At 34.8% G+C, this 42,753-nt stretch carries 27 protein-coding genes and 1 pseudogene; 11 read left to right on the top strand and 17 right to left on the bottom strand.

What is annotated here, in order from left to right; genetic code table 11:
- Nucleotides 1-488 precede the first annotated feature (488 nt).
- From ACP6PL_RS04465 to ACP6PL_RS04430, 8 genes are all read left to right on the top strand, one after another.
- Entirely contained in the window at nt 489-1,040 is a 552-nt protein-coding gene (locus ACP6PL_RS04465) for a DUF2062 domain-containing protein (RefSeq protein ID WP_426542969.1), read from the top strand.
- A 570-nt stretch (nt 1,041-1,610) separates the two neighbouring features.
- On the top strand, nt 1,611-3,818 hold the full coding sequence (locus ACP6PL_RS04460) for a tetratricopeptide repeat protein (protein WP_426542967.1): 2,208 nt from the start codon (nt 1,611-1,613) through the stop codon (nt 3,816-3,818).
- A gap of 351 nt (nt 3,819-4,169) precedes the next feature.
- A complete protein-coding gene (locus tag ACP6PL_RS04455; protein ID WP_426542965.1) occupies nt 4,170-6,383 on the top strand; it encodes a tetratricopeptide repeat protein in 2,214 nt (737 codons plus the stop codon).
- Nucleotides 6,384-6,528: 145 nt separating this feature from the next.
- Nucleotides 6,529-7,344, top strand: a complete 816-nt coding sequence (locus ACP6PL_RS04450; protein WP_426542963.1) for an SAM hydrolase/SAM-dependent halogenase family protein — start codon at nt 6,529-6,531, stop codon at nt 7,342-7,344.
- A gap of 547 nt (nt 7,345-7,891) precedes the next feature.
- Entirely contained in the window at nt 7,892-9,313 is a 1,422-nt protein-coding gene (locus tag ACP6PL_RS04445; RefSeq protein ID WP_426542961.1) for an RNA-guided endonuclease InsQ/TnpB family protein, read from the top strand.
- 73 nt (nt 9,314-9,386) lie between these two features.
- Nucleotides 9,387-11,225, top strand: a complete 1,839-nt coding sequence (locus tag ACP6PL_RS04440) for an NAD(P)H-quinone oxidoreductase subunit F (protein ID WP_426542959.1) — start codon at nt 9,387-9,389, stop codon at nt 11,223-11,225.
- Between the two features lie 693 nt (nt 11,226-11,918).
- Nucleotides 11,919-13,412 carry an NADH-quinone oxidoreductase subunit M gene (locus tag ACP6PL_RS04435; protein WP_426542957.1) on the top strand — a complete coding sequence of 498 codons (1,494 nt, stop codon included), beginning with the start codon at nt 11,919-11,921 and terminating at the stop codon, nt 13,410-13,412.
- A gap of 413 nt (nt 13,413-13,825) precedes the next feature.
- Nucleotides 13,826-15,106 (top strand): CO2 hydration protein, encoded by a 1,281-nt coding sequence (locus ACP6PL_RS04430; RefSeq protein ID WP_426542955.1) that lies wholly within the window; start codon nt 13,826-13,828, stop codon nt 15,104-15,106.
- Nucleotides 15,107-15,530: 424 nt separating this feature from the next.
- Here the strand turns inward: ACP6PL_RS04430 and ACP6PL_RS04425 are convergent, their stop codons facing one another.
- Entirely contained in the window at nt 15,531-17,366 is a 1,836-nt protein-coding gene (locus ACP6PL_RS04425; protein WP_426542953.1) for an ATP-dependent nuclease, read from the bottom strand.
- Between the two features lie 157 nt (nt 17,367-17,523).
- A complete protein-coding gene (locus ACP6PL_RS04420; RefSeq protein WP_426542951.1) occupies nt 17,524-17,670 on the bottom strand; it encodes a hypothetical protein in 147 nt (48 codons plus the stop codon).
- On the opposite strand from ACP6PL_RS04420, the gene ACP6PL_RS04415 reads away from it, so the two are divergent.
- Both ACP6PL_RS04415 and ACP6PL_RS04410 read left to right on the top strand, forming a co-directional pair.
- A complete protein-coding gene (locus ACP6PL_RS04415; protein ID WP_426542949.1) occupies nt 17,663-20,410 on the top strand; it encodes an adenylate/guanylate cyclase domain-containing protein in 2,748 nt (915 codons plus the stop codon). The two genes, ACP6PL_RS04420 and ACP6PL_RS04415, sit on opposite strands and share 8 nt — an antisense overlap.
- A gap of 157 nt (nt 20,411-20,567) precedes the next feature.
- The gene (locus ACP6PL_RS04410; protein ID WP_426542947.1) at nt 20,568-21,338 is read left to right on the top strand and encodes a peroxiredoxin-like family protein; all 771 of its coding nucleotides are present in this window, start codon (nt 20,568-20,570) and stop codon (nt 21,336-21,338) included.
- Nucleotides 21,339-21,564: 226 nt separating this feature from the next.
- On the opposite strand, the gene ACP6PL_RS04405 is transcribed toward ACP6PL_RS04410, so the two are convergent.
- The 13 genes and pseudogenes from ACP6PL_RS04405 to crn3 (ACP6PL_RS04345) all read right to left on the bottom strand — a co-directional run bounded on the left by ACP6PL_RS04405 (nt 21,565) and on the right by crn3 (ACP6PL_RS04345) (nt 37,086).
- The gene (locus tag ACP6PL_RS04405) at nt 21,565-22,230 is read right to left on the bottom strand and encodes a HEAT repeat domain-containing protein (RefSeq protein WP_426542945.1); all 666 of its coding nucleotides are present in this window, start codon (nt 22,228-22,230) and stop codon (nt 21,565-21,567) included.
- Nucleotides 22,231-22,454: 224 nt separating this feature from the next.
- Nucleotides 22,455-23,105, bottom strand: a complete 651-nt coding sequence (locus ACP6PL_RS04400; protein ID WP_426542943.1) for a hypothetical protein — start codon at nt 23,103-23,105, stop codon at nt 22,455-22,457.
- Complete coding sequence (locus ACP6PL_RS04395; RefSeq protein WP_426542941.1) at nt 23,105-24,154, bottom strand: RAMP superfamily CRISPR-associated protein; 1,050 nt, start codon at nt 24,152-24,154, stop codon at nt 23,105-23,107. Before ACP6PL_RS04395 ends, ACP6PL_RS04400 begins: the two co-directional genes overlap by 1 nt.
- Nucleotides 24,147-24,716, bottom strand: coding sequence for a hypothetical protein (locus ACP6PL_RS04390; RefSeq protein ID WP_426542940.1), 570 nt, complete (start codon nt 24,714-24,716; stop codon nt 24,147-24,149). Before ACP6PL_RS04390 ends, ACP6PL_RS04395 begins: the two co-directional genes overlap by 8 nt.
- Entirely contained in the window at nt 24,713-25,684 is a 972-nt protein-coding gene (locus tag ACP6PL_RS04385) for an RAMP superfamily CRISPR-associated protein (protein WP_426542938.1), read from the bottom strand. Before ACP6PL_RS04385 ends, ACP6PL_RS04390 begins: the two co-directional genes overlap by 4 nt.
- 426 nt (nt 25,685-26,110) lie before the next feature.
- Complete coding sequence (gene csx7 / locus ACP6PL_RS04380; protein WP_426542936.1) at nt 26,111-26,995, bottom strand: type III CRISPR-associated RAMP protein Csx7; 885 nt, start codon at nt 26,993-26,995, stop codon at nt 26,111-26,113.
- A gap of 2 nt (nt 26,996-26,997) precedes the next feature.
- Nucleotides 26,998-28,149, bottom strand: a complete 1,152-nt coding sequence (locus ACP6PL_RS04375) for a putative CRISPR-associated protein (protein WP_426542934.1) — start codon at nt 28,147-28,149, stop codon at nt 26,998-27,000.
- A gap of 34 nt (nt 28,150-28,183) precedes the next feature.
- Nucleotides 28,184-28,618, bottom strand: a complete 435-nt coding sequence (locus ACP6PL_RS04370; RefSeq protein ID WP_426542932.1) for a hypothetical protein — start codon at nt 28,616-28,618, stop codon at nt 28,184-28,186.
- Between the two features lie 100 nt (nt 28,619-28,718).
- Nucleotides 28,719-29,987: pseudogene (gene csx10, locus ACP6PL_RS04365) on the bottom strand (type III-D CRISPR-associated RAMP protein Csx10); the annotation flags it as partial.
- A 135-nt stretch (nt 29,988-30,122) separates the two neighbouring features.
- Nucleotides 30,123-30,875 (bottom strand): RAMP superfamily CRISPR-associated protein, encoded by a 753-nt coding sequence (locus ACP6PL_RS04360; protein WP_426542931.1) that lies wholly within the window; start codon nt 30,873-30,875, stop codon nt 30,123-30,125.
- Nucleotides 30,876-31,271: 396 nt separating this feature from the next.
- Nucleotides 31,272-33,515, bottom strand: a complete 2,244-nt coding sequence (gene cas10 / locus ACP6PL_RS04355; protein WP_426542929.1) for a type III-B CRISPR-associated protein Cas10/Cmr2 — start codon at nt 33,513-33,515, stop codon at nt 31,272-31,274.
- A gap of 1,826 nt (nt 33,516-35,341) precedes the next feature.
- Entirely contained in the window at nt 35,342-36,271 is a 930-nt protein-coding gene (crn3, locus tag ACP6PL_RS04350) for a CRISPR-associated ring nuclease Crn3/Csx3 (RefSeq protein ID WP_426542927.1), read from the bottom strand.
- Between the two features lie 485 nt (nt 36,272-36,756).
- Entirely contained in the window at nt 36,757-37,086 is a 330-nt protein-coding gene (crn3, locus tag ACP6PL_RS04345) for a CRISPR-associated ring nuclease Crn3/Csx3 (RefSeq protein ID WP_426542925.1), read from the bottom strand.
- Between the two features lie 598 nt (nt 37,087-37,684).
- On the opposite strand from crn3 (ACP6PL_RS04345), the gene ACP6PL_RS04340 reads away from it, so the two are divergent.
- The gene (locus ACP6PL_RS04340) at nt 37,685-38,248 is read left to right on the top strand and encodes an HD domain-containing protein (RefSeq protein WP_426542924.1); all 564 of its coding nucleotides are present in this window, start codon (nt 37,685-37,687) and stop codon (nt 38,246-38,248) included.
- A 421-nt stretch (nt 38,249-38,669) separates the two neighbouring features.
- Here the strand turns inward: ACP6PL_RS04340 and ACP6PL_RS04335 are convergent, their stop codons facing one another.
- Both ACP6PL_RS04335 and ACP6PL_RS04330 read right to left on the bottom strand, forming a co-directional pair.
- Nucleotides 38,670-40,106 (bottom strand): TIGR03985 family CRISPR-associated protein, encoded by a 1,437-nt coding sequence (locus ACP6PL_RS04335; RefSeq protein WP_426542922.1) that lies wholly within the window; start codon nt 40,104-40,106, stop codon nt 38,670-38,672.
- A gap of 137 nt (nt 40,107-40,243) precedes the next feature.
- Complete coding sequence (locus ACP6PL_RS04330) at nt 40,244-42,211, bottom strand: CASTOR/POLLUX-related putative ion channel (RefSeq protein WP_426542920.1); 1,968 nt, start codon at nt 42,209-42,211, stop codon at nt 40,244-40,246.
- Nucleotides 42,212-42,753: the final 542 nt, after the last annotated feature.

Here is a 42,753-nt window from a genome sequence, read left to right as displayed (position 1 = left end):
CTTTAAACCAGAATTATTTAATTATTAATTATTAATAATTAATAATTGGGTAAGAGGAAAGAGGGAAGAGGGAAGATGTGGGGAGAAATAATAAAAAAAATTCAACACTGCTTCAGATAATTTTTCCTCATTCTTGATGCACGAATAGACAAGACTTGCATAATTATATAGATCTCTTAGGGGTTCTATACAAGTTTTTCACCTATATATTGGGCAATTACAGCGGCTTTCATTTCGGTAGACCATAGTAGGGACGATGTCCTAGGTCATGCTCCGCATTCATGTCGGCGAGAGCCGAAAAGCAAAACGGCTGTCGCCGACATGAAATGCAACATGAAAAGCGTTTGTGGAGCATGACCTTAGGAAAGCTTTGCAGAATGCAAAACGCGAATTACCCCTAAAGGGTTTTGGTTGTGATGATATGGTCATCTATCTCATAAAATAGTATCGGCTATATAATATTCAGCAAAAGTAAATTTATTTGAGTTATGTTAAAAAACCTCCAACAAATTCCACAGCAGCTACTACCTAATCTAACTACAAAGAAATCTCCATCAAACAGCAATAAACTAGCCCATTGGCATAGATACGGGCGATATTTATACTGGCGCTTTATCCGAATGCGGGGGACTCCTGAATATATTGCTAGGGGTTTAGCAGTAGGAGTCTTTGCTGGATTATTTCCTATCTTTGGTGTCCAAACCATAGTTGGTGTCGCATTAGCAACCCTAGTCCGAGGTCATAAAATTGCTGCTGCTGCTGGCACTTGGGTAAGTAATCCCTTAACTTATTTACCAATATATGCAATTAACTTTCAAGTTGGTCGATGGTTAGTGAACTCTCAGGTAGAGTTTGTACCTGAAAGTATACTTTCATTTCCAGAATTAATGCAATATGGGACTCAATTTGTTACATCTCTATTTTTAGGTTGTTTGGTAATGGGTATAATAGGAGGGATATTGAGTTATTTTGTGGGGTTAAGAATAATTCGTTGGTGGCGTAGCAGTCGCCGAAAAAATTTAGAGAATAATCTATTTTAAATTAAATTACTTTAATAATTTTCGAGTTATTGTATTGACACAATATAACCTGGTTGGGTTTTTAATTATTATAATAAAATAATCGATAATATGTCGCTAGAAAGGGTAGTCCTAAAATAGTAAAGATAGTCTGGTTAGAAGAATAAACTTTAACTAACTCAGAAGTTAGAAGTCAAAAGTTGTTTTTGTAACAGGGATGCCTGAGCAACCCTCCAAAAATATTTAGGCTTAAAAGGCTGGGTTGCGCAACCCAATTACTTTGATAAGTACCTAGTACCGCTATGCGGAAGTCAGAAGTCAGAAGTCAGAAGTCAGAAGTTATAAGTTTTGATTGGTAAGGCTTTGAGTATTTTGTCACTGGTCACTTATTTCCGTCATCCTGCACTAGGCAAAATTAATTACACATTCTACCAACCCAGTCTTGCCTATTGCCTCTCTTGCTTAGGGCGGTTTTTAGGACTACATCGCTAATTTTCCTTTCGGCTAAACCCACCCCTACAATTTTTTTAACGTTTAATTAGACCTACCTACTTATATAAACACATATCTGTAATCGGATGAGAGTAGATAATGATTGGCCAAATTGTAGATAAACGCTATTGTTTTATCCAACCTATAAGTTTAACTATTTTAGGACAAACATATCTGGCAGCAGATACCCACCGTCCAGGTTCACCCCAATGCGTAGTTAGAGAAATTCAACTAGGCAATTTTAACTCTGAAAATCGAGAGATTATATTATCATTATTTCAAGAAAAAGTAGAAAAGATTTATAGTTTAAGTACACACGAGGGACTACCGAACTTATTAGCTTATTTTGAAGAAAACAATAATATATATTTAGTTGAAGATTATATAGTAGGTATCTCTATAACTGAAGAGTTGGCTAGAGATAAACCTTTGTTGGAAGGAGAAGTAATTAATATATTAAAGGAGGTGCTGGAAGTTTTAGTTTTGATTCATAGTCAGGGGGAAACTCATGGAAAAATCAAACCAGGAAATTTAGTTAGACGAATCTTAGATGGAAAATTATTCTTAATTAATTTTGGGTTAGAAAGAGAAATTCAGAGAATTTTAGAATTAAATCAAGAACCATTAATATCAGAAAATCACAGCCAACATAACTCTGACAGCTTACTTTATATACCGTTAGATAAAAATCAGGAGAAACTAGACAAAAAAAATGATATTTATGCTTTAGGGATAATTGCTATTCAAGCACTAACAGGATTATCACCTCAAGATTTATTAAAGCAAAAACAAACTAACAATACTCCAGGAATAGAAGTACCTTGGCAGAATTTACAAGTATGTTCTCTAGCACTATCAGATATCATTGACAAAATGGTAAATAGTCAAAGTGAAGAAGGTTATGAGTCACCAACAGAAGTGCTAGCAGAATTGAGTAAGATATCAGTCTCAGTACATAATGAAATTCTCTTACAACCAGAAACAGTAACTACAAAACTTGAAGTTAGAGAGATTCAATCAGCACCTCCTCAACCCAGACACAGTAAAAAAAATATATTAATTGCCGGTTCAGCATTTATCACAATAGCAGGAGTAGCGATCGCTCTCTGGCAATACCAACCTATAGCTGAAGCACAAGTACTCTATAAGGAAGGTCAAGAATTAGCAAAACAAGGAAAACAAGAGGCAGCGATCGCCAACTACACCGAAGCACTCAAACTCAATTCCAAAAATGCCTCTATTTACTATCAAAGAGGCAACTCTTACTATTTTCAAAGAGCTTATGAAAAAGCAATAAAAGATTATACAGCAGCGATTAAAATCAAAGCCAACTATAACGATGCTTATTATCAACGGGGTCTAATTTATTATGAACTAGATAACAATGAAAAAGCAATTACCGATTTAACACAAACATTAAGAATAAATCCCAACTATGCTAAAGCTTATAACAAACGAGGGCAAATTTACTACGAAATTGGAGACTACAAAAATGCCATTCAAGACTACAGTCAATCAATGAGACTTAATCCCAAAGATAGCAACACTTATATTAATCGGGGAACAGCAAGAGGAACGATAGGAGATCGAGGAGGTGCAATTAGTGACTACACTCAAGCTATCAAAATCAACCCCAATGATGTACAAGCATATCATCATCGAGGTAAGTCTCACTTGGAAATAGCAGACTATCAAAGTGCTATCGTAGATTACGATCGGGTATTAGAATTAAAACCAGATGATACTGATGCTTATACAAATAGATGTAGCGCTTATCTAAATCTGGCAAATCATCAAGCTGCGATATCTGACTGCAACCAGGCAATAGAAATAAATCCTCAAAATGATCTAGCATACAATCATCGATGTATTGCTTATTTTAATCTAGGGAAACATCAAAGAGCAACAGAAGACTGTAGTATTGCTATTGGTATAGACAATGAAAATGCCAAAGCTTACATAAACAGAGGTTTAGCGCAGTTTGCTAATGGCTATTTACAAGCAGCAATAGAAGACTTTACCACAGCAATAAAAATCAATTCTCAAGATTCCCTTGCTTATAATCATCGAGGAATACTTTTCTCAGAGATAGGAAACTATAATCAAGCTATTGAAGATTTTTCCCAGGCAATTAAACTTAATCCAAGTAATGCTAAAGCCTATTATAATCGAGGAATTATACTATATGAATTACAAGAGCTACCAGCAGCAGTAGCAGACTTTCGCCAAAGTGCTAACCTATACTTAGAACAAGGTAAAATCAAGGATTATCAAAATTCCCTTAATATGATAGAAAAACTACAATAATTAACCGTTTTAAAAATTAAACTTACCATTTTAATTTCTACCTAAAGCCAAAATTTAACTATTATAAAGAAGAGTTTTGATTATTATTTATTTGATATATTATATAAAATAATATAGCAGTCTAAGCAAAGGTTAGGAAATTAATATATGGTGTTTGCGGAGCATTTCCGCAGCGAAAACTCAGTCATAGATTACTTCTAACTTCTGACTTCTGACTTCTGACTTGCGCGTAGCGCTATACCAACTACCAAAAATACTGAGAGACTTAATTTATAACCTAACCTACTCTCTCTGTTCCCTGTTCCCTAATCTAACTTAATTTCTCTCGATAGTTAAGAAAAATGGTATAAAATGAATAACATGAACATGATAGGTCAACTGCTAGATGGACGTTACCGTGTCGTGCAAGTGCTGAGTTCTGGTGCATTTGGACAAACCTATTTGGCTGCCGATACTCGTCGCCCTGGGCATCCTCAATGTGTGGTCAAACAACTAAGGGCTCCTGGTAATAGTTTTACAATTGTCAGAACTGCTCACCGTTTGTTCAAGCAAGAAGCAGAAATATTAGAAAAATTAGGCAGACACGATCAGATTCCTTTATTATTAGCTTATTTTGAAGAAAATAATCAATTTTATTTAGTAGAAGAATTTATTCCCGGAACACCATTAAATAAAGAAATTATTCCTGGTAAACCCTGGCCAGAAAAACAAGTAATTCAGCTCTTATTAGAAATTTTAGAAATTTTAGGATTTGTACATGGACATGAGGTGATTCATCGGGATGTTAATCCATCAAATTTAATTAGACGTCAACCAGATGGAAAATTAGTTTTAATTGACTTTGGTTCAGTCAAAGAAGTTAGTCATCGGATCGCAGAAGCAAATGGAGAAATGCAACGAACCATAGCTACAGGTACTCCCTCCTATATGCCGATCGAACAATTTCAAGGTATTCCTCAATATAATAGCGATCTGTATGCAGTAGGTATGATTGGTATTCAAGCTCTGACAGGTATTCCTAGTGGTGAACTGCCAAAACTACAAGACCTCTCGCCCTCAAATCCTAGTGGTATCCTCTGGCGAAATCGAGCGCAATGTTCCTCAAATCTAGCGGATATTATCGAAAAAATGGTACATTACCATTACACAAAACGTTATCAGTCTACAGCAGAAGTTGTTAAAGCGCTACAGAAAATTAGCGCTCGCCCAAAAAAAATGATGACACCACTACCTATAGCTGAAAGAAGTATAAGTCCTCAAATTCAAACTAGTAGCAAGGGTATTGCATCCAATTCATTGTGGTTGATTGTATTTGGTTTTGCAAGTTTAGGGGTGATAGCAGTGCTGATTGGGATAGTAAGTTTTTTGAATCGTCCTAACCCGATCAAAGCAGAAAGACTATTTGAAAGAGGGATAGAAAGTGTTAATCAAGGGAATGAACAAGTAGCAATTTCAGCATTTAATCAAGCAATTAAATTAAATCCTGGTCAAGCAGAGTATTTCTACCAAAGAGGGAATGCTTATTACAACTTAGAAAATTATCAAAATGCTATTGCTGATTACAGTAAAGCGATTAATCTTAACCCTAGTTATGTTAATGCCTATTTTAACCGAGGGGGAGTTCGTTCTGATAACCAAAATTATTCAGGAGCAATTGATGATTTTACCCAGGTGTTACGCCTGAAACCTCAAGATTCTGAAGCTTATTACAAACGAGGATTTGTTTACTATCAATCCCAAAACTATCCGGCGGCAATTGAAGATTATACTCAAGCTCTGCGACTGCAACCGAATGATATTAATGCTTACCATGCTAGAGGGTTAGCTCGTGCTGCCAATAATGATTTACAAGGAGCAATAGCAGATTACACTGAGATGATTAAAATTAAACCAAAAGAGATAGATGGTTATTATAATAGAGGCAGAAGCAGGTTTTTTCTCGGAGATTATCAGGGTTCTCTAGATGATTATAATCAAGTTATTGAAATAGATCCTAAAAATGAAGAAGCTTATGCAAATCGTTGTAGCACATACTTGAATTTAGCAGAGTATGAAAACGCTATATCTGATTGTACTAAGGCAATTCGAATCAACTCTAAAAATTACATTGCTTATAATAATCGATGTATTGCCTATCTAAATTTACAAGAGTATGAAAAATCTATATCTGATTGCACTACGACAATTAAACTCGATCCTGAAAATCCTAAAGCTTATACAAATAGAGGTTTAGCTTATGCTACAGCAAATCAACCAGAAAAAGCAATAGAAGATTATACTCAAGCAATAGGATTAAGCCCAAATAATGCTGAAGCTTATGCAAATCGTGCTACTATTTATTCAGAACAAGAAAATTATCAGCAAGCGATCGCCGATTATGTTCAAGCTATTAGACTTAACCCAGAATATGCAGCTGCTTATTACAATAGAGGATTAGTTAGGGTTAAGATCGGAGATAGAAAAGGAGCAGTTAGTGATTTTGAAAAAGCAGCTCAACTTTATTTAGAGCAAGGTCGTACAGGGGGTTATAGAGATGCTAAATTTCAAATTGAAAGATGGAAATAGAATTGAGAATTCAGAATTGAGAATTCAGAATTCAGAATGAACCAAAGCTTTAAGCTATTAGCTCAAGTCAAAACTATTGATTTATATTTCAATTTTATCAATTTCCGAATAATTTTTTATAGCGCTATAGTTATTAAACAGAATAATGTCAGATAAAAAAATAATCACACTTTTAACTGATTTTGGATTAAAAGATGTCTATGTCGGTGTAATGAAAGGTGTAATTTCTCAAATTAACTCTAATATAAAAGTAATTGATTTAACTCATCAAATTCCTCCCCAAAATTTATTTGCTGCCAGATTTTGTTTGCAAAATGCTTATCCTTATTTTCCAGCAGAAACAGTTCATGTTGCTGTTGTCGATCCGGGAGTTGGGAGTAACAGAAAAGCGATCGCTATTCAACTACCTACAGGTTTTTTAGTCGGACCTGATAATGGTATTTTTAGTGGAGTTTTGGAAGGTTTAGAAATTGAAAATATTGAGGTGGTTTCGCTTACTAATTCTGAGTATTGGCGGACAAAAACACCGAGTACAACTTTTCATGGTAGAGATATATTTGCTCCTGTTGCTGCTCATATTGGTAGTGGGGTTAAGTTAGAAAATTTGGGAGAAAAAATTAATCCAGACAGTTTAGTTAAATTGCCTTTAAATGATATTACTATAACAGAATCAAATATTGTAGGTTGCGTTCAGCATATTGACCATTTTGGCAATATAATTACTAATATTTCCAGTAGTTATGTTATTGAGAACAATTGGTCGATTATTGTTAATAATAATGCTAATTTTTCAGCGGCTAAAACAATTTCTAGTGGCAATACTTATGCTGACTGTAAATCAGGGGAATTAATTACAATTATTGGCTCTCATGGTTTTGTAGAAATTGCTGCTAATGGTGGTAGTGCTGAGGAGCAACTTAATTTAAAGTATGGGGATAAAGTTGAAATTCATTGGTTTTAAATGAGGCATCAGCAGTTAGCAATGAAGCGACATATACATAATTGAACAACTTAATATTAAGTAGACAATAATTATAACTTCAAATCAGATATTTTGGCAAGATAATTTTTATTTAATGGCTGATTTTACCTGAAATGATTGCTGGTAAAAGAATTTGACAAGTAGGAAGTAAATTACTTATACCAATTAGTATTACATATATTCAGAAAATCACCCAACTCGTTAATGTGCTTCACCCTATCTTTTGTTTCTATTTTTCAGTGATTTTTTTCACTGAAGACAGAGGGATATTGCCAGACTTGGTTAGCGCAAATATTATGCTAACCATTTTTGGTTTTTGTCGAAAGTCCAAAACCTACAGATAAAAAAATTAAATTATACTCCAACAAAAATATTAATCTTTGTATCAAAATTAACTACCCGGGCGGGAAGTCCCGCGCTGTAATTTTCAATGAGCGTGTCGTATGGGAAAGCCGGGCACCGATGTGTGTAGCTGGTCTTGATTTTTGATATTATAGCTAATGTAGATATAAAGGTCGATACTACAATGCTACTGAAATACAAGTACAAGTTAAAACCACATAAAAGGCAAGCGGTGATTATATCTAACTGGTTAGAAATGGCCAGGAAGCAATATAATTATCGTTTAGCTGAAAGGTTGAATTGGTTTGAAGCAACGCGCACACTACTTAACGCTTGTCCACTTAATGTTTCAGTAGTGCCAGTAGATCGGATTTATCAAAATATCCCTGAATTTAGAATACAAACACGGGATGGTAGAAAAAAGGACAGCAATGGTAATTCAATAACCAAGAAAGGGGATCAGCATCCGAACATAGTCAATGGTTATGTTTTGTGGGAAACTGTTCAACTAGCAGATTTAGCACAAACCAAAAAACTTTTCCCTGAATATAAGTCCATACATTCCCAAGTTTTACAGGATGTTATCCAGCGTGTACAAACAACAATAGATAACTATACCATACCTAATAAAAACGGTAAAACTAGCGGCAGACCTAAATTTAAAGGCAGGCATTACTATAACTCTTTTAGTTATCCTCAACTATCAAATGCAAATATTGTTAAAAATGCTAACGGTCGGTATTGTGTCAATTTACCAAAGATTGGTTTAATTCCGTTTGTTTACAATCGCCTAATACCAGTAGGATTCAAGGTTAAGACAGGTACAGTAATTCGTGAAGTTGATGGATATTATATCAGTTTCACGATAGAAGACAAAACAGTACCTGTAGAGGTTGCAGAAATTCAACCCACCGAAGATAACTCAAAAGGTATTGATTTAGGATTGTTGCACTATGCTGTTACATCTGATGGCGAATTTATAGAAGTTCCTAAGTTTTTTAGACTCTCTGAACATAGATTATCTAAACTACAGGTGAGACTAGCCCAAAAATCCAAGCATTCAAAACCTTGGAAAATTCTCAAGGGAAAAATAGCCAGACTACATCAACTAATAGCCAGACAAAGATTAGACTGGCAATTCAAATTAGCTTATCATCTGTTTAGTGATGTAAGTGTTATTTTCATTGAAGACTTGCAGATAGCCAATTTAATTCGACGTTGCAAAGCCAAATTAGGTGACAATGGTCAATTCTTACCGAATGGTCAATCAGCGAAGTCAGGATTAAATAAGTCTTTGCAAGATGCTGCTTTGGGTCAATTCATTCAAGTTTTAGAGTATGTAGCTTGGAAACTGGGTAAGCGAGTTGTAAAAGTAGACCCAAAAGGTACGTCTCAGCATTGTTGGGAATGCTTGAATCAAGTCTCTAAAAGCTTATCAGAGCGCTGGCATTCATGTCCTAAATGTGGACAAGAACTAGACAGGGACTATAACTCAGCACTTCTGATACAGAAAATCGGATTGTTATCAACACAGGAGGAGGACATCACTTCTGTTAAAACAGCGGTCAGGGCGTCTCTGACTGAAGAATCCCGCATTCTTCCGTAGGGGAGCGTCGGGAGTATGTCAATATAAAAAGCAGGCAATCTATCTAAATCTTGCAAAAACCAAAATCAAAATAATGTTATCCAACGAGTTTATAGAAACAATATGGCTAATACCTTGCTATGCCATAACTGGTGCAATTTTAGCCTTGCCTTGGTCGCCCGGAATTATTAACCGCAGCGGACCAAGACCAGCAGGTTACATCAATTTAATAATGACCTTCATCGCTTTCCTACATAGTTTAATTGCTTTGACAGCAAGTTGGAATCAACCTGCACGAGAATTATCAATACCCTGGTTACAAGTAGCAGAACTCAATATCAATATTTCTGTAGAAATATCCACTTTAACTATTGGGGCGACCATATTAATAACAGGTCTAAACCTTCTGAGCCAAATCTACGCGATCGCCTACATGGAAATGGATTGGGGATGGGCGCGTTTCTACTCCCTACTGGCATTATTTGAAGCGGGAATGTGTGCCCTAGTTTTGTGCAACTCCCTGTTCTGGAGTTACATTATTCTGGAAATTCTCACTCTGGGTACATATTTATTAGTAGGTTTGTGGTATTCTCAACCATTGGTAGTCACGGGAGCAAGAGACGCTTTCTTGACAAAACGGGTAGGCGACTTATTTTTGTTGATGGGAGTAGTCGCTCTGTTACCCCTAGCAGGAACTTGGAATTATACCGAGCTTGCTGAGTGGGCGGAAACTGCAAACATTGCTCCCACTACTGCTACCCTATTAAGTCTAACTTTAATCGCCGGTCCTCTGGGTAAATGCGCTCAGTTTCCCTTGCATCTGTGGTTAGATGAAGCAATGGAAGGACCGATACCAAGTACAATTCTCAGGAATTCTTTGGTAGTAGCAGTCGGAGCTTGGGTATTGACTAAGTTGCAACCAGTTTTAGCTTTGTCTCCTGTAGCTTCTACGGTAATGATAGGAGTCGGAGTGTTTACAGCAGTTTGTGCTTCTTTAATTGCTATTGCCCAAATTGATATTAAGCGAGCGCTCTCTTATTCTGTCAGCGCATACATGGGTTTGGTATTTATTGCGGTTGGGACTGGTCAAGAAAAAACTGCTTTAATATTATTATTTACCTACGCTTGTGCGATGGCTTTGTTGATAATGAGTACGGGTGGAGTAATATTAAATTGTATTAGTCAAGACCTGACTCAATATGGTGGTTTGTGGTCTCGTCGCCCTATTTCTGGAATTTCCTATTTAGTCGGTGCTGCGGGATTGGTTGCTTTGCCTCCGTTGGGTAGTTTTTGGGCGTTGTTACAAATGGCAGATAATTTGTGGCAGACTCAACCTTGGTTAGTGGGGGTGTTGTTTGTGGTGAATGGGTTAACTGCTTTTAGTATTATTCGGGAGTTTGGTTTAATTTTCTGTGGTAAAACTAAGCAAATGACGGAGCGATCGCCTGAAGGTTTATGGGCGTTGGTTTTGCCGATGACTATTTTGGCTGGTTTTACATTGCACGTTCCGTTGTTATTAGCACATTGGCAGTTATTACCAGATATGGCAACTATTAATAAACCTGTTGCTGGTTTGTTACTGTTATCGAGTGTACTTGGTTTTGGTATTGGTGGGTTGATTTATATAAATGACAAGTGGGAGAAACCAATTAAATTGCCTTACCAAGGAATACAAGACTTTTTTGCTTACGATTTTTATACAGTCAAATTGTATAAAATTACGATTGTTTTTGTAGTGGGTTTAGTATCAAAAATTATTTCTTGGATAGACCGCTATATTGTTGATGGCATAGTTAATTTAGTCGGTTTCGCGACTATTTTTGGAGGTCAGGGTTTAAAATACAATGTTTCTGGTCAGTCTCAGTTTTATTTGTTGACAATTTTGATTGGTATTACCCTATTATTAAGTTGGTTAGCTGTTGGTTTATTTTAGGGTTTCCTCAAAAAGTATGATTGCTAGGGGTAGTAGTCAGGAGTCAGGAGTCAGGAGAAATGTGAATGAGCGAGAAGGTAGGAGTAAGAATTATCCCTTAATTTTTCTGCCTCGTGTGAGCATTTAATGTGATGCTCAATTTTTAAACCTGAGAGACCTAAAAGCTTGCCCTTTTTTCGACCTAAAAAGGGTAAAATATTTATCTGTAAAAGCTTTGATATTTGATCGGTAAACCCTATCTAGAGAAAACTTGAATTACAGGCAAATATTTGTTAAAAAATTTCAGTTATACAAGACTGCATTACCAATGGATAATGGATAATTGATAATTAATCAATTACGAAAAACTAGGGATTGAGATTGCTTACCTATCGGTCGCAATGACGAAAAAACCTGATTTTTCCTAAGTTATAATTAGACTAATAAGAGGATTTTATTCCCTAAAGTTATCCAGATTTATCTGTCAAAAATCACAATTTTCTGAGGCTACTATTTTATTATCTTTTCTCTCGCGGGTTTAATATAGAATCCGGTTATATACTATATGTTTATAACTAGACTTCAATATTCAATCTCCCCTACTCCTGACTCCTGACTCCTGACTCCTGACTCCTCCTGAACCGAGGAATCTATAACTTTTTAACAGGATTTGATATCATGGCAATTTAATCGACTACAATTTAACAAAAAATTATGCTCAGTGTTTTAATTATCATCCCAATTTTAGGGGCAATATTAGTAGGATTTTTCCCAGGAAATATTCCTGCGGAAAAATTACGAAAAGTTACTTTAGCAATAGCCGTATCTCTGATAGTTTGGACTGTAGAAATTGCTCTAAAGTTTGACTTAAATAATCCCCATTGGCAATTTCAAGAGAAATTTGCTTGGATTCCGCAATTAGGTTTAACCTATCATCTTGGAATAGATGGTTTATCTTTACCCTTACTTGCTCTAAATTCTTTACTAACATTTATCGTAGTTTATGGCTACGGCAATAATATCGAACGTCCGAAACTTTACTACTCTTTAATTTTGTTGGTAAATGCAGGTGTGGCAGGGGCTTTTCTCTCAGCAAATTTACTACTTTTTGTTCTGTTTTACGAACTAGAATTAATCCCCATATATTTATTAATAGCAATTTGGGGAAGCGAAAAACGAGGCTATGCAGCAACAAAATTTCTCATCTATACCGCAGTTTCTGGAATTCTCATATTAGCAGGATTTTTAGGCATAACTTGGTTAAGCAATTCTCCTAGTTTTGACTATAACCTCATATCTACCCAATCATTACCTCTAATAACTAAACTTATCTTACTAACAATTCTTGTAGTAGGATTTGGAATTAAAATACCACTGGTACCTTTACATACTTGGTTGCCAGATGCTTACGTCGAATCATCTCCCCCCGTTACCATCTTGCTGGGTGGAATATTGGCAAAGTTAGGCACTTACGGATTATTGCGTTTCTGTTTGGGGCTATTCCCACAAACTTGGGAAATAGTGGCACCAGGAATGGCAATTATTGGTACCATTAGCGTCTTGTATGGAGCATTAGCAGCGATCGCCCAACAAGATATTAAACGGATGGTAGCCTATAGTTCTATTGGCCACATGGGTTACATTATCGTTGCTGCTGCTGCGAATACACCCCTAAGTTTAGTGGGAGCGATAAGTCAAATGGTAGCTCATGGTTTAATTTTAGCGATTCTATTTCATCTGGTGGGTGTAGTGGAAACTAAAGTCGGCACTCGCGAGTTATCTGTTTTGAATGGTTTAATGAGTCCGGTGCGGGGTTTACCTTTTACTAGCGCTTTATTAATTATGGGTGGAATGGCAAGTGCAGGTATTCCGGGAATGGTAGGTTTTGCTGCTGAGTTTATTGTGTTTCAGGGAAGTTTTTCTAAGTTTCCAATTCCCACTCTTTTATGTATTATTGCTAGTGGTTTAACAGCAGTTTATTTTGTAATTTTGTTGAACCGTACTTGTTTCGGCAAACTAGATAATGATACAGCTTATTATCCAAAGGTTATTTGGTCTGAACGTGCCCCTGCTTTGGTATTAGCAGTAGCGATTTTCTTTTTAGGAATTCAACCTACTTGGTTAGTACGTTGGAGTGAAGAAACTTCCAATTTTTTAGTGCTTAAATCTCAAATAGAAATTCAGTCAATAAGTCAATATTTAAAGTAGGGAATAGGGAATAGGGAATAGGGAATAGGGAATAGGGAAAAAAACAATTATTTGTTATCAAGAAATTCACCAGAACTTCAGGAGTATGAATACTGATACTTTCTCCCCTTTAGACTTATTTCAATTCCTTACCTTATTCAAGCTTTAAGATTGAGTTGTGAAACTTGTTTCTTAATACTTATTTGATAAACAATCTCTAATTATTAATTGTTGAACAGATTTTGTGCTAATGATTTAGTGATTTATAAATCATATCATGTCTGGATAATCAGTGATAAAAAAGTTTTTATTTGTAGTAGGGCTTTAGCCCTATCCACAGTTCGGGCTAAAGCCCTACTACGAACTTTAATTATAATTAAAACTATTTAACCGAACATGATATTACCATTATTCACCTAACACCTAAAAAAAACATGATACAAACAACAAAACTTCCACCATCTCAACACGAATTTGCCGAAATAATTCACCGCCTCGAAGCAGGTGGTGCAATGTTACCAGATACCCCAGAAAATCTGATGCAAATTATCGGTATTTATAAAGCTTATGCAGTACCAATGGATTTCTATTGGCGCGACTTACTTTATATTGCCGAAAGAGTATTTTTAAACCCTTTACCCTTCTTTAAATACTTCTTGCCAAAGTCATATTTAGACCTACATAATCATTACGCTGGTGATGATGCTGACTTGCGAGTTTGGCGGGGAGAAGCAACAGCTCACCCAGAACTTTTAGCATTTATTGAAAAGGGAGAAAGTGGCAAAAAATCTAAGTTATTACATCACCTTTGGCACGACAGAATTAATATGGAATTTGCCGAAGCTTGTATGAGAGCAATGTTTTGGCATCGAGAGATGGGCGGTAAATTTGACCCTTATTTAGATACTCCAGAATATAAAGCAGCAGCGGATAAAGCAATTAAGGCTTATTTTCAAGGTAATCCTGTGATGCTGGGTTTATATAAATTATTTCCAGAAATGTTTATCGAACAGGTAAGACAACTTTCTTATTACAGCAACTTGGGTTTGTTTTGGGAAGTAATGGCTGCTGTATTTTTTGAGATGTTCGATTTATATAACGAAGGAAAATTAACTAGCGTTCCTGAAGCAATGGATTTTCTAGTAAATGGAATTTTTGCTGTAGCCGATCGCCCGATTTATCATCATGTTTATATTCGGGGAGAGTTATATGAAATTATTCCCAAATCTTGTGGTTTTACTTGGTTATTTGAAGCAGCTTTACCTTATGTAGAAGCTGTATTTTATCGCACTGCTCCTTTCCGGGGTACAAAATCTTATAATGCTCAGGCAAAACAAGTACCAGAAAATCAAAAAGATTTTCATTATGGGATTCTTTATGCTGATGTTTTTCCAGTAGGAAATGCTGGTATTCCACCAACATTATTAATGCAGGATATGCTGCATTTTTTACCTCCCTTCTTAGTGGATTATTACAAACAATATTGTCGGGGGGAAGATGATATGTTGATTCAGTTAGGGATAACTTTTCAACGTTCGATGTATTGTGTAACTTCGGCGGTTATTCAAGCATTAAGACAAGCAACTTTATATCCTTTGGATGACCCAGATCCAGAACATTTAAAAGCAAATCGTGAATTTTTTGAAACACAATTAGATAGGTTTAAACGTCCAGAAGCTCGGTTGCGGAATATTCAGAGTCAAGATTATCGTTGATATATAGCGCTAGGGAATAGGGAATAGTTGGAAAAGTGTTTCCTATCATCAGTCTATGTCCTAATCGCCCTGGCTGTTGCTATAACATTTTTTAGATAATTCATATAAAATCAGGGTAATTAGTTATCCTAGCACTGAGGAGTCATATAACATCCGGATAATTACTATAGCCTGCGTCATTGCGACTGGAACGGAGTGGAAGGAAGCAATCTCATAGGTTTAGGAGATTGCTTCCTATCGTCGCAATGACGACTATTCAACCAGATTTTATATCATTAAGTCAGGAAAAAAGAAAGATTTAAACTTAGGAGGAGTCATTAGTTTTGGGATAACTATATAACCGGATTTTATAGAACTCATTTGGTATTTATTTAAAATTTGACTTCTGCATTTTTGGCTTTTGGCTTGCATCTAGGGCTATAACTTATGCTTTAATTATTCCTTTTAAAAATTCAGCGAGTTCCTGTAAAGAATTCGGTTCATGTTCGAGCAACCAATTGGTAATTTCTAGAGAATGTTTTGTTTTGCGATACTCAACGGTTTTCTTAGAGAATTCAGAGAAAATTTCTTTAATTAATTCGGCTCCATTTACTTGAGATTCCCAATTCTCTAATCCACAATGTTTTGGCAAGAAGCGTTTTTGATTCTTAGCTTCATCAATATAATTTTTTATATCCGCTACAGCTATTTCAAGAGATGGATTTTCTTGTTTTAATATCTCGAAAATTGCTTGAGGATGGAGTAAATAATTTTCATAAGTACAATGTTCTAAAAACTTGACTTTTTCCTTACCACGTCTACTAATATCTTGCTTCTCTTTTTCCGTTCTATTTTCACTATCTAATATAAATCCAATGGCTGGAGGAAATAGAGTATTTCCGCCACTCAATTTATCATAAATATCGAAAATAATATGGGCGCGTTTGCCTTCTAAATCTCCAGTATTTTTTACTGCCATAATTTGTATACCTTTCATGGAAAGATAACCAAATTTTTCTAAAATTATGGGAAAACAAAGTTCTTCAGTGGGACCTTCTACCCACAAAATTGCATCGGCACCAAATACATCGGATAAACTTACTCCTAATTCTTTTAAAAGAGAACGTAATTCTGTTGTTTGTTTTGAGTTAATAATTTTAGTTTTAGTTTCACCTTCGGAATAAGATAATTGTAAAATTGTTGCGGGGTTAGCTTCGGAAATAACTGTGGGTGAATGGGTAGCTATAAAATATTGGTGTTGAGGAAATTCTTTAAAGATATTTATTAATTTTCTAATCAAATTTGGATGTAGAAATGATTGAGGTTCATCAATGATAATAATTTTTGGTTCTAAGGAAGTTACTACTACATAAAGTATGGCTAAAACTTGACTAACTCCTGTTCCACAGTCTGCTAATTTTAATGCTAAATTTGTATCATCTTCTTCATATGCTTCTGGAGACCAAACTAAAACTTCTAAGTAATCTTTATTCACAGGAGAACGTTTATTTATCAGATGAGCAGAAACCTGTTTGATTTCTGGAAACAAAATATTCAGATACTTCTTGAATTTCTCGTAAATCTTTCTTTGGCCTGGTAACTGAATTTGATGAATGACTTCTGCTAAATTATTAGCACTAGAATTAAGTATTAGGCTATTTCCAGAAGGACAGCTACCAATATGAAATCGTTCAGAATCAAATCTATATACTTTATTTTTAAATTCATCGAATATAATTTGGGAAAAACTTCTAAGAGTTGAATATTTAATAGATGCTTTATTTAGTGTAAATTTTCCTGTTTCACTGTTTTTGATAAAAAATACTGTCTTTGAACTTCCCCAATCTAATCTATGATAGATTGGCTCGTATATTTCTAGATGTTTTGGAAAATCTGAGATAACTATACTAGGCTCATTTTTATAATTAGATATAGTAACTTCTATTTCTTTGACTTTATCAAACCATCCCTGAAAAATACTCAAAGCATTTTCATTCTCGATATAAATCTCTCTTCTATCTATCAGTGCATAAATGGCTGCTTTTTCCAATCTGAAAGTAACATTAGCAGTTGACTTATCCGGTGACTCTGAATCAGGTATATCTCTCATTCTAATATTACGATAAGGATTATCTTTAAACTCTAATCCCAAAGCTTCCAATAGAGCTGTTTTACCAGAATTATTCGTACCCACAATAATATTGATACCTGGCTGAAACTCTAACCAACCAGAATCTCGAAAAGATTTATAATTCAATATTTTAAACTTAGAAATATACATACTACCCTCCTCAAAAATTCAACAAAAAAATTGCTAGAAAACTTTCTCTAGCAACAAAAATACTTATTATACTACATTAAATATACTTTATGTGGTATAAAATTAAAACTCTAGTTTTGCTTACAAATAATACCAGTTTGAAATTAGATAGTTATTTTTATGATTTTCCCCTTTTGTTTGAATATTTATCCCTCCTCCCTTCTTCCTCCTTCCTTCTTCCTTCTTCCTTCTTTCCTAGAACTGGGAAGTTACAATTAAACAAATCTAGCAAAATCAGGTGGTAGTCATCAAATCCTATGGCCATAAATTCGGCTCCCACAACCTTTATTCCCCGTATCAAAGTGAGGATACGCATACCTCTACGAGCTATTTTAATAGTACCTTTCGTAGTTCAAATTTTTGGGGCAGTAGGTTTAACAGGATGGCTATCTCTACGTAATGGCCAGCAAGCAGTTAATGAAGTAACAACTCAATTAAGAAATGAAGTTACGACCCGGATTCAGGAAAGATTAAAAAATTATTTAGAAGCGCCTCATGTTATTGCTCAAATTAATCAAAATGCTATTAATTTAGGTCATTTGAATATTCAGGATACAGCTAGTTTAACTCAGCAGTTTTGGGGACAAAGATTTTTATTTGATTCAGTTAATGTTTCTGCTATTTATTTTGGTGGCGCTGAGGGAGAATTTATTGGTTTAGGATTTCAGAATAATAATCGATGGGAAATTGGGAGAGCTGGTAAATCTACAAAAGGAAAATTTCATAGTATTGGAATTGATAGTCAGGGAAACCCTACAGAATTATTAGAAATTGGTAATGATTATGACCCCAGAATTAGACCTTGGTACAAGAGTGCAGTAGAGGCAAAAAAACCAACCTGGAGTGATATTTATGCTGATTTTAAAGAACTCAGACTTAAAGTAACTTTAGTTCAACCTATTTATCAGGATAATAATCAACTTATAGGAGTAGTTGGAGTTGATTTTGTTCTTTCTCACATCAGAGAATTTCTCCAAGGTTTGAAAATTGGTAAATCAGGACAAACTTTTATTATGGAACGTTCTGGATTTTTAGTTGCTTCTTCTACTTCCCAAAAACCATTTAGTTTGAAAGAACAGGAAGTCACAAGAATAAAAGCGGAAAATGTCGATAATGCTCTAATTAGTAATACAGCAAATTATTTGAGAGAATATTTCGGTGAATTTAGCAAAATCAACCAATCACAACAATTAGAATTTAAACTCAATGGTGAGCGACAATTTTTACAAGTAGTACCTTTTTCTGATGGCGAAAATTTAGACTGGTTGATTGTAGTTGTCGTTCCAGAAGAAGATTTTATGGATAAAATTAATGTTAATACTCGTACTACAATTAAATTGTGCTTAATTGCTTTATTCATAGCAACAATAGTAGGAATTTTAACCTCTCGTTGGATTAGTTATCCTGTTATGCTCTTAAGTGCTGCAAGTAGAGAAATTGCCAGAGGAAAACTTAACCAAAAAATTGAAGTAAAAATAGTTGATGAATTAGAGATATTAGCAGAATCTTTTAATTTAATGGCACAGCAATTACAAGATTCTTTTATTAATCTGGAAAAAACTAACGCTGAGTTAGAACAACGAGTAGAAGAAAGAACAGCAGCACTAAGGCAGTCAGAAGAAAAATTTGCTTTAGCTTTTCAGGCAAGTCCAGATGTAATTACTATTACTAATCTTGCAGATCATAGATTAATTGAAGTCAATGAAAGCTTTATTAGAACTACAGGTTATACTCGTCAAGAAGTCATTGGTAAAACAGGATTACAACTGAACTTATGGGTAAATCTTGAAGAGCGAATTCACATTTTCACAATATTACAAACTCAAGGTAAAATTCGCAATCAAGAAATTAGGTTTAGGGTAAAGTCAGGACAAATTGGAGTTGGGTTATTGTCAGGAGAAGTGATTTGCCTTGATGGGAAAACTTGCTTACTTTTAATAGTTAATGATATTACAGAACGCAAACAAGCAGCAGAAGCATTACAAGCAGCAGAAGCAAAATATCGTGGTATCTTTGAAAATTCTATTGAGGGTATTTTTCAAACTACACCTGATGGTTATTTCTTAAGTGCTAATCCAGCTTTAGCAAGAATGTATGGTTATTCTGACTGTTCACAATTAATTACTAATATTACTAATATTCAAAAACAACTATATGTTAACCCTAAACGCAGAGAAGAATTTATTGATGCTATTAATAAAGATGGAGAAATATCAAATTTTGAATCTCAAGTTTATTGTTGTGATGGTAGGATAATTTGGATTTGTGAAAAAGCTCGTGCTGTCCGTAATTTTAATGGAGAATTACTTTATTATGAAGGCACTGTGGAAGATATTACTCTTAGCAAACAAGCAGAAGCAGCATTACGCGCTGAACAAGAAAAATCTGAGCGTTTATTGATGAATATTTTGCCTGAACCTATTGCATTTCGACTGAAACAGGATACCAGTGCCATAGCTGATTATTTTGAAGAATCAACAATTTTATTTTCTGATATTGTCGGTTTTACTCCTATTGCTGCCAGCATTCCTCCCATAGAATTAGTTAACTTACTCAATCAAATATTTTCTAAATTTGACTATCTGGCAGAACTATATGGTTTAGAGAAAATTAAGACTATTGGTGATGCTTATATGGTAGCAGGTGGGTTGCCAGTACCGAAAAAAAATCATGCAGAAGCGATCGCTAATATGGCATTAGATATGCAGCAGGAAATTATTAAATTTACAACGGATATAGGTAAGCAATTTCAAATTAGAATTGGTATTAATAGTGGTCCCGTAGTAGCAGGTGTAATTGGTAAAAAGAAATTTATTTACGATCTTTGGGGAGATGCTGTCAATGTAGCTTCCAGAATGGAATCATCTGGAGAACCTGGAAAAATTCAAGTTACAACTGCCACTTATGAACTATTAAAAAATAAGTTTATTTTTGAAGAAAGGGGAATAATTGCTGTTAAAGGTAGAGGGAGAATGGTTACTTATTGGTTGCGAGGGAAAAAGTAGAGTGTGGGGAGTGTGAGGAGATGGGGAGATAGGGAGATAGGGAGGTTGGGAGATGGGGAGATAGAGAGATGGGGAGGTATAGAAAGATTTGGGAATTGCTGAAGATGGAACATTTTTTTATACTGATTAACTGATAACTGATAATTGATAACTGAAAATGAATATTTATCAAATCCTAAAGCAAAATGAACGTCTAAGAATTAGTGATGGCCAGATTGTACCTATTCTCAGTGGTTGTGAGGATGTTAATCGTCTGTTAGTTTTAATTTGGTCACAATTGGGCGATTTTGATAACCTAGAATATGCTTGGTGGTTACAACGAGAATCAGCGAAATTGCACGCATTGGGGGTGACAATACGGGCGATCGCTATTGGTAATCATGCTTCTGGTAAGAAATTTTGTGAATTTACTGGGTTTCCGACTGAATCACTATTTGTTGACGAAAATGCCTTATTACATCAACAATTAGAATTATATCAAGGATTAACTTTTAAATTCCCTTTATTAACTACAGGCCAAAATGCTTTCTTAAATTTAATGTTAATGTGTGCGGGTATTGGTAGTCCGGGTACTTTAGCGGAGGTGCTTAGAGGTTATACTGGGGATAAAAAAGCACCTCAATTGATTGATGATGAAGAAGTAATTCATGCTAAACCTCTACCACCCCTAAAAGGATCATTTTTTAACCTAGCAGGTGGAAAAGGTTTTCAACGTCCTTTTGAACTAGCGACACTCAGATTAAGAAATATGACTGAAGTTCTTGGTAATTGGTCAACTTATGTGCCTAATTCTGCATATTTAACCCAAAGAGGCGCAACTTTTCTATTTGATAATCAGGGAAATTTGTTGTATCAATATTGCGATCCTGGTATTCTGGGTTTTGCCGAGAATAAAAGTAACCCTCTATCTTTTTTGAATAGTAACTAGGGAGTAGGGAACAGGGAATAGGGAAAACCACAACATTGATTGGTTTTTCCATAGAATATTCCCTTATTTCATTTTAGGATAATCACCTATAATAAAGTTTTTTGTTTGTAGTTGGGCTTTAGCCCTTACAATGCTTTTTAATGGGCTAGAGCAAAACTACGAGCCGAAAAAGTTATTCGGTCTGCATCACCCTATCACCCCATCACCCCATCACCCCATCACCCCATCACCCAAGTAAACGTTGCAGAGAAATGCTTGCTGCTTGAGATACTTGAGGGTGAGTGTCTTTTTCTAAGTATTTCAAAGCAGATATACTTTTTGGAGTAGACATATTTCCTAAGGCTTCTGCTAACCTTTGACGAATCAACCAATCTTCTGAAGAGGCAAATTTAAGAATATGATCTACTGCTTCTAAGTCTCCAATTTCTCCTAAAGCGGCGATCGCTGCTTGTTGTATTACCAACTCCTCACTGTCTAGCGCTTCTATCAATAGATCGTGGGCACGTTTATCTTTGAGGTTTCCTAGAGAAACTGCCGCACTGAAACGTACTAACCAACTTGTGTCTTCATAAAATGCTCGCGCTAGAGGTTCAAATGCTCTAACATCCTCCAGATAACCTAAAGCTCCTGCTGCATCAGCACGAACGCCATAATCTTCGTCTTTTTCTAATAATTCTACTAAAATTGGATAGCATTCCTCTGTCTGTTTGACACCAAGAGCAAATACTGCCATAGAGCGTACTGGTAAGTTGGAGTCATACAATACTTTTTTGATGAGAGGAACCGCTTCAGTCGCAGATACTTCCCGTAGATGGGCAAGAGCGAGGAGGCGATCGCGGGAATTTTCACTATCTAGTTGAGCGGATATTTGTTCTAAACTCAGATTTTGCATACTTGGCCTTTTGTTTATAAAACTTTACATTTATCTAATATTATAACCTACTGCCTATTCTCTCTTTTCTGGAGATCCGCACATCATATAAGTACGGATAATTAGTGATAAAAAAAACTTCCTCCTCTTCCCCTCCTGGGAGGAGTTAGGGGTGGATTAATTCTTGACTTCTGACTCTTGCCTACTCAATATCCTGATTTTGCCTAACTCTTGATTCAATCAACTTATTCTTTGGAAAACTTAATATGATTAATACTCTCATCTTCCTTCAAAGATTTAACTGCAACTTTCACATTTCCATTCTCAGGAATCTCATCAAAATTCTTGGGTTCTTTTTCTGTATAATAAATGCCATCAATTTCATAAGTAACCTTTTTGCCAGTAGAAGATTTTTTGATTACTTTGGCATCTAAAATATCTCCAACTTGAAATTGACGAACTTTTTTTAATTCTTCTATTTTTTGCTGTCTTTGAGAAATTGTAGGTTCATAAATATTGGAACTATTATCTACAGTTTCACCCACAGGAGTAACTTTGTAATATTGCATTAAGCGAGATGCCCAACCCAAAATCGTTAACATTACGGGAGTATTATCCTCATATTCTTTGAGATATTTTTTGCAGACAATTTCCAAATTTTTATAATATTCAGAAGTTTGTTTACTATGTCCGATACTATTTCCATTTCTGGCTAAAACTTGTAAATATACAAAAAAATTAGAACCTTGATTGCCTTTATTAATATTTAGATAAGAAATAATTTTTCTCAACTCATTTACATCAGTTTTTCTGTCAATCAAAGATTTAGCGATCGCATGAGCAGTATTCCATTGTTCGTCTGTTAAATTTTCAGTTTGAAAGTCGTTGATAAACATTAATACATTCCCTCCGGTGGTTCGCGGTCATTTGGATAATGTAGAACTTCAGCTATTCCTTCTAATAAAGTTCTATCGATAATTTTGTTATTACTTTCGTGGGCAAATTGAATCTTTTCTTCTATAAATTGCTGTAATTTTTCTCCGGTGAAATTGTTAGTTTCTAGAGGTGTATAAGTAGAATAGCGTTTTTCTAAATCTCCATTATTTTTCAGAATATTAGCTTCACTTACTTCTATTTTCATTGTGCCAAAGCCTACTGGTTTACCCGCACCAACTTTGAGAGCAAGTGGATACTTAGGGTCTAATCCCAGAACAATAAATAGAGTTCCTAATTCTTCTGGTTTTAAATTTTTAAACTGTAATTTAGTTGTGAAAATATATTGATTTTTAGCTTGCTGTACCGGAATACCTTGTTCTTTACCTTTATCGACTGCCCTGTTAGTATTGTAATAAAATTTTCGACCTTTAACCTTGCCTTGTTCATTAAAATAGATAGGATTTTTTTCTCCCTCATTAATTTGCGTTCTAGGAGAATATAAAGAAGGCATAAATCCTACAGAACTAACTTTTTGATATTTAGCATCTGTAAATTCAATTAAACCTTGCCAGTTCATAGCACCAAATACCCGACTAGCCGGACAAAGACTTTCTTTTTTATTAGATGGTAAAAGCTCTCTTGTGGGAATATTTTGACTGGTTACTTTAGAAACAACCCCTAAACTACTATTAGTAATTGCCTCATAAACAGAACGAATACAACCTTTAAGAGAACTACCCTGAATTATCAAACTATTATCAATTCCTTGAGTCATAGTTTTAATCAAGGGAATGGAATTTTTTCCCACATCACTACCTAAAACAACTACACCTGTAGAAATGTGTAAAGCTGTTTGTACTGTCAGATTTAAAAACAAATTTCCATGTAAATAATTAGCTTTAAATTTATCGTGTCCGGCGGGATGTTCCAGGCGCGGTTTTCTGCCAGAAAAGGGGATTAATTTATAAGGTTTAGGAACCGAACTTTGTCTAAGGAAATTATTAGGCATTTTTCTTTTTGAATGCGACGGTTAAAGCAATAAAATGTACGGTGGCAGTTTGAACATCTATAAAATAGCGTTGAGCTATATCTATATTATCGTTATAACATTCGATTTTAAATTTTCTAGGAAAGCGAGTTTCTATTTCTTTTTTTCCATAAGAAACAACACTCCTGGTTTTGGTTTCCCAAGTTTTTCGATGTTTATGGCTCAAGGTATGAAAATAAAAACTAAATAATTTCAAGTATTTATCATTCAAGAGTTGAGCGATCGCCAACAAATACAAATAATAAGAAAAATCAGTACCTACAGGTATAAAATCATGTATAAAGTCAGCTTTTGTCAAAACTAAAACTTGATAACCTTTCTGATTTTTTTTCCAGCGTAACTCTAAGTTTTCGTTAAACATTTGCCCTTCTATACTGGGAAATTCAGATGGTCTTTTTTTCACAATACCGCTGACTTTATGAGGCAAACGTAGGAAATAATAACTATTTTCATTATAATTTTGAGTTAATAATTCCTCTAGTTCATCCACAGAATTTATTTGTTTCGTTCCGACAAAACTCATGCTGCTTTTCCTCCTTCTAAAAGTTTGCTCCAAGACTCTACAGATTTTCTAAATAAATCCTGAACTTGTACATCTCCTTGCCAAGTTAATTCAACTCCAAATCCTAATTCCATTGATTTGGCTCCGGCAGGAGTTTCTATTTTATCGGGTTTAGGAAAACCGTAATTTTTAACTTCATCTTCTGAGAGAAATTCTCCTGCTCCTAATAAAGAAGTATACGACCATGATTTTTTATTTTTCCCAATAGTAAAAATTTGATTTTCTTCTACTTTACAACCAGGATATTTGACAACTGCCGAATTATATTTAACTCTCACAGTTCCCAACCCGCGAGATTTAGCAAAACCTATCCCAAACCAACCTTCATTTAAGTCTCTCAATACTAAACCAATTAAACCTAATTGAGCTAATGTAAAATTTTTCAGATGAATTTTAGTATTAAATTCTCCAGAAGTACAAACTTGAAAATTAAAAGGTCCTACTGCTACAGATCCAAATACTCTATCAATTGCTACTCCATTTCTTTCCTCTATTTTTAATGGTTGAACTTCCGTAGGATAAGCATCTTCTATTCTGACACGACTGGCAATTGAAGTATTACCAAAAATCTGGTCTGTAAAGCATGATTTTCTGTAAATTTCAGGTGCAGGTAAGTCTTTTCCATTGCCATCTTTAAGATATTCATATTTATCTTCTAAAGGATTATTTGCCCAAAGAAGATCGGGATTTTTTTCATCTCTTTTTTCCCCACCAACTGTTCTGACAATTCTTTCAGCATGGGCGCGAATAGCACCTTTTAAACTACTTCCTGGTAAATAGAGCGATCGCTTACCTTTATAGTAAGTTTCGACAAATTCCATATCGGGTTTTGTGGGATCAGCACCTTGTCTGCCAGACTTAATTAAAATTGGTCCGTCGGCTATTAAATTAATATCAATGGTGCAATGATTAACAAATCTTTTGTGCATAATTACTATGGTAAATTTTGATTAATATAAAAGTGTAGGGTGCGTTAGGCGCTTACTACAAACTAGGATTTAATTCTAAAAAATAACAAAGCGCCGTAACGCACCTTTCAGTATTTTGTAAAACAATAAAATAATTTTTCCTATGAGGTATTGAGTAGTGGATAGACACTTATGTAATGGTGCCTTACGACGGATTTTTCAATATATTTCATAGTCTAAATTTAAGCCTTCTAACACACCCTACAAATTTTGCCTTGAACTCGAAAAAATAACAAAGCGCCGTAACGCACCTTTCAGTATTTTGTACAAGAATAAAATAATTTTTTCTATGAGGTATTGAGTAGTGGGTAGACACTTATGCAATGGTGCGTTACGAGGGATTTTTCAATGTATTTCATAGTCTAAATTTAAGCCTTCTAACACACCCTACAAATTTTGCTTACTCTCTACTTCAGCAGTGGTAGAAACTTTCTGCTCAAGACGATCAATTAATGCTTTTACCCAATCATCTTTCAGCTCCTTTCCATCATCAAAAGCAGGAGTTTGATCGCCAACTAATTGTTTCAAATACCCAATTAATTTCTGAGGATCAGTTTTTGTCAGTTCTCCTTCTTTCCTAGCATCAAACCAATTCATTTTTTCTATTTCTAATTTCACAACGCCTAAACCGCGCGATCGCCCACCCCCCAGTGGTATTTGTTCCGTTTCAAACTGATGCAAACCCACCATCAACAAACCTAACTCCCAGTCTTCAGCATTTTCCACAACTGCTTTAAACAGAAAAGGTGTTCCTCCAGGCACTACTTGAAAGTCATAGAGTTTTCCATCTGCTGCGGTTTCGGTATCTCTGTCGATCGCTACCCCGTCTCTTTCTTGATATTGCCCAAACCAGTTGTCCGGCAACACGGTTAAGTCACGCACCTGAAATTTACTCGCAACCCAGGGGGAACCGAAAAGGTGGGAAATAAGATCAGTTTTTTTTAATATTGCTTCTGTTAATTGAGCATCGTTAGTGTATTCTGCTTTAAGTTTTTTCATTCTCTCTGCTGTAATACACCATTCCTCATTGACTGCGGGGTTAGCAACTAAGCGGGGGTTGCTTCCCAAAATACCTCTGAGGAAACTTTCGAGACGGGAGCGCAATGCACCTTTGAAACTGGAACCGGGTATTAAAGGTTGTCCGAGTACGTCTTTGACAACAGGTAAGTCTGAACCGATGGGTTCGGTGGAACGTGCTGCACCTATGCGTAATGCGGTGACAGTTGTGAGTTTTCCTTCTATTTCTAAGCGGTTTTTAAATGTGTCAAACATAGTTATTTTTTCTTCTTTAATTCTTTTCCTTGTACATGATCGTGAGTGCCATAATATCGCAAACTTAATTTGCCATTTTCCATCTTTTTACAACTAATTCTTAAAGCTTTAGTTACACGAAAATGATCTATACCTTCTGTTCCTTCATAGGGGTCATATTTTATGCCAGTATTTACTAAGACACTTGTATCGCCATTATACTTTTTTAAGTTGTATGAAACTTCAGCTAAAGTTTCATGTAATTGAACTTTTTCTTTCTTATCCTTAATTTTATTATAGTCAGCACGAAAAGTATCTTTATAATCTAACCAGACAAAATCTAATAGTTCTTCAGCAAGTAAATCTTTTTTAGCTTCTTCCCATATTAATTCTCCCCAAGTAGACAATTCTTTTTTTCCATCGCGATCGGTAATTAAAGCTTCTGGAATTTCCTGAACTTCTAATTCATTTAACTCTGCTCCTATACCCATTAAAGCTAATGGAATTACATGAGGTTTTATTAAAGCATTATCTACTGCGATTGGAAGTCTAGGAATGACAATTAATTCTGCTCTTTTTCCTTCAAAAATATAAATAATTTCATCAGCGTAAAACATTCCTATTGTATTGAGATATCCTTGCAGGGTTTTAAAACCTCCTACTAGGTTAAAGCAAATTTTATATCCCTGCCAATTTTCTCTTTCTTTACTCAAGAAGGTTATTAGTTTGTCTACTCCTTCAGAGAATTTTTGAGTATTAGCAGTTGATAACCCTGGTGGTGTGTAAATATTGGTATTTACTATTCCTTGACTCTTAAGAAAATTCTCTAAAATTTTACCACTAGTTATTCCTTGAGCTGTATCGGTAGTAATTAAATAATGAATGTCTTGCTTACCCCGCTGAATTTCTTCTTCATATAACCCATAAATATTATTTAGCTCGGCACTTATTTCTCGAATTTCTATTGTATTACTATCCTCTAAATTTTCTTCAGCTCTAGTTTTTAGTTCTTCGATAATTTCTGCAACTTCTGGATACTCATTTTCCAGTTCATCTAAGCTTAAGTTAGTAGTCTCTTGCAGTTGCTCGTCCCAATCTGGTTCAAATTCATCGTCAATTTGATTAGTTAGTAAGCTTGTACCTACTGTAGAAATAACTACGCGATTTTCAATCATTTTTCTCCTTTATGTAAATTAGTTTTGTAGATTCTTAATTTGTTTTGTTTTCTCCTACTGAAGCTGTATGTTCTCTAGCTAAATAACCGAGATATAACTGAGTTAACTTTAGATGTAGATTTTTTTTGTATAGTTCACGATTTTCAAGATTTTCTAAGTAGTCATTTATAGGATTTCCTTTAGAAGTATTTTTTCTAATTATCTTCAAAATATCTTCAGCTTTTTCCAGCAAGCTATCAATCTGTTCAACAACTGCTGAAGCAAAAAGTTTTTGATTTTCTTTCTCTTTCCATATAGGACTAGAGCCACTACGACCTACTTGATAACGGATATAGTTTTTAATAATTTCTATTGAAGTGCCAGTTTCAGTAGCAGCAGCAAGAACATTTCTAAATGGAGATTTTTTATCTTTTTGAGCAATAGAAAAATCGTTGGCTATTTTTTGAATTGCTTCAATAATGTCATCCATTTTTTTTCCGATTTCTATTTCTGTTCTTAGAATTAGCTGTGCTTCTATTTCCTGTTCTTTTGTTTCCTGTACTTCTATTTTCTGTTGATTTTCCATCATTTATTATGTCCTCTCTAAATACTAAGTGAAATTCATCGCAAATTCTGACCTGACCAAAACCTTCGGAAGTACGCTCTCCTACTCCCTGATTTTCTAATTTTTCTAATCCTTGTAACCAAGGTTCTAATTGTTCAGTGCTGAATAAATAAACTCCTCCTTTATTAGTTATTAATTCCACATCTTTCATTAAACCCCAGGCAGAGTTCCAACCGGATAAATAATCATAGGAACTATAGGCGACATGAAGTTGTAAATATGAATCTTCTACCCCTAAAAATTCCTGTAACATTTCTGGGGAAATAACCGTAGTTCTCTGCCAATTTTCTGTTAAAATAGCATCTGATTGTAAGTCTAAGGTAAAGTAAGTTCTATTTTTCAATTCTTGTTGTTGGTTATTAAATATTTCTTGCCATGTTTTCCATCTATATTTTAGTTTTTTGTCAAAATTTTTGACTCTTTCTTCTAGATTTAGTTTAATATTAGCCGGAGTTTTCGCTGTAATTTCTACTTTGCCTAATCCTCTCGATCTGGAATTGCCTAAACGAAATAAATTTTTTCTCTCTTCAACAAAATTTTGGAGTGATTTTGCTAATTCCTCATCGGGAACTAAAATTGAACTACAGAATATTAGTTCTTGATTTGTTTGAAGTTCATTTATTACTTCTATACTATATAATACCTCCTCTTCTGAAGTTGCTCTTCTTCGATTAATACCTGTCCTGGTTAAAAGACGTTTATTCGTAGAATGTTTATAGTATGTTTGACTTCCTTTATTATAGCTATAAAATCCACTAAATGGTTCTACTCTACCTCCATCTACAGGACAATTTGGGTCATAAAAAAAACCATTTTTTTCGGCACAAAAGCGGTCAATTAAAGTATCGAATACTCCATTATTTTCTGGAGGTTTATCTTTTGTATTTGACCTAAACCCTGGTTTTGTTTTAGAACTTACGGCAGTATTAGGTAAAACTTTCACATCTTTTTGAATTCTTATTCCTTGTTTACTTTCTACATTTTGTGCGGGGTAAGCATTTTGAAATATTGCTGGATTTTTACTCAAAAATAATCTCTGAAAATCACCTCCTTCTTCTGCTTCAGATAAGTCTTTAGATTCATTACCAGATTCTTGAATAATTCTCGCAGCAATTGCTCCTCTAATTACTGAACCAGGAATATAATCCATTGTTTCATTAATTGAACTGCCTGGTTTTTGACGACTAATTGCCAGAGGAGATAGGGCTTTAATTTCTAATTCTATCTTTTTCATTTCTCTAATTATATAGATTACTAAAAAACTATTTGTAAACTCATAAAAACCTCTCTCCAAACCTCTCTCCTGCAAGGAGAGAGGCTTTGATTTCCCCCTTCCCTTGCAGGGAAGGGGGGCAGGGGGGTTAGGTTTTTAAGCTTCATCACTTCCATCCACTACCTCCAATTTTCCTAAAAAATCCCAGACTTTTTCATCCACTGAAATTTCTGGAAGTTCCCATGTTAACCATCCTAAACCAACAGATTTACTTCCACCCAAAGCATTTATTTGTTTTAAACCTGCCCAGATTAATGGTTTGGCATAATCTACATATTTAGGATTAATATTTGGCTGAATTAAAATCTCTCCTGTAAATTTTAACTGAGCATTTACTGGAGAAGTTTCTAGGAAATAAAGTTTGTTTTCTTCTGCCACTCCTCGTCGGCGATTAATTGTGACTCCCGGACGTAATATCTCTGACAAATATTCTGGATTTTCTTCACAAATTAAGTCGTTAAAGATTATTCGGGAGGGTAAATAAGGATTGCCAAAAATTTGACAGATTAAACAGTGATATTTATTTTCACCACTAATTTCGTCAAAAAATTTATATTCGTCAATCCAAAAATTTTCTGTTAAACCTGCTCTTTGAGGACACATAGTTTCGGGGTTGGGAGATTCACAAATTGCCCAGTTAAGTCCTCTGGCAATTTTTTCACATTCATGGCGCAAACGACCTTTGATTTGAGAGGCAGGAATTAATAAATTTCCTTCGGTATTCCTAACAATTGGTTTGTCTGCTAATGAACCGGAAGAACCTCCCGCGCCGACACATAATGCCGTATCTATAATGGCAGTAATTGGATAAGTTTCTATAGAATTTGTTAATTGCTGAAGAGAAATCATTTTTTGACCTCCTATTTTGTTTGTAGTAGACCAAAACATATTAAATAGTGGAATAGTAGGGGCGGGTTTTTAGTTTAAAGTTCAATGGTAAACTTAAGTTTAAGTAAACCCGCCCTCATGCACACCCATTACCTGTATCAGTCTAGTAGTAGATATATTCAAATAAAATATCCGTTAGATTTTGGGGCGGGTTTATTTTATCTAATGGTTAAACTGGTGAATTTAAAATCAAACCCGCCCCTACCTATTGCAATATTTTAGGAGTGTTACCGAAGAATAATTAATAATTAAATAATTCTGGTTTAAAGCCTCCCCTTTTAAGGGGAAAACAAAGACAATATTCCTTATATTCAATTCCCGAACGGTTTGAACTTTCTTGTAATTATCCATTATCAATTATCCATTAATGAAACTCCCGGACTCACCCACTTCCCTACTCCCTACTCCCTGCTCCCTACTCCCTAACTCTATAAATTCATAAATATCTACTATTTCTCGCCAAATTGTTTCATAAAGTTTTTCCTCTTCATCGTACATCCAAGGTGCTATATTTCCACCATTTGTTTTAGCTGCACACCAGACATCTTCAAATTCACTTCTTAAGATTTCTTGCTTATCTTTTGATTCAAGACGAGCACGAAAATAACGATAATTCAGAATAGCTGTATTTTTGCCTTTTTCTAAGAAACTGCGAGTTTGATAAATTTGCGACTTGGGGAATTTTGACTCTTTTAATGCTTTGACTGATTCTATTAAACCTCCTATTTCATGTAATGTATAAGGAGCTGCATATAATTTTAGTTTAGATCCTCTTTCTTTGATTAATCCTTCTTTTCTAAATTCCTCAATATTTGAAGAAACCATTGTCACTGACTTCAAACTTAAAAAGTCTATTGTACCTCCTAAATAATTTTGCTCCTTTAATTTTTTGGCTCGTTTTTTGGCAGACTTTAACAGTTGCTCCGTTAAGTTTTGCGCATAATAAACCGGAGTGTCTTCCGCTGTAATTAAAACTCCCGTTGACATACTCAGGGATGATTTATTTTCATTAGGTGGTTCTTTGGCATAACGATGTATTTCTGCTGGATCGTAAGTAGATTTTTCTGGTTCATAACCCTTTTTCTTGGCTAATATTTCTTCAAATCTTTCGCCGATAGTTTTGGCAATTTCTAAAGCTTTATTTGCAGGTACAATTAACATCACATCATCCCCTCCTATTGTTAATATTTCAAAAGGATGAATCCAACCATCATTACGATTTTCATTATCTGGATCGGTGAGATTTTTTAGCTGGTGTGGATGTAGATGTTCTGCTAGAGCAAAATAAACCGATCTTTCCGTCGCCTCAAAAATATCTTTGCTAAATTTTTGGTACTCTTCCGGTGTTTTAATTTTCTGAATATATCCTCCCATGTTATTACCATCGGCATAGATATAAGCAATAAAACCATTATAGATATTTCCTAATTCTCTGAGACTTCTTGCTGCTTCTAACTTATGAAATTCTGGATTATATGATTCTTGTTTTCCTTCTTTTTTTAAAAAGTCTTCAAATTTATCTCCCCAACTTTTCAAATTTTCTCTGTCTTTTTTGTCTAGTTTCCAATCAAAACCTCCTCTATCATACCAACTTTGTCGAGAATCTCTTTTTGTGATTTGCCCTACTAAATGTTTCCTAGCTAATACTTCCGAATAATAGGGATTATTGGGTAAGTCAGTTTGCATTACTGCTATTCGCCGATCGCCTTCGTCTCTCCGCATATAAGGATGGGTTTCAAACATTGGCGGATATTTCCGACTGGGGCGATTATTGTTAACATCATCATTGCCATTTCGACGCTGATTAAATAGTGCTGCTAATTTGCTAGTTAGTTCGTTGAAACTTTTCCGATTTTGGAAATTTTCTCTTTTTTCTTGGTCTGTTTTTCTTTCAGATAATCGAAAGTAACTTTCTACTAATTTGTCTTGACAGTTTTGTTTATACCAATCTAACCAAGGTGTATTTTCGATATTTTCTCGCAGCAAGCCAAATCGTATTTCTAATAATCTAAATGTACTACCTACTGCACAGGAATTTGCTGTTAAAGTTTCTTCTGTATAGCGTTTTTCGATGGCATTTGCTAAGTCATCTACGAAAGCTGCCGGACAAAATACTAGAATATTTCCACCTGTGGAATAAACTACTAATTCTGAGATTAATGCTTGGGAAAGTCCGGGAAAATTTCTCTGTTCATCTAGCCATTTTCTACTTTTTGTACCAGGCTCAAAAAATTCTGGCAAATCTACTAAATTTATCTTATCTAAGATTGCCGAAGCTCCCCGAATATCTGTTAGTTTAGCTGCCTCGAAAACGTATTGTTTGATTTTGGTTGCCCCACCATAAACTAAACCTATCGGTGTTTTTTCATCCCAAAGTTCGCCATATTTTCCATCTCGCAAATCGGTAATTTTTCCAGGAAAATAATTATCAATATCTTGCAGTTTTTGTACTTTATCTATTATCGGTTGAGCTTCTGGAGGAATTTGATTTTCCTCTGTCGCCTTATACATTTTTTCTAATATTGAGATGTCAAATTGAGGTTGTTTTTTATCTCCCCAAGCAAGACACCAAGCTATTCCTTTGTATATTTTTTCTAACATAATTTTTCTAAGACTTAACTTATATGAAATTAAAAAATACGTTTCACTTACGCGATCGCAACAATTATCCTTTTACTATACTTCAAGCTACAAATTTATTTTTTTAGTATTGATAGTTTAACATTATGTAGAAAAGGTATTTTCTACAAACTACTCTTGACCACTAAAGCTTGACATCTGACAAAATAATTATCAAAAATTGATTTTTTTCGTCCACTTGACACGGATGAAAAGTAAAAGTTAGTATATTTACAGTTATGAACCTCGATAAATAAATAGTAATATATTTTTGGTCACTTCTTAGTTGTTAAGAGTGGCTAAAGAGTGGTTTTTCATCTTTGCATGGAACCCCACATACACGCCTCCCAGAATCGCTGAAATGCTGATTCTTTCGTTGACCCGTGTATGTGCCTTGCTACAAGAGGGTTTGAGCCTTGTCATTTTGGCAAAATTTGCCTTGTTGACAAATTAATCAAAGGGGCGTGTATATTTGGGTATCTGAAACCCTTGTCATGTCTTGGTTCTAGATCGTACCTCTTTCCCAAACCTAATCCCTACTTAGGGATTGAAACAAAAAACCCTAATAATACCAAAAAAGGCAATGAAATTAGCTTTCCCAAACCTAATCCCTACTTAGGGATTGAAACCTGAAACTCCCTGATCTAAGAGTTAATACAAAGGCCACCCTTTCCCAAACCTAATCCCTACTTAGGGATTGAAACGGTCATCATCATCATTAGGTTTTAGTATTCCCCCTTTCCCAAACCTAATCCCTACTTAGGGATTGAAACTGTCGTGCGCTTCCAAGCGGTGGAGTGGCATGCCACCTTTCCTAAACCTAATCCCTACTTAGGGATTGAAACACTGAACAGGTGTCCATTTTTCTTGATTTAGTGTAAACCTTTCCTAAACCTAATCCCTACTTAGGGATTGAAACATCAGAATGTAAAGCTTCTGGAACAAGATTCAAAATACTTTCCTAAACCTAATCCCTACTTAGGGATTGAAACCTCAGAACGAATACCATTAATTTCAACATATACACAACTTTCCTAAACCTAATCCCTACTTAGGGATTGAAACTTGATGTTCATTGAATAAATCAATGGTTTCCACTTCAAAAGTTTCCTAAACCTAATCCCTACTTAGGGATTGAAACGTAAAAGTTCCATGGAAGAACAGAGGTACATTGCCTGGCTTTCCCAAACCTAATCCCTACTTAGGGATTGAAACTTCAGCGCGAGCTGATGAAAAAGAACTCTCAAAAATAAAACTTTCCTAAACCTAATCCCTACTGACTACTGACTACTGACTACTGACTACTAAATTGATAGTGAGGTTATTTAACCGGATTTAATATTATTAATTATTGAAAAGCCGGGTTTGTCTCAAATGCCTGACAAGACTGATGCCTACCTCCTACAAACCCAGTTTCTTATAGAACCCATTTGGTATTTATTTTTTTATACATGATGGGGGTGGGGAGTGTGGGGAGATGGAGGCATTTTTCTACCTTTTTCCCCTATTTTATTTCTTAATCTCCTGACTCCTGACTCCTTCGCCAAAAACTCGCAACTTTAATAATTATAAAATTTGATACAATAAGCATATTCCAAAAGTTTTAATTAAATAAATTCAAGATATGAAATTCTTAATTTCATCTCCCTATTCCTTATTCCCTAATTTCTGCAAGAAGTCTAATTTTCTCAAAGGCAATATAGAGAATATAAAATCTAGATACACAAAAGCTTATAATTTATTAACTTCATAAATTTGCCTAATTTATTCAAAAAGCTGAGAGCTGAGTGCTAATAGCTGAATGCTTACTAATATTTCCTATAGCATTCTAATACTTTATCCACAATAATATCCGGCACCCTAACAGTTTCCCCAGTCACCCAACGCCCTGCAACCACTTCCAAATAATCCTCATTCTCCAACCTCACCAACTTCTCCTCTAATACACTATGAATAACGATCGCTGGATTTAAACTTCTACAAAAATCATGCCATTCCCCAACCTTCTCCTGAGAACGACTAATAATTATATAGTGACTGCACTCCTCCAAAATTGGCTTTTTCTCATCTTGTACCATCCCACCCACATCAACCAAAACTATATCCATAACATCCCGAATATTTTTAATGGCTTTAGCATGAAAACCAAAATAATTCCTCATTATCTTCTCGCGATTTTCCAATAAATGAATTCGACGAGTATTTGCCTCTTTTAACTCGTTAGCTTTCTGGCGATCGCTCATTTCCAAAACCCAATTTCCCTCCCCATCCCAATTAGCTCGCTGAATAAATACTTTTAACCTTTTATCCTTCTCGAACAAAGAGCGACGCAAAGCATAAGAAAAAACACTTTTCCCACTATCAGGAGGTCCCCCGATTAAAATTGCTATACCAGGAGTGCGATTAAAAATAATGGAAATAGTATCTCCAACTGCCAAAGTTTGAATATTACTTTTAACAACAACAGCCATTCGAGTCCGCACATCATAACAAGCTATCCAAGGAGCATTTCGACAGCATTCCACCAAAAAACCATAAAGCCATATTGGACTCATGCCAAACAAAATTACACCTTGACTGAAATCTAAATCTTCAGGAATTATTGACTTTAAATTTGGCAAAACAGAAGTTGGAATTAAGTCTGTTCGCTCAGTCAAAGTAATAGCCAAAGTTTGACAAATACCTAATTCAGTTTCCAGTTGAATTACATCTAATTGTAATGGAAATTCACTTGTCATTTTCTGGATTTAATTATTGGAAAAGAGGGAGTAGGGAGTAGGTAGTAGGGAAAAATAATTGATTTGATTTTTGATTATCGGAAATGTCTATTATAAAAGTGGTAATAGTAGGAACAGATTATAAAGTGGTTTTCATATTAGTATATAGCGATTCTTTAATCTATGAGGTACAGTTTTAGATCCCCCCCTACCCCCCTTAAAAAGGGGGGAGCCTTCAAAGTCCCCCTTAAAAAGGGGGATTTAGGGGGATCGTAAATGTACCTTATAAATACCACAATAGGGACGTTCTATGGAACATCCCTACAAGGTTTTTTTATGACATGAAGTCATCAATCTGAAAAGCGCTATAATTGCCAATTATTAATTATAATTATTCGGTAATTCTAAAGTTTGGTAGGTTGGGTTAAGCGAGAGCGCAACCCAACAGGTAAAAATTTGTTGTTGGGTTTCCTCAAAGTCAACCCAACCTACAAAATGCTTAATTATTAATTATTCGGTAATTCTAAAGCCAAAACAGATCCAAGAGTCACCCCATGAGTATGAGTAGAAACTACAACAGCACCGAGTCGAGGATCGTAACAAGCAACCCACGTTGCGGGATGGCATTCGTGAACTAAATAAGCATATAACCATATCGGTGCTTTTCCTTCTATGACAACACCTTGCTGCCACTGAATATTGGATGGTATTTTTAAACCTTTCAAGTCAGCAGGCTCAATAATATCATCTGATGTAGTCATCTCAATATTAAGATGTTGATATGGCATTCCATCAGTTGTTTGATGGGAAATTAAATTAAGTTGGATAGATGTCATTTCAGTTATTAGTTATCAGCGTTCAGTTTTCAGTTATTAGTTTTCAGTATCTCTAAGTTGAGACTTTATTTCTTAGCAATAAGCAGTAATATCATGTCTGGTTGAACAGTGATAATTAAAGCTCGTAGTAGGGCTTTAGCCCTAAGATAGGTATTTATCGGGCTAAAGCCCTACTACAAACAAAAACTTTTTTATCACTAATTATCCGGACATGATATAAGTTATTTTTTTTTAACTGTTGATAGTCTAACATCATGTAGAAAAAGCCTCTTCTGCAATTCCCTAATATTTAGTGTAGTAGCGTGTCTAGTAAAAAAACCTAACCCCCCAACCCCCTTCCCTACTAGAGAAGGGGGAGAAGACTATGCCCCTCTCCTTGCAGGAGAGGGGTTGGGGGAGAGGTCTTCATTGACTCAAATTTACCCACATTTTCAAGCTAGGAAGGAAACCCAACATCAGACTTGTCGCCAAATAATTAACTAAATTATTGTTAGGTGGCGCTGTCGCTTCACCCAACCTACAGTTTTCAATTTATTCTAGAATATGGAAATAATCTCTTCCACAACTCCGTATACTTAACACTAGGAGGAAAAAAACTATGAGCGCAACGAAACTTACAGAAAAATTTGAACAAGCATTAGTATTAGCTTACAACTTACATTCTCAACAGTTACGCAAAGACGGAAGTACACCTTATATTGCTCACCTTTTAAGTGTTACTGCTTTAGTTTTGGAAAATGGTGGGAATGAAGATGAGGCGATCGCTGCTTTATTACATGATGCAGTTGAAGATAGGGGAGGTATGGCAACTCGTCAACGTATTCTAGAATTATTTGGAGAAACAGTCGTTGATATTATTGATGGTTGTACGGAGTCGGAGACTATTCCGAAACCGCCCTGGGAAGAACGAAAGTTACGTTATATTCAGCAAATATCTGATGGTAGTAAATCTGTAAAACTTATTTCTCTTGCTGATAAACTGCATAATGGGAGAGACTTATTAGCTGCATTACGTCAAGAGGGAAAAATAGTATGGACGCGCTTTCGTGGAGGTAAAGAAAAAACACTTTGGTTTTATCATTCTTTGGTTTCTTGTTATGAAGATGATAATTATCTCAAACAAGAATTGATTGGAGTTATTGCTGAATTAGAAAAGTTTTAGGGTAAGCATTCAGCTATTAGCTATCAGCTCTCAGCTTTTTAATGGTGAGGTACAGTGTAACACAGCCTTCTAGGCTGTAACAACCTCGAAGGTTGTGTTACCACGCATTACTAACAGGTTTCCAGCTTTTAACAAATAGTAAAGCTTTGTACCTCACGCGCCTCCGAAACTGCTGTAATTATTCTTATGTTTACCGAATCATTAATAATTATTAATTAAATAATTCAGGTTAAAAGTATCCCCTTTCAAGGGGAAAAAGCGGTCGAGGGATGGCGAGGTTTCCTCGCCATATCCAATCGACCAAGAGAAAAGTGCTAGGATATTTCCTTATATTCAATCCGATGGTTTTAACCAGAGGTAATTATCAATTATCCATTATCCATTATCCATTATCCATTATCCATTAACGAATACTCCCTAATTAATCATAATTACCCAACTCTTCCTCTGCTTCTAATTTCAATTTTTCTCGAATAGAAATAGGAGCAATAACTTCTCCTTTTGGCCGCCAATCTCTTAACCGCATCAAGACATTAATATCTCCAGTTCTTATCCATCCCCAATAATAAGAATCTTTAGGAGAACGTGCCTTAATAATATTCAATAACTGTTTTCTTTGTTGTGGATTTTTTATTTCTTTTTGGACTAATTTTGATAAACTTTGATACTTAATAGGTTTAAATGTCTCATGTCGCACAGTACCATCCACATACCCACGAGCAAACTTAGGTTCAAATCTCATTATTAACAAATCTCGTGGCAAATAAAAATTAAATCCCCAAGCTTTTTCTAGTTCTTGTTCGACAAATTCAACAGTTGGTAATTTTCCTTTTTTCCATAATTCAGACAAATTTTTCGGTATCTGAGAATTACCCCATTTTAAAATAGTTAATTCTTCCGATACTATTCTGTCTAAACGATAATTATGCCAGCCAAATTTACCATCGGTATCTTTGCCAAAAGCAGTTAAATATTTAGCCCGACGTGCATAATGTAGACAAACCGGATAAACTATTATTTCTATTTCCCTTTCTGTCTTCGCTCTCCAATATTGAAACTTGATTACTCCCCCTGGAGATTCATGCCATAACTCTTCTATTTGTTGATGATAATTATCAACTCTATCTTGAGTTTCATCTGAGAGAATATAGTCTAAATGTATAAATATTCTTTTTTGTTTTTCATGCCTTACTAAATACTCTTGTTGATTTGTTTTTTCCCACAAAGATTGTACTACTAATTCTAAATTAGGTTGTACAAAAGAAACCGACTCTAAAATTTTTAATAACTCCCAAGTTTGAGTCGAGGATAATTCTGAAGTATTCCATACTTCTGTTTTAATTATAGGAGGCTGAGGCCAGTTTTTTTCTGGTTGACAGTGATATTCTCCTACTTGAGTTTTTGATTTTTTTAGCCATCCTAACTTAGCTAAATATTTTAAATCATCTCTGATGGTACGATGTACTGTCGCAAAAGGACGCTGTTCTATCTCTATAACTTCCCCACCCATTTTATCCGTAATTTTCTGTTGCCATTCTTTAATTGATTGGGGATAAATTTCTGCTTTAATTAATTCTTTGACTGACTTTTTACAAATACAATTTTTGTCTCGACATTCCGTTTTTATTTGTTCTGTGGTGAGGCGATCGCTCATAGGATGTTCTGGCGAAAAAAATTCTTCGCGAAAGTCGATATAACTAAAATTTTTTGGTAATTTGGCAGCTAAATTATTTCTTTCTCCGTAAAAATATTTTAATAATATCCACAATCTAATTGAGCGATTAAATCTATCTCCTAATCGCCCTAATGCTAACCAATCTAATATTTCTGGAGTCGGAAAATAGCTAAAAAAAGTCAAAAGTCAAAAGTTAAAAGTTAAAATTTAAAAGTTTAGATAGGGGAGAACTGCCGAATTAGCGACAAACAGAAGTTAATTTTGGCTGTGACTAAAAACTGATAACTCATAGCGAATTGCTGATAACTGATAACTGACTATTATGTTTCATCTTCAGCGATCGTAATCAGTTCATCTGCAAGAGTCAGAGAAAACTTAGCATCCAAATTAGGAGCTAAATAAATACCAAAATTATTATCTTTATCTTGAGCTTGAGAAGCTATTTTCACACCCAGACAAATTTCATTACGAGATTGAGCCGCAAATACACAGTCAGCAAAAGATAATTTACCAAGTTTTTCAGGAGGAAAGAAAAGCTCTATAGGTTTAATATACATTTCACTACCTTCTGCCGAAAATAAATTACGATAGACGAACATTACGCCTGGTTCTTGAGATACCTGAGCTAAAATTTTAGACACAAATTGATTAGAAAGTAGGAAATCTTGAACCCCTGCTTTAATTACCAAATCTGTTTCTTCCGAGTCAGCAAGTTCTACCACTAATTCTGTTGTAACTGAGTTTCCAGTTTCTTTCTTATATTCTTCAAATATTTGCCTAATTTCTAGTAATGTCGTCAGAGTTTTGGCATCAATTTCTTCAGAATTTTGACCTTTACTGGCTAAAATTGAGATGCTATTATATTGATATGGTTTGAGACTTTTCAGTTCTTCAACAACATCTACATTAATTTGCCAAATTTGCATCAAAACTTGGGGATAAGTTTCACGAATTTCATCAAATATATCCTCAATTTCTGGTGTAAATTTGTGAGTTACTAGATTAATTTCTGAACCTTCAACTACATATTTAGCATATTCTCGCAGACAGATTGGAGTTTTGGAATTCCAACCAATAATCAAATGTTTTTCTGTTTTTCTAGAAATAGTTTGGCGGAAGTTAACATAACCTAAAACTTGAGGTTTAACTAAAGGTTCTTGGTAAAATTTAATTTTGGAGTCATCTTCTGCTAAAACAATTATTGATTCAGCATCTGTTAACTGATAGTTGCTATCTGGTTTGACAATTACATCTCCATTTTTATCCCGCACACCTAAAGGAATACTTTGATAAAAATGAAATTGTAATTCAGAAAAGCTGAGGTTTTGCCAATCAACTTGAGGACGGTAAAAATAAATTTCATTTCCGGCAAAACCCACTACATTTAGGTATACTGTTGCTAACCCTACAGACCGTGAAGTTTGGACTAAAATTCTCCCTAAAATATCAGCTTCATTCAAAGTTGTTACAGTTTTAGGAGCAATGCTTTTAGCTAAAATACGATATTGTTCTGAGTGAATTTCAGCTACTATTGGTGGCAGAGATAACTTTTTTTCCTCATTAGCTGCAACAGTGGCTAAAATTGCTTTAACAACTCTAGCATCCGATAACTTTTTCACATCTTGTGAATCTGTTCCTTTCGCATTATTTAAAATTACTACTGATTTAGCAACTTTAACTCCAACTTTATTCAGATTATTTATATTTGTTACTATTCCATTTCGAGTAACTACCCTAGTAGTTTTTAAATCTCCTAATTTCTCACGGAGAAAATCATCCATATATTCCTTATCTTGTTCTGATAGGATGACAATTGCTGCATCAGATTCTGATTCATTTGCTATTACTAACTCAGTAATAATATCTACAATTCTGTCATTAAAACCTAAAATTAAAGTATGGTTTTTTTCTACTACTAAACTTTTACCTTTTTTCAGCAAAGTTAGTCGTGATTCAAATTCTTGAGTAATAAAAGCTACTAAACTAGAGAAAAGTACCAAACCTAGAAAAATCGTTAACACCCCTACAGTTTTAGTGGAGAAATTTGCTTCGTCTCCTGTGTCTCTGAGACCAATGAGTTGTACAAATACATCCCAAAGTAAATCACTTTCTAAATCTTGATTTGGGAAAATCCACTCAGAAAGGTAACGTATACCTGTCATTAAGAGAAATGCCCCAAAGAAAGCTGATACTAATGCGAGGAATACAGAGAAACCACCCCTAGACATAAAATTGTCAAATTTATACTGAAAGCGTTCTTGCCAAGAAAACTTACTTTGAGCAGACATAGATTTTTTCTTCAAACTAATATAACTTTACACCGAGCTATTTATATATATCTGACTAGGTTAGATAACTATAATTTTATTTGTCATTGATGATTATACTATAGAACCCATTTGAGATCTATATAATTATGCTAGTCAAGTCTATTCGTGCATCAAGAATGAGGAAAAATTATCTCAAGGAGTATTGAATTTTTTTTATTATTTCTCCCCACATCTTCCCTCTTTCCTCTTACCTCCTGTCTCCTGTCTCCTAACTCCTAGCTAACGCGCATATTTATAAAGATATGCTTAGGGGTTCTATATATGTATGTTTAAAAGAATAGGCAATTTTTCAGCACAACTGCTATACTGAAGAACCAGTAAAAAGCAACACAGGTAATTAACTACTTATGTTGCTTCAAAAAATGTTTGAAAAATTGTTGGGGAGCTACTAAGTTGAAAGAGACAAATCTATTTTTTTCCCCAGAGAATATTTTTGTCTAGGAAGATAGTTCATTAATTGATAATTGATAATGGATAATTGATAATTACCTCTGGTTAAA

It is taken from the genome of Dapis purpurea BLCC-M126 (genome assembly GCF_050015975.1).
GTDB lineage: Bacteria > Cyanobacteriota > Cyanobacteriia > Cyanobacteriales > Microcoleaceae > Trichodesmium.
This window is presented reverse-complemented; position numbering and strand designations above follow the sequence as displayed.

Coding starts and splice junctions, on each gene's coding strand:
- ACP6PL_RS04465 (WP_426542969.1), top strand. CDS start 489: ATGTTAAAAAACCTCCAACAAATTCCACAGCAGCTACTACCTAATCTA.
- ACP6PL_RS04460 (WP_426542967.1), top strand. CDS start 1,611: ATGATTGGCCAAATTGTAGATAAACGCTATTGTTTTATCCAACCTATA.
- ACP6PL_RS04455 (WP_426542965.1), top strand. CDS start 4,170: ATGAATAACATGAACATGATAGGTCAACTGCTAGATGGACGTTACCGT.
- ACP6PL_RS04450 (WP_426542963.1), top strand. CDS start 6,529: ATGTCAGATAAAAAAATAATCACACTTTTAACTGATTTTGGATTAAAA.
- ACP6PL_RS04445 (WP_426542961.1), top strand. CDS start 7,892: ATGCTACTGAAATACAAGTACAAGTTAAAACCACATAAAAGGCAAGCG.
- ACP6PL_RS04440 (WP_426542959.1), top strand. CDS start 9,387: ATGTTATCCAACGAGTTTATAGAAACAATATGGCTAATACCTTGCTAT.
- ACP6PL_RS04435 (WP_426542957.1), top strand. CDS start 11,919: ATGCTCAGTGTTTTAATTATCATCCCAATTTTAGGGGCAATATTAGTA.
- ACP6PL_RS04430 (WP_426542955.1), top strand. CDS start 13,826: ATGATACAAACAACAAAACTTCCACCATCTCAACACGAATTTGCCGAA.
- ACP6PL_RS04425 (WP_426542953.1), bottom strand. CDS start 17,366: ATGTATATTTCTAAGTTTAAAATATTGAATTATAAATCTTTTCGAGAT.
- ACP6PL_RS04415 (WP_426542949.1), top strand. CDS start 17,663: ATGGCCATAAATTCGGCTCCCACAACCTTTATTCCCCGTATCAAAGTG.
- ACP6PL_RS04420 (WP_426542951.1), bottom strand. CDS start 17,670: ATGGCCATAGGATTTGATGACTACCACCTGATTTTGCTAGATTTGTTT.
- ACP6PL_RS04410 (WP_426542947.1), top strand. CDS start 20,568: ATGAATATTTATCAAATCCTAAAGCAAAATGAACGTCTAAGAATTAGT.
- ACP6PL_RS04405 (WP_426542945.1), bottom strand. CDS start 22,230: ATGCAAAATCTGAGTTTAGAACAAATATCCGCTCAACTAGATAGTGAA.
- ACP6PL_RS04400 (WP_426542943.1), bottom strand. CDS start 23,105: ATGTTTATCAACGACTTTCAAACTGAAAATTTAACAGACGAACAATGG.
- ACP6PL_RS04395 (WP_426542941.1), bottom strand. CDS start 24,154: ATGCCTAATAATTTCCTTAGACAAAGTTCGGTTCCTAAACCTTATAAA.
- ACP6PL_RS04390 (WP_426542940.1), bottom strand. CDS start 24,716: ATGAGTTTTGTCGGAACGAAACAAATAAATTCTGTGGATGAACTAGAG.
- ACP6PL_RS04385 (WP_426542938.1), bottom strand. CDS start 25,684: ATGCACAAAAGATTTGTTAATCATTGCACCATTGATATTAATTTAATA.
- csx7 (WP_426542936.1), bottom strand. CDS start 26,995: ATGTTTGACACATTTAAAAACCGCTTAGAAATAGAAGGAAAACTCACA.
- ACP6PL_RS04375 (WP_426542934.1), bottom strand. CDS start 28,149: ATGATTGAAAATCGCGTAGTTATTTCTACAGTAGGTACAAGCTTACTA.
- ACP6PL_RS04370 (WP_426542932.1), bottom strand. CDS start 28,618: ATGGATGACATTATTGAAGCAATTCAAAAAATAGCCAACGATTTTTCT.
- ACP6PL_RS04360 (WP_426542931.1), bottom strand. CDS start 30,875: ATGATTTCTCTTCAGCAATTAACAAATTCTATAGAAACTTATCCAATT.
- cas10 (WP_426542929.1), bottom strand. CDS start 33,515: ATGTTAGAAAAAATATACAAAGGAATAGCTTGGTGTCTTGCTTGGGGA.
- crn3 (WP_426542927.1), bottom strand. CDS start 36,271: ATGACAAGTGAATTTCCATTACAATTAGATGTAATTCAACTGGAAACT.
- crn3 (WP_426542925.1), bottom strand. CDS start 37,086: ATGACATCTATCCAACTTAATTTAATTTCCCATCAAACAACTGATGGA.
- ACP6PL_RS04340 (WP_426542924.1), top strand. CDS start 37,685: ATGAGCGCAACGAAACTTACAGAAAAATTTGAACAAGCATTAGTATTA.
- ACP6PL_RS04330 (WP_426542920.1), bottom strand. CDS start 42,211: ATGTCTGCTCAAAGTAAGTTTTCTTGGCAAGAACGCTTTCAGTATAAA.